Annotated in this window: 49 protein-coding genes, 2 pseudogenes and 1 riboswitch (2 of these 52 only partly in view); of the genes and pseudogenes, 24 read left to right on the forward strand and 27 right to left on the reverse strand. The window is 73.3% G+C overall.

What is annotated here, in order from left to right:
• A protein-coding gene (locus tag ACLGIH_RS31260) for an ABC transporter ATP-binding protein (RefSeq protein WP_416528637.1) crosses the window boundary here: on the forward strand, positions 1-367 show its final stretch. 1,379 nt of this gene lie to the left of the window's left edge; 367 of the gene's 1,746 nt are visible here — the last part of the coding sequence; its start codon lies beyond the left edge, outside the window; its stop codon occupies positions 365-367.
• A 30-nt stretch (positions 368-397) separates the two neighbouring features.
• Here ACLGIH_RS31260 and ACLGIH_RS31265 read toward each other — a convergent pair whose 3' ends face one another.
• Together ACLGIH_RS31265 and ACLGIH_RS31270 are read right to left on the reverse strand one after the other, a co-directional pair.
• Complete coding sequence (locus tag ACLGIH_RS31265; RefSeq protein WP_416528638.1) at positions 398-865, reverse strand: nuclear transport factor 2 family protein; 468 nt, start codon at positions 863-865, stop codon at positions 398-400.
• 35 nt (positions 866-900) lie between these two features.
• Positions 901-1,569, reverse strand: a complete 669-nt coding sequence (locus tag ACLGIH_RS31270) for a TetR/AcrR family transcriptional regulator (RefSeq protein ID WP_416528639.1) — start codon at positions 1,567-1,569, stop codon at positions 901-903.
• Positions 1,570-1,712: 143 nt separating this feature from the next.
• On the opposite strand from ACLGIH_RS31270, the gene ACLGIH_RS31275 reads away from it, so the two are divergent.
• The 4 genes and pseudogenes from ACLGIH_RS31275 (at position 1,713) to ACLGIH_RS31290 (ending at position 8,320) form a co-directional block, all read left to right on the forward strand.
• Entirely contained in the window at positions 1,713-3,149 is a 1,437-nt protein-coding gene (locus ACLGIH_RS31275) for an MFS transporter (RefSeq protein ID WP_416528640.1), read from the forward strand.
• 157 nt (positions 3,150-3,306) lie between these two features.
• Positions 3,307-3,797 (forward strand): annotated as a pseudogene (locus tag ACLGIH_RS31280) (LacI family DNA-binding transcriptional regulator); the annotation flags it as partial.
• A 54-nt stretch (positions 3,798-3,851) separates the two neighbouring features.
• On the forward strand, positions 3,852-4,793 hold the full coding sequence (locus tag ACLGIH_RS31285; protein ID WP_416528641.1) for an NAD-dependent epimerase/dehydratase family protein: 942 nt from the start codon (positions 3,852-3,854) through the stop codon (positions 4,791-4,793).
• A gap of 26 nt (positions 4,794-4,819) precedes the next feature.
• A complete protein-coding gene (locus ACLGIH_RS31290; RefSeq protein WP_416528642.1) occupies positions 4,820-8,320 on the forward strand; it encodes an aminotransferase class I/II-fold pyridoxal phosphate-dependent enzyme in 3,501 nt (1,166 codons plus the stop codon).
• 34 nt (positions 8,321-8,354) lie between these two features.
• Here the strand turns inward: ACLGIH_RS31290 and ACLGIH_RS31295 are convergent, their stop codons facing one another.
• The 4 genes from ACLGIH_RS31295 to ACLGIH_RS31310 form a co-directional block, all read right to left on the reverse strand.
• Entirely contained in the window at positions 8,355-8,933 is a 579-nt protein-coding gene (locus tag ACLGIH_RS31295) for a toxin (protein WP_416528643.1), read from the reverse strand.
• Positions 8,930-9,370: a helix-turn-helix domain-containing protein gene (locus ACLGIH_RS31300; RefSeq protein WP_416528644.1), complete on the reverse strand. Its 441-nt coding sequence runs from the start codon at positions 9,368-9,370 to the stop codon at positions 8,930-8,932. Before ACLGIH_RS31300 ends, ACLGIH_RS31295 begins: the two co-directional genes overlap by 4 nt.
• A 345-nt stretch (positions 9,371-9,715) precedes the next feature.
• A complete protein-coding gene (locus ACLGIH_RS31305; protein ID WP_416528645.1) occupies positions 9,716-10,879 on the reverse strand; it encodes an MAB_1171c family putative transporter in 1,164 nt (387 codons plus the stop codon).
• An 81-nt stretch (positions 10,880-10,960) separates the two neighbouring features.
• Positions 10,961-11,701: a TetR/AcrR family transcriptional regulator gene (locus ACLGIH_RS31310; protein ID WP_416528646.1), complete on the reverse strand. Its 741-nt coding sequence runs from the start codon at positions 11,699-11,701 to the stop codon at positions 10,961-10,963.
• 199 nt (positions 11,702-11,900) lie between these two features.
• A riboswitch (cobalamin riboswitch) is annotated at positions 11,901-12,021 on the forward strand.
• A 60-nt stretch (positions 12,022-12,081) separates the two neighbouring features.
• Here ACLGIH_RS31310 and ACLGIH_RS31315 point away from each other — a divergent pair.
• The 4 genes from ACLGIH_RS31315 (at position 12,082) to ctaF (ending at position 15,971) form a co-directional block, all read left to right on the forward strand.
• Positions 12,082-12,468 (forward strand): (2Fe-2S) ferredoxin domain-containing protein, encoded by a 387-nt coding sequence (locus ACLGIH_RS31315; RefSeq protein WP_416528647.1) that lies wholly within the window; start codon positions 12,082-12,084, stop codon positions 12,466-12,468.
• A gap of 125 nt (positions 12,469-12,593) precedes the next feature.
• The gene (locus ACLGIH_RS31320) at positions 12,594-13,766 is read left to right on the forward strand and encodes a CaiB/BaiF CoA transferase family protein (RefSeq protein WP_416528648.1); all 1,173 of its coding nucleotides are present in this window, start codon (positions 12,594-12,596) and stop codon (positions 13,764-13,766) included.
• Between the two features lie 58 nt (positions 13,767-13,824).
• Positions 13,825-15,501 carry an aa3-type cytochrome oxidase subunit I gene (gene ctaD, locus ACLGIH_RS31325; RefSeq protein ID WP_473246762.1) on the forward strand — a complete coding sequence of 559 codons (1,677 nt, stop codon included), beginning with the start codon at positions 13,825-13,827 and terminating at the stop codon, positions 15,499-15,501.
• A complete protein-coding gene (ctaF, locus tag ACLGIH_RS31330; RefSeq protein WP_416528650.1) occupies positions 15,498-15,971 on the forward strand; it encodes an aa3-type cytochrome oxidase subunit IV in 474 nt (157 codons plus the stop codon). Before ctaD ends, ctaF begins: the two co-directional genes overlap by 4 nt.
• On the opposite strand, the gene qcrB is transcribed toward ctaF, so the two are convergent.
• The 4 genes from qcrB to ACLGIH_RS31350 all read right to left on the reverse strand — a co-directional run bounded on the left by qcrB (position 15,884) and on the right by ACLGIH_RS31350 (position 18,791).
• Positions 15,884-17,512 (reverse strand): cytochrome bc1 complex cytochrome b subunit, encoded by a 1,629-nt coding sequence (gene qcrB / locus ACLGIH_RS31335; RefSeq protein WP_416528651.1) that lies wholly within the window; start codon positions 17,510-17,512, stop codon positions 15,884-15,886. The genes ctaF and qcrB overlap by 88 nt on opposite strands.
• Before the next feature lie 43 nt (positions 17,513-17,555).
• Positions 17,556-17,909 carry a DUF8129 domain-containing protein gene (locus ACLGIH_RS31340; RefSeq protein ID WP_416528652.1) on the reverse strand — a complete coding sequence of 118 codons (354 nt, stop codon included), beginning with the start codon at positions 17,907-17,909 and terminating at the stop codon, positions 17,556-17,558.
• A gap of 89 nt (positions 17,910-17,998) precedes the next feature.
• On the reverse strand, positions 17,999-18,349 hold the full coding sequence (locus ACLGIH_RS31345; RefSeq protein ID WP_416528653.1) for a DUF6479 family protein: 351 nt from the start codon (positions 18,347-18,349) through the stop codon (positions 17,999-18,001).
• Between the two features lie 37 nt (positions 18,350-18,386).
• Positions 18,387-18,791, reverse strand: a complete 405-nt coding sequence (locus ACLGIH_RS31350) for a ChaB family protein (RefSeq protein ID WP_416528654.1) — start codon at positions 18,789-18,791, stop codon at positions 18,387-18,389.
• Between the two features lie 135 nt (positions 18,792-18,926).
• Between ACLGIH_RS31350 and ACLGIH_RS31355 the strand changes: the two genes are divergently transcribed.
• The 4 genes from ACLGIH_RS31355 (at position 18,927) to ACLGIH_RS31370 (ending at position 21,754) form a co-directional block, all read left to right on the forward strand.
• Positions 18,927-19,301 carry a four-helix bundle copper-binding protein gene (locus tag ACLGIH_RS31355; RefSeq protein ID WP_416528655.1) on the forward strand — a complete coding sequence of 125 codons (375 nt, stop codon included), beginning with the start codon at positions 18,927-18,929 and terminating at the stop codon, positions 19,299-19,301.
• Between the two features lie 208 nt (positions 19,302-19,509).
• Positions 19,510-19,875: a tetratricopeptide repeat protein gene (locus tag ACLGIH_RS31360; protein WP_416529527.1), complete on the forward strand. Its 366-nt coding sequence runs from the start codon at positions 19,510-19,512 to the stop codon at positions 19,873-19,875.
• Positions 19,872-21,440 carry a phytoene desaturase family protein gene (locus ACLGIH_RS31365; protein WP_416528656.1) on the forward strand — a complete coding sequence of 523 codons (1,569 nt, stop codon included), beginning with the start codon at positions 19,872-19,874 and terminating at the stop codon, positions 21,438-21,440. The genes ACLGIH_RS31360 and ACLGIH_RS31365 overlap by 4 nt, the downstream gene beginning before the upstream one ends.
• 122 nt (positions 21,441-21,562) lie before the next feature.
• On the forward strand, positions 21,563-21,754 hold the full coding sequence (locus ACLGIH_RS31370) for a DUF2795 domain-containing protein (protein ID WP_416528657.1): 192 nt from the start codon (positions 21,563-21,565) through the stop codon (positions 21,752-21,754).
• 28 nt (positions 21,755-21,782) lie between these two features.
• Here the strand turns inward: ACLGIH_RS31370 and ACLGIH_RS31375 are convergent, their stop codons facing one another.
• Both ACLGIH_RS31375 and ACLGIH_RS31380 read right to left on the reverse strand, forming a co-directional pair.
• Positions 21,783-23,558: a serine hydrolase domain-containing protein gene (locus ACLGIH_RS31375; protein ID WP_416528658.1), complete on the reverse strand. Its 1,776-nt coding sequence runs from the start codon at positions 23,556-23,558 to the stop codon at positions 21,783-21,785.
• Positions 23,559-23,756: 198 nt separating this feature from the next.
• The gene (locus ACLGIH_RS31380; protein WP_416528659.1) at positions 23,757-24,611 is read right to left on the reverse strand and encodes an alpha/beta fold hydrolase; all 855 of its coding nucleotides are present in this window, start codon (positions 24,609-24,611) and stop codon (positions 23,757-23,759) included.
• Positions 24,612-24,779: 168 nt separating this feature from the next.
• Here ACLGIH_RS31380 and paaK point away from each other — a divergent pair, with 168 nt between their 5' ends.
• The gene (paaK, locus tag ACLGIH_RS31385) at positions 24,780-26,078 is read left to right on the forward strand and encodes a phenylacetate--CoA ligase PaaK (protein ID WP_416528660.1); all 1,299 of its coding nucleotides are present in this window, start codon (positions 24,780-24,782) and stop codon (positions 26,076-26,078) included.
• On the opposite strand, the gene ACLGIH_RS31390 is transcribed toward paaK, so the two are convergent.
• Positions 26,075-27,619: an acyl-CoA synthetase gene (locus ACLGIH_RS31390; RefSeq protein WP_416528661.1), complete on the reverse strand. Its 1,545-nt coding sequence runs from the start codon at positions 27,617-27,619 to the stop codon at positions 26,075-26,077. The two genes, paaK and ACLGIH_RS31390, sit on opposite strands and share 4 nt — an antisense overlap.
• A 138-nt stretch (positions 27,620-27,757) precedes the next feature.
• On the opposite strand from ACLGIH_RS31390, the gene ACLGIH_RS31395 reads away from it, so the two are divergent.
• The gene (locus tag ACLGIH_RS31395; RefSeq protein ID WP_416528662.1) at positions 27,758-30,184 is read left to right on the forward strand and encodes a penicillin acylase family protein; all 2,427 of its coding nucleotides are present in this window, start codon (positions 27,758-27,760) and stop codon (positions 30,182-30,184) included.
• A gap of 19 nt (positions 30,185-30,203) precedes the next feature.
• Here ACLGIH_RS31395 and ACLGIH_RS31400 read toward each other — a convergent pair whose 3' ends face one another.
• Positions 30,204-31,919 (reverse strand): alkaline phosphatase family protein, encoded by a 1,716-nt coding sequence (locus ACLGIH_RS31400; protein ID WP_416528663.1) that lies wholly within the window; start codon positions 31,917-31,919, stop codon positions 30,204-30,206.
• Positions 31,920-32,342: 423 nt separating this feature from the next.
• Here ACLGIH_RS31400 and ACLGIH_RS31405 point away from each other — a divergent pair, with 423 nt between their 5' ends.
• The 3 genes from ACLGIH_RS31405 (at position 32,343) to ACLGIH_RS31415 (ending at position 34,267) form a co-directional block, all read left to right on the forward strand.
• Positions 32,343-32,585, forward strand: coding sequence for a DUF397 domain-containing protein (locus ACLGIH_RS31405; RefSeq protein ID WP_416528664.1), 243 nt, complete (start codon positions 32,343-32,345; stop codon positions 32,583-32,585).
• A 175-nt stretch (positions 32,586-32,760) separates the two neighbouring features.
• The gene (locus ACLGIH_RS31410; RefSeq protein WP_416528665.1) at positions 32,761-33,663 is read left to right on the forward strand and encodes a universal stress protein; all 903 of its coding nucleotides are present in this window, start codon (positions 32,761-32,763) and stop codon (positions 33,661-33,663) included.
• Between the two features lie 106 nt (positions 33,664-33,769).
• Positions 33,770-34,267 (forward strand): hypothetical protein, encoded by a 498-nt coding sequence (locus tag ACLGIH_RS31415; RefSeq protein WP_416528666.1) that lies wholly within the window; start codon positions 33,770-33,772, stop codon positions 34,265-34,267.
• 21 nt (positions 34,268-34,288) lie between these two features.
• Here ACLGIH_RS31415 and ACLGIH_RS31420 read toward each other — a convergent pair whose 3' ends face one another.
• Positions 34,289-36,262, reverse strand: a complete 1,974-nt coding sequence (locus ACLGIH_RS31420; RefSeq protein ID WP_416528667.1) for an N-acetylmuramoyl-L-alanine amidase — start codon at positions 36,260-36,262, stop codon at positions 34,289-34,291.
• A gap of 312 nt (positions 36,263-36,574) precedes the next feature.
• Positions 36,575-37,714, reverse strand: coding sequence for an aminoglycoside phosphotransferase family protein (locus ACLGIH_RS31425; protein WP_416528668.1), 1,140 nt, complete (start codon positions 37,712-37,714; stop codon positions 36,575-36,577).
• Positions 37,715-38,035: 321 nt separating this feature from the next.
• Between ACLGIH_RS31425 and ACLGIH_RS31430 the strand changes: the two genes are divergently transcribed.
• Positions 38,036-39,535: a DNA-binding protein NsdB gene (locus tag ACLGIH_RS31430; protein WP_416528669.1), complete on the forward strand. Its 1,500-nt coding sequence runs from the start codon at positions 38,036-38,038 to the stop codon at positions 39,533-39,535.
• A gap of 75 nt (positions 39,536-39,610) precedes the next feature.
• Here the strand turns inward: ACLGIH_RS31430 and ACLGIH_RS31435 are convergent, their stop codons facing one another.
• The 4 genes from ACLGIH_RS31435 to ACLGIH_RS31450 all read right to left on the reverse strand — a co-directional run bounded on the left by ACLGIH_RS31435 (position 39,611) and on the right by ACLGIH_RS31450 (position 45,238).
• Positions 39,611-40,960 (reverse strand): SpoIIE family protein phosphatase, encoded by a 1,350-nt coding sequence (locus ACLGIH_RS31435; protein ID WP_416528670.1) that lies wholly within the window; start codon positions 40,958-40,960, stop codon positions 39,611-39,613.
• Between the two features lie 272 nt (positions 40,961-41,232).
• Complete coding sequence (locus tag ACLGIH_RS31440; protein ID WP_416528671.1) at positions 41,233-42,261, reverse strand: Gfo/Idh/MocA family protein; 1,029 nt, start codon at positions 42,259-42,261, stop codon at positions 41,233-41,235.
• Between the two features lie 127 nt (positions 42,262-42,388).
• Positions 42,389-43,483 (reverse strand): baeRF3 domain-containing protein, encoded by a 1,095-nt coding sequence (locus ACLGIH_RS31445; protein ID WP_416528672.1) that lies wholly within the window; start codon positions 43,481-43,483, stop codon positions 42,389-42,391.
• A 135-nt stretch (positions 43,484-43,618) separates the two neighbouring features.
• Complete coding sequence (locus ACLGIH_RS31450) at positions 43,619-45,238, reverse strand: alpha/beta hydrolase (RefSeq protein ID WP_416528673.1); 1,620 nt, start codon at positions 45,236-45,238, stop codon at positions 43,619-43,621.
• Between the two features lie 273 nt (positions 45,239-45,511).
• Between ACLGIH_RS31450 and ACLGIH_RS31455 the strand changes: the two genes are divergently transcribed.
• Positions 45,512-46,216: a chaplin gene (locus ACLGIH_RS31455; RefSeq protein WP_416528674.1), complete on the forward strand. Its 705-nt coding sequence runs from the start codon at positions 45,512-45,514 to the stop codon at positions 46,214-46,216.
• Positions 46,217-47,061: 845 nt separating this feature from the next.
• Here the strand turns inward: ACLGIH_RS31455 and ACLGIH_RS31460 are convergent.
• From ACLGIH_RS31460 to ACLGIH_RS31475, 4 genes and pseudogenes are all read right to left on the reverse strand, one after another.
• The gene (locus ACLGIH_RS31460; RefSeq protein WP_416528675.1) at positions 47,062-47,547 is read right to left on the reverse strand and encodes a nucleoside deaminase; all 486 of its coding nucleotides are present in this window, start codon (positions 47,545-47,547) and stop codon (positions 47,062-47,064) included.
• Between the two features lie 131 nt (positions 47,548-47,678).
• The gene (locus ACLGIH_RS31465; protein WP_416528676.1) at positions 47,679-47,942 is read right to left on the reverse strand and encodes a GlsB/YeaQ/YmgE family stress response membrane protein; all 264 of its coding nucleotides are present in this window, start codon (positions 47,940-47,942) and stop codon (positions 47,679-47,681) included.
• A 215-nt stretch (positions 47,943-48,157) separates the two neighbouring features.
• Entirely contained in the window at positions 48,158-48,598 is a 441-nt protein-coding gene (locus ACLGIH_RS31470; protein ID WP_416528677.1) for an SPW repeat protein, read from the reverse strand.
• A 551-nt stretch (positions 48,599-49,149) separates the two neighbouring features.
• Positions 49,150-50,146, reverse strand: a pseudogene (locus tag ACLGIH_RS31475) (acyl-CoA dehydrogenase family protein); the annotation flags it as partial.
• 425 nt (positions 50,147-50,571) lie between these two features.
• Here ACLGIH_RS31475 and ACLGIH_RS31480 point away from each other — a divergent pair.
• Positions 50,572-51,462, forward strand: a complete 891-nt coding sequence (locus ACLGIH_RS31480; RefSeq protein ID WP_416528678.1) for a glycoside hydrolase family 19 protein — start codon at positions 50,572-50,574, stop codon at positions 51,460-51,462.
• 13 nt (positions 51,463-51,475) lie between these two features.
• On the opposite strand, the gene ACLGIH_RS31485 is transcribed toward ACLGIH_RS31480, so the two are convergent.
• Positions 51,476-51,934 carry a pyridoxamine 5'-phosphate oxidase family protein gene (locus ACLGIH_RS31485; protein ID WP_416528679.1) on the reverse strand — a complete coding sequence of 153 codons (459 nt, stop codon included), beginning with the start codon at positions 51,932-51,934 and terminating at the stop codon, positions 51,476-51,478.
• A 184-nt stretch (positions 51,935-52,118) separates the two neighbouring features.
• On the opposite strand from ACLGIH_RS31485, the gene ACLGIH_RS31490 reads away from it, so the two are divergent.
• The gene (locus ACLGIH_RS31490; RefSeq protein ID WP_416528680.1) at positions 52,119-52,514 is read left to right on the forward strand and encodes a VOC family protein; all 396 of its coding nucleotides are present in this window, start codon (positions 52,119-52,121) and stop codon (positions 52,512-52,514) included.
• A 46-nt stretch (positions 52,515-52,560) separates the two neighbouring features.
• Entirely contained in the window at positions 52,561-53,640 is a 1,080-nt protein-coding gene (locus tag ACLGIH_RS31495) for an adenosine deaminase (RefSeq protein WP_416528681.1), read from the forward strand.
• On the opposite strand, the gene ACLGIH_RS31500 is transcribed toward ACLGIH_RS31495, so the two are convergent.
• Both ACLGIH_RS31500 and ACLGIH_RS31505 read right to left on the reverse strand, forming a co-directional pair.
• Positions 53,622-54,137, reverse strand: coding sequence for a mycothiol transferase (locus ACLGIH_RS31500; RefSeq protein ID WP_416528682.1), 516 nt, complete (start codon positions 54,135-54,137; stop codon positions 53,622-53,624). The two genes, ACLGIH_RS31495 and ACLGIH_RS31500, sit on opposite strands and share 19 nt — an antisense overlap.
• A gap of 25 nt (positions 54,138-54,162) precedes the next feature.
• On the reverse strand, positions 54,163-55,056 hold the full coding sequence (locus ACLGIH_RS31505) for a LysR family transcriptional regulator (protein WP_416528683.1): 894 nt from the start codon (positions 55,054-55,056) through the stop codon (positions 54,163-54,165).
• 126 nt (positions 55,057-55,182) lie between these two features.
• On the opposite strand from ACLGIH_RS31505, the gene mgrA reads away from it, so the two are divergent.
• Positions 55,183-55,916: the 5' portion of an L-glyceraldehyde 3-phosphate reductase gene (mgrA, locus tag ACLGIH_RS31510; RefSeq protein WP_416528684.1), read on the forward strand. It continues 259 nt past the right edge of the window; the window shows 734 of its 993 coding nt (coding positions 1-734); it begins with the start codon at positions 55,183-55,185; its stop codon lies off the right edge, out of view.

Raw genomic sequence — 55,916 nt, forward strand, 5'->3', positions numbered from 1 at the left:
GTGCGGGGTCGACCGCATAGCCTCCCTGGACACCCTGGTCGGCGAACGCGGCGCCACCCTCTCCGGCGGCCAGCGCGCACGCATCGCCCTCGCCCGCGCGCTGCTCGCCGACCCCCGGGTCCTGGTCCTGGACGAGACCACCGCCCACCTCGACAACACCGGCGACGCCGAAATCGCCGCGGTCCTGTCCCGTACCGGCGAGGAGCGCACCACGATCGTCATCGCCCACCGCCCCGCCACCATCCGCCGGGCCGACCGGATCGCCGTACTGGAGGAAGGCCGCGTCGCGGAACAAGGCACCTGGCAGGAGCTGACCGCCCGGCCCGGCGGAGCACTGAACCGGGTCCTGGCCGTCGCGCCGCGCTGAATCCTCACACCTGGGCAGGCCCCACGCGCTTCACGTGCCCGGACCGGCCGGACCGACGTGCTCGGTGGGCCCGGCGAAGGCGAGAAACAGCAGGCGGGCAGCAAGCCGCCACTCACCGTCGACCCTGCGGAACGTGTCCTCGTAGTGCCCCACCTGCACAGGGGGCCGCGGGGGCACCATGCCCCCCGTGTGACCGTCGACGCGGTAGGTGGTGAAGTACGTGGTGGCCTCGGCGGTCGACGGCGAGGTGACCGTCACCAGGATGTTGGTGCAGACGCGGCGGGAGAGGCGGTCGGCGGGCCGGGAACCGAAGTAGGTCCGCAGCGCGTCGCGCCCCTGGATCCTGCGGTTGCCCTCGGGCCACTCCCAGACCCCGTCGGGAGTGAAGAGGTCCGCCACCGCACCGGGCCGGCCCAGATCCAGCTCCCGGACGAACTCGAGGATCAGACGCTCGCACGCGCGCTCGGCAAGCAGACGTTCTTGAGGATCGTTGGCCATCCGGACTTCCTATCAAGGGCGCCGGAGCGCGGCCATCACTTTTCGTCGCCGTCCCGGCCCTCGGCCTGCGCACCGTAGTGACGGAGGAACATGTCGACGCCACCGGTGATGAGACGGTCTGTCAGGTCCTCGTCGATCTCCGTGCCGAAGGAGCCGAAGACCAGGTGGGGGAAGACCAGGAGTCCGTAGAACTGGATGATCGCCACCTGGAGGTCACCGATCCGCAGCCGGCCCTGCTCGGTGAGGGTGCGCAGCGCGTTGGCGAGCGCGGGGTGGTGGCTCTCCGCGGCGCGCTGCTTCCAGGCTTCGCCCAGTTCGGGGAAGCGGTGCAGCTCGGCGGCGACGAGCTGGCGCAGCGCGGTGACCTCCTGGTCGGCGCGGACGGCGTGGACCCATGTGCGTGCCGCCTCGACGAGTGCGGCCGGCAGGTCCTCGGCTTCGGCCAGGCCTTCCAGTGCGGCCGATGACTCGCCACCGAGCGGCTCGTCGAGTGCGTCCGTGATCACCGCGGTGAACAGCGCTTCCTTGCTGCCGAAGTGGTTGTAGACGGTCACCTTCGACACACCGGCCGAGGCGGCGATGGTGTCCATGCCCACGCCGAAGCCCTCCCGCAGGAACAGGTGGCGGGCGGCCCGCACGATGGCCTGCCGCTTCAGCTCCGCACGGGGTCCGCCGGGGGGCCGTTTGACGCCGTCCACGCTCATGGGCCGACCCTAACACCCAGCTGAACTGTACTGTTGAGTTCATCTGAACTGAACTGAACAGTACAGTTCAAGGGTCGCCGGTCGAACCACATGGCGCGCCGGCGCGACCGCAACCGTCTGCCCGCCCGCCCTCAGGAGACCCCATGACCCACTCGCCCTCCGGGACACCGCACACCGCCGAACGCGTCCACCACCCGCCCGCCGACCCACGCCGGTGGACGGCGCTCGCACTGATCTGCCTCGCGCAGTTCATGCTGGTCCTGGACGTCACCGTCGTGAACGTGGCCCTGCCCGGCATGGCGGCCGACCTCGGCCTCGGTCGGCAGGCGCTGACCTGGGTGGTCACCGCCTACACCCTCTGCTTCGGAGGGCTGATGCTGCTCGGCGGCCGGCTCGCCGACGCCCTCGGCGCCCGCCGCACACTGCTCGCCGGGGTCGCCCTCTTCACCGCCGCCTCCCTGGTCGCCGGACTGGCGCTAAACGCCCCCGCGCTGCTCGGCGGCCGCATCGGCCAGGGCGTCGGGGCGGCCCTGCTGTCCCCGGCCGCGCTCTCCGTGGTCACCACGACCTTCCACGGCGCCGAGCGCAACAAGGCACTCGGCGTGTGGGCGGCGATAGGCGGCACCGGCTCGGCGGCCGGCGTCCTGCTTGGCGGCGCCCTGACCGACGGGCCCGGCTGGCAGTGGGTCTTCTACATCAACGTGCCGGTCGGTCTGCTTCTGCTGGCCGCCCTGCCCGCCTACGTGCGGGCCCGTGCTCCGCGACCCGCGCGGCTCGACGCCCCCGGCGCGCTGCTGGTCACCGCGGGCACCGCCGCCCTGATCTACGGCCTGGTCAAGGCGGGGGACGCCGGCTGGGCGGACGCCTCGACCCTGCTGCCGCTGGTCGGCGCGGTCCTGGCCTACGCGGCCTTCGCGGCGGTCGAGCGGGCCGGCCGGGCCCCGCTGATGGACCTGCGGATGTTCACCCGGCGACCGGTGCTCGCCGGGGCCTTCCTGATGCTGACGGCCACCGCCCTGCTGATCGCGTTCTTCTTCGTCGGCTCCGTGTATCTGCAGCACATCCGGGGCTTCAGCCCGCTGCGGACGGGGCTGGTCTTCCTGCCCGTCGCCGTCGCCACCGGTGTCGGCGCCCACCTCGGCTCCCGGCTCGTCGGCCGGATGGGCAGTCGCCCGACCGCCGTGGCGGGCCTGCTCGTCGCGACCGCCGGGACCATTCCGCTGACCCGGCTGTCGGAGACCGGCAGCGTGTACGGCGGGCTCCTGCCCGGTTTCGTGATCGCCTCCTTCGGCATCGGCGCGGTCTTCGTCACCGCGACGACCACCGCGCTGGCGATGGTGGAGCACCGGGAGGCGGGGCTGGCCTCCGGGGTCGTGAACACCTTCCACGAGGTGGGAGCCTCGATCGGTGTCGCGGTCGTCTCGACCGCTGCGGCCGCCGGCATCGAGCGGGGCTCGGTGAGTGGCTTCGCCGACGCCTTCACGGTGTGTGCCGTGACCGCCGGTGCCGGCGCCGTCGTGGCCCTGGGCCTGGTGCCGCGCGGCACGCCGCACTCGACCGGTGCTCCGCACGTGCACTGACCCGACGCCTCGGGCACCCCGCCGGAGCCCTGTCGGCCGTCCGCGCACTCCCCGAACACCGGCGCGAGGGGGGAGGGCGATATCGTCGACGGCGGCACGGCGACGAGGAAGGGACGCATGGGGAGGCAGAGCGCCGGCACGAAGCGGCCCCCCCGGGATGACGGATGTGGCGCGGGTCGCCGGAGTCTCGGCGCAGACGGTGTCACGGGTCCTCTCGGGCCACCCGAAGTGCAGGAGAAGACGCGCGTCAAGGTCCTGGCCGCCGTCGAACAGCTGGGCTACCGGCGGAACAACGCGGCCCGCATCCTCTCCTAGGGCCGCAGCCGCGCCATCGGCGCGGTGACGTTGCGGACCCGCAACTACTCGCGGGGGGCCGTCACCTCCGGTATCGAGAGCGCGGCCCGGGCCGCCGGTTACGCCGTCAACACGGCCACGGCCGCCTCACTGGACACGTCCGCCATCGAAGCCGCGCTGTCCCACCTGGCCGACCAGGGCGTCGAGGGAATCATCCTGGCCGTGCCGCTCATCCACACCAGCCGGCGGATCGAACAACTGACCAGGGCGATGCCGACCGTCACGGTCGACGGCTCGCGGACCTCCGCCACCGAGGTGGTGGCCGTCGACCAGGCCCTCGCCGCGCGCCTGGCCGGTGCACCGCGCAGCAGGCGCGAGGCCGGTGGGCACTCGCGCTAGTGTGCGCACGTGAGTCTTCATGTCGTCATAGGTTTTGGGCCCGCAGGAGCCGCAACCGCCCGCCTGCTGGCGGAAAATGGCCATTCCGTACGGGTCATCACCAAGTCGGGCCGCGGCCCGGAGCCCGGTATCGAGCACCTGGCGTTGAACGCGGCGGACGGCGGGGCGCTGAGCGAGGCCGTGAAAGGCGCGGCCGCGATCTACAGTTGCGCCGCACCGCCCTACCACCGCTGGACCCGTGACTGGCCACCGCTCGCCTCGTCGCTCTGCGCGGCGGCCGAGGCGAGCGGCGCCGTTCTGGTCATGCTGGGGAACCTCTACGGCTACGGTCCGGTGGACGGCCCCCTGACCGAGGACCTGCCGCTCGCCGCCACCGGGCCCAAGGGGCGGGTGCGCGCCGCCGTCTGGGAGCAGGCGCACGCCCTGCACCAGCAGGGCCGCATCAGGGCGGTCGAGGTGCGGGCCTCGGACTTCTTCGGGCCCGGCGTGACCGACGGCGGTCACCTGGCCGGGCGGGTCGTCCCCCGGCTGCTGCGCGGCAAGCCGGTCTCCACGCTCGGGGACCCGGACGCCCCGCACAGCTGGACCTACCTCCCCGACGTGGCCGGGGCACTGGCCGAGGTCGCCGGTGAGGAACGGGCGTGGGGCCGTCCCTGGCACATCCCGACACGGCCCGCGCTGTCGGTCCGGGAGATGGTCGACCGCCTGGCCGGCGAAGCGGGGACGGCACCGGTCGCGGTGCGCGGACTTCCGCCCGCCGTGCCGGCCGTGGCCTCGCTGGTCTCCCCGCTGATGCGCGAACTGAAAGAGATCCGCTACCAGTTCGACCGCCCCTTCGTCGTCGATTCGAGCGCCTACGAGTCGGCCTTCGCGGTACGGGCCACACCCGTCGACGAGCAGATCAGGGCCACGGTGGACTGGTGGCGCCGACGACTGGCCAACACCGGGTGACTTCTGCGAGACGGAGAGATTCCACGATGGATTCGACGGAGCCGCGGCACGACGACGTGGCGATCGTGGGGATGGCCTGCCGGTTCCCGGGGGCGCGGAACGTGAACCAGTACTGGCGGCTGCTGACGGCGGCGCAGCCGCAGTTCGCCACCGTGCCGGACTCGCGATGGCGCACCGCCGCCTTCCTCAGCGACTCGATGCGTGACACGTCCGCGGCGTACACGGACACCATGGCGCTGCTGCCGGACGTGGGTCACTTCGACGCGGCGTACTACGGCATTCCGCCGCGGCGGGCCAGAACGATGGACCCGCAGCACCGGTTGCTGATCGACCTCGCCCGGGAGGCGATCCAGGACGCGGGGTGGGAGGCCGGCGGCTTCGACCGCGAGGAGACCTCGGTGATCACGTCCCTCACCGAGAGCGGCTACCGGGAGATCAGCACCCTGCGGGTCCGCATGCGTCAGCTGGCCGGCGGGGAGTTCGGGCCCCGCCCGGCCGATCCCCGGTTCCAGGAGGCGGTCCGCGCGGTCGACGGGATGCACGGCACCTCCGTGGCCGGCCTCCTGCTCAACATGGGACCGAACACGATCAGTTCGGTCTTCGATCTGCACGGCGAGAGCTACGCGCTGGACTCGGCGTGCTCCGGCGGACTGATGGCCGTGGCCAACGCCGTGTTCGCGCTGCGCGCGGGTCGCTGCCGCATCGCCCTGGCGGGCGGCGCCCAACTGGTCCTCACCCCCGACCTGCTGGTGGGACTGTGCCGGATCGGCGCCATCTCGCGCAGCGGACAGTGCCTGCCGTTCGGCGCGGAGGCCGACGGTTTTGTCCTGGGGGAGGGCGCCGGCGTCCTGGTGCTGCGGCCCCTGGAGGACGCGCTGACCGCAGGGGACCGGGTCTATGCCGTGATACGGGGTGTGGGAACGGCCAACGACGGGACCGTGCAGGGCGGTATGCACCCCCAGGCGGCCGGTCAGCTCCGGGCGCTGCGCCGGGCCTACCGGGACGCGCGCCTGGCTCCGGACGCGGCGGGCTATCTGGAGGCCCACGGCACCGGCACCACGGTCGGCGATCCGGTCGAGGTCGGGGTCCTGCGCGAACTGCGCGGCGAGCGGGGCGCACCCGCCTTCCTCGGCGCGGTGAAGGCCGTGGTCGGGCACTCCCTCAACGCGGCGGGCATGGCCGGGCTCATCAAGTCCGTCCTGGCCGTGCACCGGGGAGTGATACCACCGCAGCCCGAGTTCGACCTGGCCGACCGGTCCGTCCTCGACGCCGCCCGGCTGACCGTCCCCACGAAGCCGGCGGGATGGCCCGCGACCGGACAGCCGCGACGGGCCGGGGTGAGCGCGTTCGGATTCGGCGGCACCGGCGTCCACCTGGTGGTGGAGGAGTGCACCGGGGCACCGGCCCGCCTCGCCCGGGACGACGGCCCGCACCTGCTGGTGCTCAGCGCCCGCGACCGGGCCGGACTGGCCGGTCACGCCCGGGAACTGGCGCGCACCATCGCCGAGGACCAGCCCTCGCTGGCCGAGGTGGCGGGCACGCTGGCCCGCCGGACCCCCCTGACCGAGTGCCTGGCCCTGGTGGCGCAGGACGCCGCCGACGCCGTCGGCAAGCTGTCCGCGGCGGCCGAGGCCGTTGCCGCCGGACGGACCGGCGTCCTCGGACCGGGACAGGCGGTCGGCACGATCGTCCCCGGCGACCCGGCGGAGGCCGTCGCCCCGGCACCGCAGACGCCGTCCGCCGAGCCGCGCACGGCCGAGCTCGCCCGGCTCGCCGAGCGTGCGGTCACCGGCTCGGGGCTGCGCCCGGTCATGGAGCCCATGCCGCCGTACACCCTGCCGCCCAGTCCGCTCGCTCCACGCCGTCACTGGGTGGTGGACGATTCGGCCCGGGAGACGGCGGAACGGCCCGGGGCCATGGACCCGGATCCGCCCGGGGCGGCACGCACGGCGTCGCGTCCCGACCGCGCCTCCGTCGCGTCCGTCGTGCTCGAGGAGGTGTCGCGGACCGGAGTCTTCCCGCTCTCGGACCTGAGCGAGCGGATGACGCTGGTGGCGGATCTCGGCTTCGACTCCCTGATGCTCCAGGAACTGGAGGTCAACATCGGCAAGCGAATACCGGGATTCCGCACCGAGGAGATCTTCTCTCCCGGCCTCACCATCGAGCGGCTGATCACCCTGGTCGCCCCGGACCGCACGGAGCGGCCGGTCTCCGGCGAACCCGGCGAACCCGCCGCCCGGGAGCCCCGGGCCACCTCGGGGCCCCGGGACTCCCGGGCGGCTCACGAGACACGGCAGGACTGGGACGCCGCGACCGCGCGCGTCGACGACTTCCCCGAGGTCGCGCAGTTCGAGGAGCGGCTGCACTCGATCACCGACAGCGGCGCGGACTTCCCGTACTTCCGGGTCCACGAGGGCACCATCCGCGACACCACCGTGATCGACGGCCGGCCGTACCTGTCCTTCGGCAGCTACAACTACCTGGGGCTGTCCGGCCATCCGGCGGTCAACGAGGCGGTGCACCGGGCGGTGGACCGCTACGGCACCTCCGTCTCCGCGAGCCGGGTGCTCTCCGGCGAGCGGGACCTCACCGTCCGGCTGGAGCAGGCGCTCACCGACTTCCTCGGCGTGGAGGACTGCCTGGCGCTGGTGAGCGGCCACGCCACGAACGTCACCGCGATAGGGCATCTCGTCGGCGCCGGGGACCTCGTCGTGCACGACTCCCTCGCCCACGACAGCATCCTGCAGGGCTGCGCCCTGTCCGGGGCGGCGCGACGCCCGTTCGCGCACAACGACATCGACCGGCTGGAGCACCTGCTGCGGCTGAACCGGTCCCGTTTCCGGCGGGTGCTGATCGCCGTCGAGGGTGCCTACAGCATGGACGGCGATCTCGCCGACCTGCCCGCAGTGATCGAGCTGAAGCGGCGCTACGGCGCGCTGCTGATGGTCGACGAGGCGCACAGCATCGGCACCGTCGGCGAAACCGGCCGTGGCGTGGGTGAGTTCTTCGGCGTCGCCCGGTCCGACGTGGACCTGTGGATGGGCACCCTGTCCAAGGCGTTCGCCAGCTGCGGCGGCTACCTCGGCGGTTCGGCCCGGATGGTGCGCTGGCTGCGCCACACGCTGCCCGGCTTCGTCTACAGCGTCGGCCTGACCCCCGCCAACGCGGCCGCGGCGCTGGCCGCCACCGAGCTGATCGCCGCGGAACCGCAGCGGGTGCAAACGCTCCGGCGGAATGCCGGCCTGTTCCTGCGGCTGGCCGCGTCGCACGGCCTGGCGACGGGCTCCAGCGCCGACACCCCGATCGTGCCGTGCCTCCTCGGCGACTCGGCGCGGACCCTGCGGGTCGCGGACCGGTTGTTCGACCGTGGTGTCGTCGCCGACCCGATCTTCCACCCCGCCGTGGAGGAGGGGCTGGCGCGGCTGCGCTTCTTCGTCACCAGCGACCACGGCGAGGACGACATCCGTCGCGCCGTGTCGGTCCTGGCCGAGGAGGTGGCGGCCGCCGGGGGCGGAGTGACCAGGTGAGCGATCGGGCGCGCGACGGGGTGAGTGCTGCACGTCAGATGAGGGTGCGTTCGATCCGGCTGAGCATGGCGTGCTTTCCGGCGTCCCCGCCCGCACCGGTCTCCTCGGCCGTGGGCGCGTCCGGCTGCTGCTCGTTGCTGTGCAGCCGCTGGGAGAGGAGGTAGGCGATGATCTCCGCCTCCTGTTCCTGGACGTCGTCGTAGGTCGCGCGCAGGAGCATGTCACGCACGAGGTCGGGGTCGAGGTTGGGGAAGAGGAGGCGGGCCGCCGCCTCGTCCAGCCAACCCGCCCCGCGATGGCAGCAGATGATGTGGCCCAGCTCGTGCAAGATGATGTGCTCCTGATGCGCGCTGGTTGTGTTGGCGTCGTAGAAGATGAGGTCCTCGTCGCGCGCGGCGACCCACATGCCGCACGGGTGCGAGGCGGGCATCTGCATCGGCACCAGCGTGATCGGACGGCCCCGGGCCTCGCCGAGGTGGCGGCAGAGTTCTGCCACGTCGGCCAGTTCCGGCAGGTCGAGTTCGGCGAGTCGTCGCGCGCCGGCCTTCCGGAGCCGCTTGAGCTGGCTGCGGCGGTCCTGATCGGCCGACCGTCCCCTTCTGGCGCCTATCACTCCGACTCCGAGGCGTCGGTGACGGGCGGGAGTCCCTGCAACTGCCGGTACTGGTCCATGATGGCCGTGATGGCCTGGAGGTTCTCCTTCTTCATGCCGGCCGCTCGCATCGCCACGGCCCGGACCCCGGACTGCCGCAGCGCCTCGATGGCGGCGACCTCGCTGAGGACGGACTTGGCGACCTCGTCGTCGAAGAAGTAGGCGACGGAAACGCCGAAGAAGCGTGCCAGGGCGGCGAGCAGGTCGGGCGAGGGGTTGGAGCGTTTGCCCGTCCGCAACTGCGACAGATAGACGCCGCCGACCTTGAGTTCGGGGTTGGTTCGCTTCAGCTCCTCCGCGACCTCGGCATTGGTCCAGTGCCTGCCTTTGGGGCGGACCGTCCTGAAGAGGTCGTCCAGACGCACTGCCAGCAGAGGCCGGTCGTCAGTCTCGGACATGGTGGATCTCCCTCCCGTCACCTCCCCGGCATAGCCCTCGGCTAAGCGACAGTCTCCCAGATTAGCGGACAGTTGACAATTGGCCGAGACTCCGCCAACGTTGGAGCCCGCAGATAGCTGGCAGCTAACTTGGCCTACGGGGGTAGTCGAGTTGGCGCCGTCCCGAGTCGGACGGGCCCGGCCCTCGGAACACAGGGCCGGGGCCGGTCGGCGAGGAGGGGCGTCGCCCGCCTGACCGAGAAAACGGGGGAAGTACGGGGAAACGGGGGGCAACGAGGGAAACGGGGGAGAGAAAACGGGAGAACCCGCCCGGTCTGACGGGGGATACAGGCCGGGCGGGAGCTCTCAACCCGCGTTCTTGAGTTTACTGTAAGCGGATGCGACTTTGGCGAGCCACGCCACTTCCGCGGTGAAGTTGTCCGTATCGCGGTCCTCGAAGTCGCCGGCGTCCTTGTTGTCGTCAGGGACGATGCCGGTTCGCTTGGCGTGCAGGGCCTGTCTGATCTGCGCCGCCTCGGCGTACGCCTGCCGGTGTTCCTCGCTCGCCTCCGGACCCGGGCCCGCTGTCGTGAGGGTGCCCGCGGTGCGGTCGATGTAGGGGCGCAGGTCGCGCCAGCCGTCCCGTATTTCCACGACCCGACGGTGCAGGCGGTAGTCGAGGTCGGAGACGGCGGCGGTCCCGGCCTGCTCCAGGACGATGTCCGGGGAGGACTCGTACAGGTCCCGCCAGAGCGGGTAGAGCGCCCGGTAGGACCGGTAACTGCGGGCCCAGTCGAGCAGTTTGGCGGCCGAGGCGCCCCAGGAGGACATGGTCAGGCTGAGCGAGAGGATGAGGATGCCGGCCGCGCTGAAGAGGGACGGTGTCACCGTCCAGGCTCCGATGTCGAGGCCGGCCGCAGCGGTGAGGATGTTGACGGTCCTGGCCGTGCAGTAGAGGAAGAGCACCACGGCGGCGACCGAGAGCAGCCGCAGGGCCTGGCGCAGCGAGGCGTTGTCGGTCATCCGGGCGTACGGTCCGCACTGGCGGAAGATGGTGACGCACGGCACCGCCTGGGAGACGATGAAGAACAGCAGGTAGGTGAGCACCAGCGGCTGGCCGCTGCCGGTGTCGAAGTCCGACGACGGCCGGCCGGGTCCGTCGGCCAGGAAGAAGAGAGCCGCCAGAAGCGTGTTGAGACCGACGCCGGTGATCAGCCAGTAACGGGTCTTCTGGGCCGCCTTCTCGTCGTCGGTCGCCCAGTGCAGCAGGATGATCTGCGCGCTGACGCAGAAGGCGACCGCCGACAGGTGCATCACCAGGATGGCGAGGTTGCCGACGCCCAGGAAGCTGTCGCCTCCCATGGCGACGGCGCCCATCGTGAAGGTGAGGCACTGGAACAGCAGGGTGACGACCAGCGTGCGGTAGGCGCCGTCACGCCAGCTGCGCCGGGCCTGGCTGAGTCGGTAGGCGAGCGCGGCGTAGGACGATATCGCCGCGATGACGAAGCAGATGGTTCTCGTGGTGTTCACGGCCTGATTCCTGTGGGGGTGCCGCCGCACTGCGGGGAAGGGAGAGCGGCCAGGGGGGTGAAGGGGACAGAGCAGGGGGGTTCAGTCGGCGTTGTCGCCGGTGCCGCCGACGGGGACGTCGAGGCCCACGCTCTCGGCCGCCACGGCGATGGCCTGGTCGAAGAACGCCGCCTCGTCCCGGACGCTGTCGTGGGTGCGGCTGAAGACCTGGAACACCAGCAGCCCGATCAGATTGCTCCACAGCACGATGCCGCGCTCGATGATGTCCGAGAACGGCGCCTCGGGCCTGCCGCCGAACAGCTCCACCGCCGCCGGCAGGAGCAGCGACGGTCCGGGCATCGACCGCCGGGGCGGGGTGAGTTCACCGGCGTGCAGTGCCGAACGGACGATGCCGGCGAGCACGGCGGGGGTGCGCGAGGCGGGCGGGACGGTGTCCTGCGGGGCGTGGTAGCCGGGCACGGGGGATCCGTAGATCAGCGTGAACTCGGCAGGGTTGGCGAAGGACCACTCCCTGAGCGCGCGGGCGCCCGCGAGGAGCCGGGCGCCCGCCGAGGCACCCGCCCGGCCGGCTGCCTCGTCCGCCTGTTCCATCGCGGCACCGGAGGCGTTGTAGGCGTCGATCACCAGAGCGGTCAGCAGGTCGTCCCGGTGCGGGAAGGCGGCCTCCACGTCGGTGACGGACAGACCGCCGGCCTCTGCCACGGCTGTCGTGGACAGCCCTCCCGCGCCCACCTTCGCCAGCAGTTGGCGCGCGGCGTCCGTGATGGCCGCACGGGACGTCAGGTCGCTGCCGTCGGCCGGGTCTGTTGCGGAAACCTCCATGCTCACACCGTACCCGGCGGCAACAACGGCCTTGGGCGCGGCGGTCCGGACCCTTGGCGTCGTGCGCCGCGATCCGGCCACCTCCCCCGGAGCGCCGGAATCGGGGCAAACCCTGGAAGTTCAGGCCCCGGTCCCCAGCCGGAGCCGGGAGCCGGCCGCCGGGATGGGATGATGACGGGGACAGGGCGACGGCGGTCCGAGGAAGCCGGTGCGAATCCGGCGCGGTCCCGCCACTGTGATCGGCGAGCGGATCCCGACAGGCCACTGCCCCGCGCGGGCGGGAAGGCCGGGACGAGCGATGACCCGAGAGCCAGGAGACTCACGCGGTCGCCTCCTCGACGGACACCGGGGCGGAGCTCCCCGGGGAGGGGAAGTGCGGCATGTCCGCAAACCGGGCCGGGGAACAGGCCGAACCCGTACCGTGCCGGGTCGTGGTGTGCCGGGACTGCTGCTGCGGCAGCCCCAAGATCACCGGCGTCGATCACGCGGCGCAGACCGCGCGCCTGCGTGCCGAGGTGCCCGTACGCATCTCCGCCTGCCTCGACGTGTGCGACCAGGCCAATGTCGTCGTCGTCCAGCCCTCCTCCGCCGGCCGGGCCGCCGGCGCCCGGCCGGTCTGGCTGGGGCTGGTCAACGACCCGGACGCGACCGAGGACATCGTCGCCTGGGTGCGCGCCGGCGGGCCCGGGACCGCTCCGCTGCCGGACGTCCTCGACCTGTACGCGTTCACCCCGCCGGGACGGCGAGCGGCGCCGAACGGGATCTGACCCCTCCTCACCGACCGCCGAGCCCGGCACCGGCAGGGGCGCGGGTGGCGTGGGCCAGGTGTGCGACTGTGGTCCGATGTGCATGTCGTACCGGACGTCCGACGCGAGACGAGGAGCCCAGGAGCATGCCGACGACGAGCAGCGGTGCGCGGGACGAGGGCGCGGGGGCGCTGGACGGGATCCGGATCGCGGACTTCTCCCGGGTGCTGGCCGGGCCGTACGCCACGATGCTGCTCGCCGACCTGGGCGCGGACGTCGTCAAGGTGGAGCGGCCCGGCACCGGGGACGAGACCCGCGCCTGGCATCCGCCGGCCGACGCCGACGGCACCTCCACGTACTTCCTGGGCGTCAACCGCAACAAGCGCTCCGTCGCCCTGGACCTGAGCACCGGTGAGGGACGGGAGCGGGCCCGGGAGCTGATCACCCGCTCGGACGTCGTCGTGGAGAACTTCCGGCCCGGCACCATGGCCAGGCTGGGCCTCGGCCCGGAGGAACTGCTCGCCGCCGACCCTCGCCTGATCTACTGCTCCGTCACCGGCTTCGGCACCGGCGCGGGGGCGGCACTTCCCGGCTACGACCTGCTGGTGCAGGCCGTGGGCGGACTGATGAGCGTCACCGGCGACCCCGACGGCGAACCCACCAAGACGGGCGTGGCGCTCGTCGACGTCATCACCGGCCTGCACGCCTCGCTCGGCATCCTCGCCGCCCTGCGCCACCGGGACCGCACCGGGCGCGGCCAGCTCGTCGAGGTGAGCCTGCTCGGCTCCCTGCTGTCCGCCCTGGTGAACCAGGCGTCCGGCTACGTCGCCGCGGGTGCGGTGCCGGGGCGGCTCGGCAACGCGCACCCGAGCATCGCACCGTACGAGACGTTCGACGCGGCGGACCGGCCGATCGCCCTCGCGGTCGGCAACGACGCGCAGTTCGCCGCGCTCGCCGCCGTCCTGGGGCGGCCCGGCCTCGCCGAGGACCCGCGGTTTCGCAGCAACCCCGACCGCGTCGCCCACCGCGCCGAACTCCGTACCGCCCTGCAGGAACGACTGCGGACCCGGGACGCCGACCACTGGGCCGAGGCGCTGCCCGCCGCCGGGGTGCCGGCCGGGCCGGTCAACGCCCTCGACGAGGCCTTCGCGTACGCCGAACGGCTCGGTCTCCAGGCCGTGGTCGACGTCGGCGGAACCCGCCAGGTGGCCCACCCCGTCCGCCTCGGCGCCACCCCGGCGCGGTACCGGCTCGCACCGCCCGAGCTGGGCGAACACACCGCTGACGTCTTCCGGAAGGGTCAGGCACAGGACGGCTGACACCCCGTGCGGCGTGGTCCTACGACTGTCCCCGCCGCGCCTGGGTACCCTCCGCCGCATGGCGGTGGACCGGAGGACGGAGCAGCCGCGTCGCGCGCCGGCGCGTACGCGGACGAACCGCACGCTCGGGCGTGCCCTGGTGCGGTGGGCGACCACGACCGATCACAAGGTCATCGGCAATCTCTACATGACGACGTCGTTCTGCTTCTTCCTGTTCGGCGGCGTTCTGGCCCTGCTGATGCGGGCGGAACTCGCCCGCCCGGGGCTGCAACTGGTCACCCAGCACCAGTACAACCAGCTGTTCACCGTGCACGGCACCATCATGATGCTGCTGTTCGCGACCCCGCTGTTCGCCGGGTTCGCCAACGCGATCATGCCGTTGCAGATCGGCGCGCCCGACGTCGCCTTCCCGCGGCTCAACGCCCTGTCGTACTGGCTGTACCTGTTCGGCGGCCTGATGGTGGTGGCCGGGTTCCTGACACCCGGAGGAGCGGCGGCCTTCGGCTGGTTCGCCTACGCGCCGCTGAACAACGCCGTGTTCAGTCCCGGCACCGGCGGTGACCTGTGGGTCATGGGCCTGGTGGTGACCGGCGTCTCCACCACGCTCGGCGCGGTCAACTTCATCACCACCATCCTGTGCCTGCGCGCCCCCGGCATGACCATGTTCCGGATGCCGATCTTCACCTGGAACGTGCTGTTCACGTCCATCCTGGTGCTGCCCGCGTTCCCCGTGCTCACCGCCGCGCTGCTGGCGCTGGAGGCCGACCGGAAGTTCGGCGCGCACATCTACGACGCCGCCAGCGGCGGGTCGCTGCTGTGGCAGCACCTGTTCTGGTTCTTCGGCCACCCCGAGGTGTACATCGTCGCGCTGCCGTTCTTCGGCATCGTCTCCGAGATCATCCCGGTCTTCAGCCGCAAGCCGATCTTCGGCTACGTCAGCCTGATCGGCGCCACCATCGCCATCACCATGCTGTCGGCCGTGGTGTGGGCCCACCACATGTTCGCCACCGGGGCCGTGCTGCTGCCGTTCTTCTCGCTGATGTCCTTCCTCATCGCCGTGCCCACCGGGGTGAAGTTCTTCAACTGGATCGGCACGATGATCAAGGGCTCACTCTCCTTCGAGACGCCCATGCTGTGGTCGCTGGGCTTCATGGTGACCTTCCTGCTCGGCGGCATGAGCGGCGTCCTCATCGCCTCCCCGCCGCTGGACTTCCACCTCACCGACTCCTACTTCATCGTCGCCCACCTGCACTACGTGCTGTTCGGCACGGTCGTCTTCGCGATGTTCGCGGGCTTCTACTTCTGGTGGCCGAAGTTCACCGGCCGGATGCTCGACGAACGCCTCGGGAAGATCCACTTCTGGACGCTGTTCGTCGGCTTCCAGACCACCTTCCTCGTCCAGCACTGGCTCGGCCAGCAGGGCATGCCGCGCCGCTACGCCGACTACCTGGCCGCCGACGGCTTCACGCTGCTGAACACCGTCAGCTCCATCGGGGCCTTCCTGCTCGGCCTGTCCACGCTGCCGTTCCTCTACAACGTCTGGCGCAGCCGCCACCGGGGCCGCGAGGCGGCCGAGAACGACCCCTGGGGCTACGGGCGTTCACTCGAATGGACGACGTCCTGCCCGCCACCGCGCCACAACTTCCACGCGCTGCCGCGGATTCGTTCCGAGTCCCCGGCGTTCGACCTGCATCATCCCGACATCAGCCGACACGACCAGAGGCACGTGCAGTGAAGACCGAGGCCCGTCTGTTCACCGGTGTGGCGGTGTTCTTCGCCGTCACCGCGATCGGCTACGGCTGGTTCTCCGAGGAACCCGCCGGCACCGCGTTCCTGATCGTCGCCTTCCTCATGGCCGCGCTCGTCGCGTTCTTCCTGTTCATGCAGTACCGCCGGCGCGGTTTCCGGGCCCAGGACCGCCGGGACGCCGAGGTCGTCGACACCGCCGGGCCGCTGGACTTCTTCCCGCCGCACAGCCCCTGGCCGATCACCGTCGCCGTGGGCTCCGTGGTCGTCGCGCTCGGCGTGGTCTACGGCCTGTGGCTGGCGCTGATCGGCGTCGGTGTGCTCGGGCTCGGCGTCTTCGGCCTGGTCTTCCAGTACGCCGGGCGGGACGATCAGCGCTCCAGCTCGCCCGCGGACGGCTCCGCTTCCGGTCCCGCCTCCTCCTCCGGCTCCTCGACGGGCTCGACCACGTCGTCGTAGTACCAGGCACTCAGCGTCGACCGCAGCCGCCGCACCCGCGGCGCCTCACCGTCCGGTTCCGCCGGCGCGAGCGGTGCGGGCAGCCGCCGCGTCCCCAGCACGTACCGTTCCTCCTCGCCGAGCGGCTCATGGCTCTCGGCGTAGCCGCCCGCGAGCGTCTGCCGCACCTCGCCCGTCTCCTCACCCTCGGCCAGCCGCTCGGCGTCCTTCTCCTGGAGGGCCAGGCAGACCCGCTTGGTCACCATGAAGGCGACCGGCGGCAGCAGCACCAGCGAGACCCGGAACACCCAGGTCAGCATGTTCAGCGAGACATTGAAGACATGGGCGAGGATGTCGTTGCCGCCGGCGGCCAGCAGCACCGCGTAGAAGCAGATCGCGGCGACGCCCAGCCCGGTGCGCACCGGCTTGTCCCGGGGGCGGTCGCACAGATGGTGCTCGTTCTGATCACCCGTCACCCACCGTTCGAAGAAGGGGTAGGCGTACAGCACCGCGAACAGGGCGGCCGGCAGGACGACCGCGGGCAGCAGGACGTTCCACATGATCGTGTGCCCGGCCACCACCGTCTCCCACGGCGGCACCAGCCGCAGCGCGCCCTCCAGGAAGCCCACGTACCAGTCCGGCTGGGACCCCGTCGAGACGACGTCGGCACGGTAGGGGCCGTACGCCCAGACCGGGTTGATCTGCGCCACGCCCGCCATCAGCGTCAGCACCCCGAAGACGATGAAGAACAGGCCCGACGAACTGGCCGCGAACTGGGGGAAGAGCGGCTTGCCCACGGCGTTGCGGTTGGTGCGGCCCCGGCCCGCCCACTGGGTGTGCTTCAGATAGAACACCAGGATCAGATGGACCGTGACGAGCGCGAGCAGCAGCCCGGGCAGCAGCAGGATGTGCAGCGAGTACAGCCGCGGGATCAGATCGTGGCCCGGATACTCGCCGCCGAACGCGAACATGCTGATGTACGTCCCGACCAGCGGGATCGACAGCATGATGCCCTGCGCGATCCGCAGGCCCGTGCCGGACAGCAGGTCGTCCGGGAGCGAGTAGCCGGCGAAGCCCTCGGCCAGCGCCAGCAGGAACAGCGTCACACCGATCAGCCAGTTGGCCTCACGCGGACGGCGGAACGCGCCCGTGAAGAACACCCGCAGCAGATGCACGCCGATCGCCGCGACGAACACCAGCGCGGCCCAGTGGTGCAGCTGACGCATGAGCAGCCCGCCGCGCACGTCGAAGCTGATCTCCAGCGTCGAGGCGTACGCCTCCGACATGGTCTGGCCCAGCAGCGGCCGGTAGGAGCCGTCGTAGACGACCTCGGTCATCGAGGGGTGGAAGAACAGCGTGAGCCAGACGCCGGTCAGCAGCAGCACGACGAAGCTGTAGAGGGCGATCTCGCCCAGCAGGAACGACCAGTGGTCGGGGAACGCCTTGCGCAGCAGCCCACCTCCCTCGGAGACGGGGAGCCGTCCGTCGGCCCAGTCGACGGTGCGTTCGGCAGCGCGACGGGCCCGCGCACCGGCGCGGGCCCTTCTCCTCTTCAACAGCACGGCGCATGGGTTCCCCACCGCCCGGGCGGGAAACTACGTGATGCTACGTACGGTCACCCTTCGGCTTGCCGAACTGGTCGGGCGTGCCGTGCGGCGGCGGGCTGTGCGGCTCCGGCGAGGTCGCGGGCGACACGGGGGAGCCCGTCCGGCCCTGGCTCTGCTGCTCCGGGCGCAGGGCGCCGGGGTCGCCGGACGACGGCTCGGCACCGGCCCGCAGCTGCTCCAGGCGGGACGACAGCAGTTCGGTCACCGGCACCCGGTCGGCGTGCGACCGCTCGTAGGCCAGCAGTTCCTCCACGTCCTCGACGCCCAGCGACCGGATGCGGCTCTCCAGTCCGCCGATCGGCAGATGGTCGTAGTCGGGCAGCGGCAGGGCGCTGCGGGCGGGGTCGGCCATGGTTTCTCACTTCCCTCTGTACGGCGGCCTGGTCCTGCGGGCGGCTCCGGAGCGGGCGGGACCCTCCCGGGGCGCGGCCCGGCCGGGGGTCAGCCCGGCCCACCGCTGCCGAACGAGCCGCTGGAACCCTCGTCCCAGCGGCGCCGTTCCTGCTCGGGGGCGGTCCGGCTGCCCTGGTGGCGCAGCTCGTGCGGCAGCAGCCGTTCGTCGCTCCGCGGCATCTCCTCGGGCTCGCGGGCCTCCTGGCTCTCACGTACGGGTCCCCCGTCGGGCGGGCTCGGCTGCTCGGCGGGGTCGGGCGGCGGTGGCTCCCGGCGCTTGACCCGGATGCCCATCGCGAAGGCGCCGATCAGCAGCGCCACCACCACGACGCCCGCCACGATCAGCCCGACGCCCACGGCGCCGGAGGTCGCGGCCAGGTTCGTCCATGCGCTAGTCATGTCGCGCGAGTACCCCGGGCGCGGGGCGCCAACCCGTTCAGCCGGACCGGGCCGATCGCGTCTGCGAACGGTTGGCCTTGCGGATCGCGCCCAGCAGCTCGTCCTTGGACATCTTCGACCGGCCCTCGACGCCGAGCCGCTTGGCGACGTCGTACAGGTGCTGCTTGGACGCCTTCTCGTCGACGCCCTCGCCGCTGCGTCCGCCGCGCCCGCGGGGCCGGCCCGACTGCGGGTCAGAGGGGCCCTTGCGGCCGCCCTCCTTGCGCTCCCAATGGTCGCCGACCTTCTCGTACTTGTGCTTGAGCGCTCCGTACGCCACCCGGTGGGCGCGCTCGCCCTCGCCGTATTCGTCCACGGCGGAGTCGTGCGCCTTGATCCAGGTGCGCTGGGCGTCCCGGGGGGAGCGCTCCAGGGTCGACGGCAGTTCCTGTCGTCCCGGCATGTCGTCCACCTCCCTCGTCCGTCGGTTGCGGAGCGTCACGGGTGCCCTGGTGCGAGGAACCGGAAACGGGCCGGAGCCCTTGGGAACACCGGGATCGGCGGGTTTGGCGCCGGCCGCAGCGGCAACCCGCGCGGTGTGACCACGACGACTTCACAGCAGGAGCTGTTCCGGTTCCTGGAGGACCGCTTCGCATGCGCACAGGCGTGCACGGAGTGCGCTCGGGCCTGCGCGCTGCGCGCGAGCCTCGTGGACCCGGACGGCACCGAGAATCAGGAAACCGTACGACGCAAGGGCATCATGTGCGCGGAGGTGTGCGACGCGACCTGCCGTGTGCTGTCCGAGCAGAACCAGGTGGACGAGGCCGCCATCCGGGTTCAGGTGGAGTGGTGCCGGCAGGTGTGTCTGGAGAGCGCCCAGGTCTTCGACCGGCAGCCGGGCGCGGAGGACAGCGCCGCCGCCTGCCGGGCCTGCGCCCGGGCCTGCGACGACTTCCTCACCACACTGCGCTGACGGCCGCCACGGCGGCGCCCCCGGCCGGGGTGCACCGGGGCGGGCCGCCGGTGCACGGAGTGCCCCCGCCCTTCTCCCTCGCTGAAGCACGCCGTCCCCGCTGACCGGGCCTGCTCGTCAGGGAACGGTTCGGCCCGGGCGCACGTCCGGCACCGTACGAACCTGGACCCTGGCCCGCCACCTGCTCGACCCCGACCACCCCGACACCCTGCGCTGCCGCCACAACCTGGCCGTCAACCTGGGGCGGCCGGGCCGGTTCGGGGCCTCCCACCGGATGACCCGCGAGGTGGCCGCCGCCCGTGCCCGGGTGCTCGGGCCCGACCACCCGGACACCCTCACCGCCCGCGACGACGAGGCGCACTGCCTGGAGCAGCTCCGCCGGAGCACCGAGGCCGTGGAGCTGTACCGCCGGGTGGCGGTGGTGCGGCGACGGACCCCGCACCCGCACCGACCGCCGGCCGCCGACTGCCGACCACCGACCGCGGACTGTTGGCCGCAGGGCCGTGTCGCCCGTGCCGTCGGGGTCCGGAGCCCCCTGGCACAGTGGATCACCGCGTGCTACCAAGAGCCATGACCGCACACCCGGGATCCCGAACCTACGACGCCGTGATCGTCGGCGGCGGGCACAACGGCCTGGTGGCCGCCGCCTACCTGGCCCGCGCCGGGCGCTCCGTGCTGGTGCTGGAGCGGCTGGACCACACCGGCGGCGCGGCCGTGTCCACCCGGCCTTTCGCCGGGGTCGACGCCCGGCTGTCCCGGTACTCGTACCTGGTCAGCCTGCTGCCCCGGAAGATCGTGCGGGACCTGCGGCTGGATTTCCGGGTCCGGGCGCGCAACGTCTCCTCGTACACGCCCGCCGAGCGGGACGGACGGCCCACCGGCCTGCTGGTCGGCGGCGGGGAGCGGCGGACGCGCGAGTCGTTCGCCCGGCTCACCGGCTCCGACCGGGAGTACGCGGCCTGGCAGCGGTTCTACGGCATGACCGGCCGACTCGCCGAGCGGGTCTTCCCGACCCTCACCGAGCCGCTGCCCACCCGGGAGGAGCTGCGCCGCCGGGTCGACGACGAGGACGCCTGGCGGGCCTTCTTCGAGGAACCGGTCGGCGTCGCGATCGAGCGGCACTTCGCGGACGACCTGGTGCGTGGGGTGGTCCTCACCGACGCCCTGATCGGGACCTTCGCCGACGCCCACGATCGCTCGCTGAAGCAGAACCGATGCTTCCTCTACCACGTCATCGGCGGCGGCACCGGCGCCTGGGACGTCCCCGTGGGCGGCATGGGCGCCCTCACGGACGCGCTGGCCGGAGCGGCACGGGCGGCGGGCGCCGTGCTCGCCACCGGCCACGAGGCGGTACGGATCGACACGGACGGGCGGACGGCCGAGGTCGCCTACCGCACGGCCGACGGCGAGGGCGTGGCCGCCGCCCGCCACATCCTGGTGAACGCCTCCCCGCACGAGCTGGCCGCGCTGACCGGCGCCCCGCCACCCGCGCCCGCCGAGGGCGCCCAGCTCAAGGTGAACATGCTGCTCAAGCGGCTGCCCGCGGTGCGCGACCCCTCCGTCGGCCCGCACGAGGCCTTCGCCGGGACCTTCCACATCGCCGAGGGGTACACCCAGCTCGCCGAGGCGTACGCCCGGGCGGCGGCCGGTGAGCCGCCGGCCGCCCCGCCCTCGGAGATCTACTGCCACTCGCTCACCGACCCCACGATCCTGGGCCCGGAGCCGGCCGAGCGCGGCCATCACACCCTGACCCTCTTCGGCCTGCACACGCCCGCCCGGCTGTTCGCCCGGGACAACGACGCCGTCCGTGCCGACCTGCTGAAGGCGACCCTGGCCCAGCTGGACGCCCACCTCGCCGAGCCCCTCGCCGACTGCCTGGCCACCGACGCGGACGGGCGGCCCTGCATCGAGGCCAGGACGCCGCTGGACCTGGAGCGGGACCTGCGGCTGCCCGGCGGCAACATCTTCCACCGCGAGCTGTCCTGGCCCCACGCCCAGGGCGGCACCGGCCGCTGGGGCGTGGAGACGGCGCACACGAACGTGCTGCTGTGCGGGGCGGGCGCGGTGCGCGGGGGAGGGGTGAGCGGGGTGCCGGGGCACAACGCCGCCATGGCGGTGCTGGAGCAGACGGACGCCTGACGGGGCGCATGCGTTCCAGCGGGACGGGTACCGCGACATAACGGAGATTTCGTACGGAACGGAACTCCCGTGCATGCCGCACGCGCGGAGCATGTATCCCCCCACGTGATCAGGAGACTGCCATGGCGGACCTCAGCCCCATCGACCTGCAGAAGGCCCTGAGCGGCGCGGACTACCCGGCGGACAAGAAGTCCCTCGTGGAACGCGCCCGCAAGAACCACGCCGACGACAAGGTCGTCAGCCGCCTCGACGGGCTGAAGCAGGACAACTTCGACGGCCCGAACGAGGTGCAGAAGGCCGTCTTCAACGAGTAGGACACCGGTCGGAGCGACCGGGCACCGGTCAGTCGGCCGACCGCGTCCAGCCCACCGGCTCGATCCGTGCCGCGTCCGCCGGACGCGCCTCGTCGAACAGGACGCCGTCGGCCGACTCCGCGCGCAACCCGTCCAGGTACACCCCGCGGCCCGCGTACCGCCGGTCGGTCGTGTACCGCCACCGCAGGGCGAGCCCCCGGGCGGCCGGGAGATCGGCCGCGAGCCGGTGCCAGGCGCGGCCCGACCAGCCGGTGGCCACGCCGTCCGGGTGCTCCCGCGGCTCGGCGCCCCGGCGGGTGGTCGTGAACGGCACCGGCCGCCAGGAGGCTCCGCCGTCGGCCGTGGCCTCCAGGACGAGGACGTCCGAGCGGGGCTCGGTGTCCCACCACAGTGCGCAGCGCAGCCGGGCACCGTCGGCGGACGTGTCCAGCGCGGGCAGCGTGAGCGTCGCGGTGGCGGCGGACGCCATGCCCGAGAACCACGCGGTGCGTCCCCGCTCCGGGCGGACCGGCACGGCCCGCGCCAGGTTGTCCGCCGCCGCCACCCTGGGCGCCGAGCCGGAACGCCAGCCGCGCACCGGGTGGACGGAGTTGCCCAGCACCACCAGGAACGAGTCCGTCGTGGGGTCGAGCACCAGCGAGGTGCCGGTGAAGCCGGTGTGCCCGGCGGTGCGCGGTGTGGCCATGGCCCCCATGTACCAGTGCTGGTTCAGCTCGAAGCCGAGGCCGTGCTCGTCGCCGGGGAAGCCGGTGTTGAAGTCGGTGAACATCAGCTCCACCGATTCCGGCCGCAGGATGCGGGCCCGGCCGTAGGATCCGCCGTTGAGCAGCGTGCGGCCGAGGATCGCGAGGTCCCAGGCGCAGGAGAAGACGCCGGCGTGGCCCGCGACGCCGCCGAGGCTGAAGGCGTTCTCGTCGTGGACCTCCCCCCAGACCAGTCCCCGGTCGAGGCCGGACCAGGGTGCCCGGGCGTCCTCCGTGGCCGCGATCCGGGGCCGCCAGGAGGCGGGCGGGTTGTAGCGGGTGCGGTGCATGCCGAGCGGGCGGGTGACGCCGTCGTGCAGAAGGGCGTCCAGGGAGCGGCCGGTGACCTGCTCCAGCACCAGCTGGAGCGAGATCAGGTTCAGGTCCGAGTAGCGGTAGGCCGTTCCGGGCGCGTCGACCGGCTGCTCGTTGAAGACCAGGGCGACCTTCTCCTCGTACGTCGGCGCCTTGTACAGCGGGATCCAGGCGCGGAACCCCGAGGTGTGGGTGAGCAGCTGACGGACCGTTACGTCCTGCTTCCCGGCCCGTCCGAACTCCGGCAGGTACGAGGCGACCGTCGCCTCCAGCTCCAGCCTGCCCCGCTCCATCTGCTGCACGGCGAGGATCGAGGTGAACAGCTTGGACACGGACGCCAGGTCGAACACCGTGTCCCGGGCCGTCGGAATCTGCTCGTCGGCCGGGAACTCGACGCCGGTGTCGGTCTCCTCGTCGTACGCCCGGTAGCGCACCGCCATGCCGATGGGCTCGTGCAGCGCCACGGTGCCGCCGCGCCCGGCGAGCAGCACGGCGCCCGCGTACCAGGGATGCTCGGGGGAGGGCCCGAGGAACGTCTCGGCGTCCGCGACGAGTTGCCGCAGATGCGTGCCGAGCAGCCCGGCGCGGGCGGCAGAGCCGTACCGCAGGGTGGGCCGGCGGCCCCGGTCCGCGACCGCCGCGGCGGGTCCGGCCGCGAGCGGGGTGATCGCCAGTGCGCCGCCCAGGGCCAGGGCGCGGGCGCCCAGTTGCCGACGGGTCAGTCCGCTCGCCGTCTCGTCCGCCATCGAGGAGCCTCCCGGGTCCGATCTGAAAGTATCTTTCGGGGACCGCCTTGCGGGGTGAAACTTTCCTGTCAGTGGCGGGGCGTGTCAATGGGGCGTGCGGGGCCGGTCGAGCGACTGAGTGAGCTGACTGAGTGTCAGGGGTAGTGGTGGGGGCAGGCCTTGCCGCCCGGAAGTGCTGTGATGCCTCGAATGCGTCAGCTACCGCGAGCCGGTCGACGTCCGGTCCAGAAAGCTGACGACGCGGCGTACGAACCACTCCGGATCGTCCATCCACGGATAGTGCGCGGCGCCGGGCTGCACCGCGTACTCGGCGCGCGGGAACACCTCTGCGCCCCGGCGGGCGAGGTCCGGGCGCGGCCCACCGTCCAGCTCGCCGGCGAGGACGAGCACCGGTCCGGGGAACCGGGCCAGCGCGGCGCGGGTCGCGGGCGGGTCGTAGGCGCCCTCGGCCCCGAACACCTCGGCAGCCTCGTCGTTGGTCTCCGCGTCCCCGCGGCTCTCGTGCGCGCGGGCCGCCTCGTCCCAGCGTCCGTGGAAGAAGGGGGCGAACGCCGGGGCGTAGTCGCCGGTGCCGGCCAGCCAGGCCTCGAACGGGCCGAGCGCCCCGGCGTACCACGGCTCGTCCCTGCGCAGCAGGGCCGCCGCCCGCCGGTCCTCGGCCGTCGCAGGCATCCCCAGCGCCCAGGGCGTGACCGTGACGAGCGCGAGCCGGGCCACCCGGGCCGGGTACCGGGCGGCGTAGAGCATGGCGAGGCTGCCGCCCGCCGAGTGGGCGAGCACGTCCATCCGCTCCAGGCCGAGGTGGACGCGGAGCGCCTCCACGTCGGCCACGAGCCGGTCGCAGCGGTACGTCGCCGGGTCCGCCGGCGCGGCGGAGCCGCCGGTGCCGCGCAGGTCCAGCAGGACCAGGCGGCGACGGGCGCTCAGGCCGCCGAGGTCGCCGAGGTAGGCCGAGGCGCGCAGCGGACCGCCGGGGAGCACGACGAGCGGATCACCCTCGCCCCGGAGGTGGTAGGCGAGTTCGGTCCCGTCGTAAGAGGTGAAGGCCGGCATGGCGTCGATCTTCACCGCCGGCGCGCACGGCGGCAACGCGTTCGCCTCCCGGAAAAGTGCGGACGGGCCCCTTGCCTGCGCGGACCCGGCCTGCCTTACTGATCTCCAGCACGCACGACCGAATGATCGGTCGACTGGAGCGAGACGGTCGACGAGGGAGAAGTCCCGATGGCGGATGCGACGACGGACCTGCTGGACCCGGGGGAACGGCTCGACGCGGAGGCGCTGCGGGCGCTGCAACTGGAGCGGCTGCGCACGTCACTGCGGCACGCGTACGAGAACGTGCCCTTCTACCGTGAGTCCTTCGACAAGGCCGGCGTCCGCCCGGAGGACTGCCGTTCGCTCGCCGACCTGGCCCGCTTCCCGTTCACCACCAAGGCCGACCTGAGGGAGAACTACCCGTACGGGATGTTCGCCGTGCCTCGGGACCGGGTCCGCCGCATCCACGCCTCCAGCGGCACCACCGGGCGGCCCACGGTCGTCGGCTACACCGACGGCGACCTGTCGCTGTGGGCGGACATGGTGGCCCGGTCGCTGCGGGCGGCGGGCGCCCGGCCCGGGGACACGGTGCATGTGGCGTACGGCTACGGGCTGTTCACGGGCGGGCTGGGCGCGCATTACGGGGCGGAGCGACTGGGCTGCACGGTCGTCCCGGCCTCCGGCGGCATGACCGCCCGTCAGGTGCAGCTGATCCAGGACCTCGAACCCGGCGTCATCATGGTCACCCCGTCCTACATGCTCACGCTGCTGGACGAGTTCGAGCGGCAAGGAGTCGATCCGCGGGGCACCTCGCTGCGGGTCGGCGTCTTCGGCGCGGAGCCGTGGACGGAGGAGATGCGGCGGGAGATCGAGGAGCGGTTCGCGATCGACGCGGTCGACATCTACGGGCTGTCCGAGGTGATCGGCCCGGGCGTGGCGCAGGAGTGCGTGGAGACCAAGGACGGACTGCACGTCTGGGAGGACCATTTCCTCCCGGAAATCGTCGACCCGGTCACCGGCGAGGTGCTGCCGGACGGCAGCGAGGGCGAGCTGGTCTTCACCTCCCTGACCAAGGAGGCGATGCCGGTGATCCGGTACCGCACGCGCGACCTGACCCGGCTGCTGCCGGGCACGGCACGGGTGTTCCGGCGGATGGAGAAGGTCACCGGGCGCAGCGACGACCTGGTGATCGTGCGCGGGGTGAACCTCTTCCCCACCCAGGTCGAGGAGATCGTGCTGCGCACCCCCGGCGTCGCGCCCCACTTCCAGCTGCGCCTGACCCGCGAGGGACGGCTCGACGCCCTCACCGTGCGGGCGGAGGCCCGGCCGGACGCCGGGCCCGAGGCGCGTGAGGCGGCGGCGCGGGCCATCGCGCGGCAGATCAAGGACGGGATCGGCGTGTCGGCGGGCGTGGAGATCGTCGACCCGGAGTCGCTGGAGCGGTCGGTGGGCAAGATCCGGCGGATCGCCGACGAGCGCCCTCGCTAGGCGTCGCGGGGCAGGCGGGACCTCGCGGACCCGGCCCGGGCCGCGCTGTCCGAGAACCGGTCCCGCAGCTCCCGCTTGAGGATCTTTCCGCCGGCGTTGCGGGGCAGTTCGTCCACGAACAGCACCCGCTTGGGCGCCTTGAAGGCGGTGAGCCTTTCGCGGGCGTGCGCGATCAGGTCCGCCTCGGTGACCTCGCCGCGCGGGACGACGACCGCCGTGACGGCCTCGATCCACCGCTCGTCGGGCAGGCCGATCACGGCGGCCTCGGCGACCGCCTCGTGGGTGTAGAGGGCGTCCTCGACCTGGCGCGAGGCGACGAGGACACCGCCGGAGTTGATGACGTCCTTCACCCGGTCGACGATCGTGAAGTAGCCGTCCGCGTCGCGCACGGCGAGATCACCGGAGTGGAACCAGCCCCCGCGGAAGGCTTCTTCGGTCTCCTCGGGCTTCTCCCAGTAGCCCTCGCACAGCTGCGGGGAGCGGTAGACGACCTCGCCCGGGGTACCGTCGGGTACTTCCTTGCCGTCCTCGTCGACCACGCGGGCCTCGACGAACAGCACGGGCCGACCGCAGGAGTCCATCCGGCCCTCGTGCTCCTCGGGCCCGAGGACGGTGGCCAGGGGGCCGATCTCGCTCTGTCCGAAGCAGTTGTAGAAGGCGAGTCGCGGCAGACGTTCCCGCAGCCGCTCCAGGACGGGCACCGGCATGATCGACGCCCCGTAGTACGCCTTGCGCAGGCCGCCGAGGTCCCGCGAGGCGAAGTCAGGGCGGTTCGCCAGGCCGATCCACACGGTGGGCGGCGCGAAGAGACTGTCCGCGCGGCCGGTCTCGATCAGCTCGAAGAGCCGGTCGCCGTCGGGCGCGTCGAGGACGGTGTTGGTCGCGCCGACCGCCAGGTAGGGCAGCAGGAACACGTGCAGCTGCGCCGAGTGGTACAGCGGCAGGGCGTGCACGGGCCGGTCCCCGGCGCTCAGGTCCAGGGCCGTGATGGCGCTCAGGTACTCGTGCACCAGCGCACGGTGGGTCATCATCGCGCCCTTGGGCGCAGCGGTGGTGCCGGAGGTGTACAGCAGCTGCACCAGGTCCTCGCCGCCGGGTTCCGGGCCGTCGTAGGCGTCCGCCGAGTCCAGCCGTGCGAGCAGCGAGCCGTCGGCGTCCCGCAGCGGCAGGGTGCGTACGCCGCCGGGGAGCCGCCCGGTCAGGTCCGGGTCGGCGAGGACGAGCCTGCTGCCGGACTGGCCGACGATGTGGGCGAGGTCGTCGCCGGTGAGGTTCTGGTTGACCGGTACGTGCACCAGGCCCGCGCGGGCGCAGCCGAGGAAGGCGATGAGGTAGGCGTCGGAGTTGTGGCCGTAGGCGCCGACCCGGTCGCCGGGCGCCAGATCCTCCCCGAGCAGGACGCTCGCCGCGCGGGAGACGGCGGCGTCGAGTTCCCCGTAGGTCCAGGAGCGGTCGCCGTACTCGACCGCGATGCGTGCCGGGGTGCGCCGGGCGCTGCGCCGCAGCACCCCGTCGACCGTGCTGCCGTGTCCGGGCGTCATGACAGACGATCCTCGGCCCGGTGGCGGGGCGGGTCAAGAAGCCCGAGCCCGTCCGGGCCGGTTGGTCATGGCACTGACACGTGCACATACCGACTGGTACGCTCAACCGCCCTTCCCCCAAGGACGTTGGGAGGCCCGATGCGCACCCGCCGCCTGAGACGACGCCTCGTCACGGCCGTCGCCCTGCTCACCGCCGTCACCACGCTGCCGGCCTCCGCGGCCGACCGGCACGAGCGGCCGGACCGGCACGAACGCCCCTCCCACGGCGGCCTGTCCGCCGTCATCCGGTACACCGAGTACGGCATTCCGCACATCCTCGCCAAGGACTACGCGAACCTCGGCTTCGGCACCGGCTGGGCGCAGGCGGCCGACCAGGTGTGCACGCTGGCCGACGGGTTCGTGACCGTGCGGGGCGAACGGTCCCGCTTCTTCGGGCCGCGGGCGGTGACCGACGGCTCGCTCTCCTCGGCCGGCACCAACCTCGCCAGCGACCTGTACTTCCGCGGGGTCCGGCAGGCGGGCACGGTGGAGAAGCTGCTGCGGGAGCCCGCCCCACGCGGTCCCAGCCGTGAGGTGAAGGAGCTGATGCGGGGCTTCGCGGCGGGCTACAACGCCTGGCTGGCACAGAACCGGATCACCGACCCGGCCTGCCGGGGCGCCGAGTGGGTGCGGCCGGTGACCGCGCTGGACGTGGCCGCGCGCGGGTTCGCGCTCTCCGTGCTCGGCGGGCAGGGACGCGCCGTGGACGGCATCACGGGCGCCGAACCGCCGACCGGGGGGACCGCACCGGACCGGGCGCCCGGCGCCGGGGCGGCCGCGCGGGCGGCCCGGGAGCTGTTCGCCACCGAGGACGCGGACATGGGGTCCAACGCCGTCGCCTTCGGCGGCGGGACCACGGCGAACGGCCGCGGCCTGCTGCTCGGCAACCCGCACTACCCGTGGCACGGCGGCTGGCGCTTCTGGCAGTCGCAGCAGACCATCCCCGGACGGCTGAACGTCGCGGGTGCCTCGCTGCTCGGCACGTCGACGATCTCGATAGGCCACAACGCGCACGTGGCCTGGAGCCACACCGTGGCCACGGGCGTCACCCTCAACCTCCACCAGCTCACGCTGGACCCGGACGACCCGACGGTCTACCTGGTGGACGGCCGGCGCGAGCGGATGACGGAACGGTCCGTCACCGTGCCGGTCAAGGGCGGCGCACCGGTGACGCGCACCCAGTGGTGGACCCGGTACGGACCGGTGGTCACCTCGCTCGGCGCCTCGCTGACGCTGCCGTGGACCCCCACCACGGCGTACGCGCTGAACGACCCCAACGCCGTCAACCTGCGCGCCTCCGACACCGCGCTCGGCTTCAGCCGCGCCCGTGGCACCGACGACGTGCTGGCCACCCTGCGCCGCACCCAGGGGATCCCGTGGGTGAACACCATCGCCGCCGACTCCCGCGGCCACACCCTGTTCACCCAGTCGCAGGTGCTGCCCCGCATCACCGACGAACTCGCCGAGCGCTGCTCCACACCGCTCGGCAGGGCGACGTACCCGGCCTCCGGGCTCGCGGTCCTCAACGGCTCACGCACCGACTGCGCACTCGGCCGTGACCGCGACGCCGTGCAGCCGGGCATCTTCGGCCCGGCGCGGATGCCGACGTTGAAGGACGCCCCGTACGCGGCGAACTCCAACGACAGCGCCTGGCTGACCAACGCCGACCGGCCGCTCACCGGGTACGAGCGGGTGTTCGGCACGGTCGCCACCCAGCGGTCGCTGCGGACGCGGGGCGCCGTCGAGGACGTGGCCGCGATGGCGGACCGGGGCGGGCTGACCGTACGGGACCTGGAGAAGCAGCAGTTCGCCAACCGCGCGCCCGCCGGTGACCTGGCCGCGGCCGACGCGGCGAAGGCCTGTGCCGCGCTGCCGGGCGGCACGGCGACGGGCAGCGACGGCAGGGCCGTCGACGTGCGGGAGGCCTGCGAGGTACTCGCCGGGTGGGACCGCACGGTGCGGACCGGCAGCCGGGGAGCGCTGCTCTTCGACCGGTTCTGGCGGAAGCTGACGGCGACGGTGCCGGCGGCGCGGCTGTGGCAGGTGCCGTTCTCGCCCGACGACCCGGTGCGCACCCCGCACACCCTCGCCACCGCCGAGCCGGGCCTCGCCACCGCGCTCGCGGACGCCGTGGCCGAACTGCGGGCGGCCGCCATCCCGCTGGACGCGCGGCTCGGGGAGCACCAGTACGTGGTCCGCGACGGCAGACGCATCCCGGTCGGCGGCGGTACGGAGGCACTGGGCGTCTGGAACAAGATCGAACCCAGGTGGGACGCCGAGCGGGGCGGCTACCCGGAGGTGCTCCACGGGTCCAGCTACCTCCAGGCTGTGGGCTGGGACGGCGGCCGGTGTCCGGTGGCGCGGACGCTGCTGACGTACTCCCAGTCGTCCGACCCCGGCTCGCCGCACCTCGCCGACCAGACCCGGCTGTTCTCCGACGGGAAGTGGGTGACCTCCCGCTTCTGCGAGAAGGACATCCGGTCCTCGCCGGAGCTGAGGGTGGTGCGCGTGCGCGAGCGGCGCTGACCACCGTCCTGACCTTCCGCTAGCCGTACGCCGTCAGAAAGCGGTCCCGGAACTCGTCCATGCCCCACCGAGGTGCGTCCCCGGCGGGTTTCAGGCCCCCCGTCCAGTCCCAGCCGGCGATCCGGTCGAGCACGTCCGGGTCCCGGGCGACCAGGGTGACCGGCACGTCCCGGCCGGTGTCGCCGGCGGTGACGGTCGGGACGGGCTGGTGGTCGCCGAGGAAGACCAGCACCGTGTCCGCGGAGCCGTACCGCTCCAGCCACTGGATCAGGCTGCGCAGTGCGTAGCCGACGGCCCGCCGGTACGCGGTGCGCACCCGCTCCGGGTCCTGCCAGACCTCCTCGGGGTCCTCGCCGTCCCGCTTGATCCGGTGGAAGACCGAGCCGTCGCCGAGGCCGTCCCAGTCGATCAGGCGCGGCAGCGGGGCCCAGGGGTGGTGGCTGGAGGCGAGGACGATCTCCGCCATCACCGGCCCGCGGCCGGCCCGGCCGTGCTCCAGGCGCTGGAACGCCTCCAGCGTGAACTGGTCCGGCACGGGCGTCCAGCCGAAGGACGGCCCCCGGTAGCCGAGGTGCCCGGAGTCGTAGACGTGGTCGAGCCCGAAGAAGGCGCCCTCCGGCCAGGCCCGGCGCACCCCGGGCACGATGCCGACGGTGCGCCACGCCCCGGTGTCGCGGAAGGCGCGGGTCAGGGTCATGCGGTCGCCGCTGGTCAGCGTCCGGTACCGCTGCTGGTTGCCGACCCACAGCCCGGACAGGAAGGTGGCGTGCGCCAGCCAGCTGCCCGCACCGGCCACGGGTGACCGCAGCCAGCCGCTGCGCGCCTCGAACCCCGCCGCCCGCAGGGATCTCGTGCCCTCCTCGAGCACCGCGCCGATCTGCCGGGCCATCGCCGGGTCCTCGATCGCCGTACGGCCGTAGCTCTCCACGAACGTGAACAGCACGTCCTTGCCGCGCAGCCCGGCCAGCAGCCCGCCCGGCGGGGTACCGGCGAAGGCGTCCGCCGCGGCCTGCCGCCCGAAGACCCGCGCGTCCCGCAGCGCGGCGCGGACCTGCTCCACCCGGTCGCCGACCAGCTCGGCGTTGCTCCGGGCGGCGACCGGGACACCGGCGGCCTGCAGGCCCAGCGTGGCGCACAGGAGCCAGGCCGTGCCGGCGGTCAGCGCCGTGCGGGAGGCGACGGGACGGTGCCGGGCGGCCAGGCGCGCCAGCCGGGCCACGGCGAGCGTGGTGAGGACGGGCACGGCGAGGACCACCAGGACCGCCCCCGCCACGGCAAGCACCTGGCCGGTCCGCCCGAACGACGCCCGCAGGAACTCGGCCGCGAAGCCGAGCAGGACCCAGTCCAGGACGAGGTCGAAGGGGCGGGCCAGCACCTGCCGGAAGCCCAGGTCGACGGCCTTCAGCACCGTCAGCATCCCCAGCAGGGCGCCCGCCGCCACCGCCGCCCACCGCCGGGGCCGGGGCGGCAGCACCAGCAGCAGGCCCGCCAGCAGCACGCCCTCGGCGGGGATGCGCCAGAACGCCGCCACCGAGAGCCGCTCCGGCCGGTCGGGCACCAGCAGCGCGAACAGGACCAGCGCACCGGCCGCCACGCCCGTCCCCGCGGACACGCAGCGGACCGTGGCGGGATGGCGGCGCAGCCGGGCGAACCGGCCGGGTGGCGGCCCGGGCTCGGCGCTCTCCTCGGCGGCCTCGTCGTCGGGCAGCTGACGGCAGCGCGGGATGTGCGGCACCCGGTGGTCCTTCCCTGCGAAGACGCGGTCCCGGTACGACGGACCACGACGGACTACGGCGGACTGCGACGGACCCGGACCGGCCGGCCGCCGCGACCAGTACGCCCGTACCTCACCCGCGGATCAATCCCACCGGCCGCACCGGCCGGTGTTTCACCCGTCCGCCGCCGAACGGGACGGTGACCTGCCCGTCGACCTGCCCGGCGGCCTGCCCTCCGGGTGCCCGGACGGGCCGGAGAACACCAGGCGGACGGTGCTCGCACGGTGCTCGGCCTCCTCTGTGGCGGCACTTGCGGTTCTTCTCCGGCCGGCTCCCGGGAAGCGAACCCCGGCCTCCCGAAAGGTCCACCTCACGTGGCCTGTTGGCACCCGGGACCGGTCGCTAGGCTGGCCGCGGACGACGCAACCGGGAGGAGCACGGACGTGGCCGAGACCACCACCCACCAGCGCCCGCTCATGGGCTGGGACAAGCCGGAGCTGGACCTCAGCAACGCGCAGTGGCAGTCCAGCAGCCGCGGCCGGGGGGATGTCCAGATCGCCTTCGTCGAAGGCTTCATCGCCATGCGCAACAGCGCACGCCCGGAGAGCCCCTCCCTGATCTTCACCCCCGACGAGTGGGGCGCGTTCGTCTCGGGAGCGCGCGAGGGCGAGTTCGACCTGACCTGAGCCCGGTCCCGCCCGAGTCCGTCCCCGCCGGTCGCGGCCGGGTCCGCCTCAGCTGAACCGGGGGTGTCGACCTCGTTTTTCCGGACACGCGACCCTCAGCGCCCTCCCGGCGCCGGCGCCTGAGCGAGGCTGACACCGGGAGGGGACAGGACGCAGCCCCGGAGGTGAGGAACCCATGAGCACCCTGCCGGTCATCGCGGCGGTCGACGGGTCGGACGACAGCCTGCGCGCCCTGGACTGGGCCCAGGACGCCGCCCGCAGGCACGCCGCCCCGCTGCGGGTGGTGCACCTGCGCCAGTACGCCGCCTGGGGCGGGCCCGAGGTACCGGCCGCCGTCCCGCCGCCGGCCGCGGACGATCCGGTGCTCCAGCAGGCCCGCACCCAGGTCGAGAAGCGGACCGACGCACCCGTCACGGAGTACGTCGGCATGGACGGCGTCGCCGCGGCCGTGCTGCCGGAGATGGGCGCCGAGGCCCAGCTGCTGGTGCTCGGCTCCCGGGGCCGCGGCGGCTTCGCCAGCCTGCTGCTCGGTTCCACCTCACTGGCCGTCGCCCGGGACGCCGAGTGCCCGGTCGTCGTCGTTCCCCGCCCCGGCCGTGAGGCCCCCGGCGAGAGCCCCGCCGAACCCGGCCCCCGGGTGGTCGTCGGCCTGCACGCGGACAGCCCCGACGAGGCCGCACTCGCCTTCGCCTTCGCCGAGGCCGCCGCCCGCGACGCCCGCCTCCAAGTGGTCGCCGCCTACCCGTCACCGGTGCAGACCTGGGCCGCGCCCGGGCAGATCGTGCCGCCGGTGATCGACGAGGTCGCCGTCGAGAGCGAGACCCGGGCCCTCGTCGACGGCTTCCTGGCCCCGCACTGCGAACGCCACCCCGGCGTCCCGGCCGAGCCGCACGTGGCACCGGGCGACGCCGCCGGGCACCTGGTCGCGGCCTCCCGGGACGCCGAACTGGTCGTCGTCGGCCGGCACCGCCGCCGACTGCTGGCACCGGCTCGCATGATGGGCTCGGTCACCCAGGCCGTCCTGCTGCACGCGGTGAGCCCGGTCGCGGTGGTGCCGCCGTCGCCGCCGGCGGAATGAGGCGACCTCCAGGTCCCGCGCGGGACCCGCCGCGGGACGCTCGCACGGCCCGGAACGGGGGTCGCCCGCACGCCACACGACCCGTTCGGCCACGTACCATGGCGGCATGTCGTTCCTCCGCCGCCGCAGTGCCACACCCGCCGGGCCCGACTTCGACGTACTGGCCATGGACCCGGGCGACTGGCCCGGAAATCTGGGTGCCGGGTTGCTGCCCGCCCCCGACGGCAGCTGCCAGGGCGTCTTCCTGCGCTACGACCTGTTCGGCGGCCGCGGCCCCGCGATGATCATCGGCAATCTGCCGGAGGGCTCCCCGGCCCGTGAGCTGCCCGAGGGAGAGCCGCCCTTCGAGGTGGCGCAGCTGCTGCTGGCGCTGGAGAACGACGAGGACGTGACCGTCGTCGGCACCGAGGACGTGCCGGTGATGCAGGGCGACAACCTGCTGATCGTGCGCCGCGTGAAGCTCTCCGAGGGCCGCATCTCCTGCGTGCAGTTCGACCGCAGCGACAAGGTCCTGGTCACCATCGCCGCCTGGGACCGCCCCATCACCGACGACCTGTACGCCCTGCTGAAGCCGCTCCCGGCGGAGCTTTTCCAGCAGGGCTGACCAGGTCCGGCAGCGGGGGCCCTACGGCAGCAGGCGGACGTCGGCGGCCCGCACGAACGCCACCCGGTGGCCGTACTGGATCTGGTAGTACCTGTCCGTCCCGGTCACGACCCGGTGAGTGGCCTCGTCGAAGGTGACCGAGTAGTAGTACCGGCCGGGCATCTCCTCCCCGACGACATACTTCTGTCCCTTCGGCAGCCGGTACGGCAGCGGGGACACCGGCTGCGCCGGGACACCCGCCGGGTAGGCGGCCGACTCCGGGTAAGCCCGCCCGTACACCGGGACGCTGTCCAGGCCCTCCCGCGGGGTGACGACCCGCCCCTTCGCGGGCACCGCCGCCGGCTGCTTCGGCGGGTTGCGGAACCACGCCTTCTGGCCCAGGTACCAGATGGCCGTCCAGTCGCCCCAGCGGTCGGCGACCGCGTACTGCTGCCCGGTGGAGACCCGCGACGACAGATCGTTCACACCGGTCGTCGGGGCGCTGCCCAGGCCGATGTCCCTGATCAGCGGTGCGTCCTCGCTGTGGTCGGCGTACAGCCGCACCGCGCTGGAGCCGTGCCCGGCGCACGGCTCGCCGCGCCGTTCGCAGCCCGTGAAGACGGGCCGGTTGGCGGCGTAGTCGGGCCGGATCGTCACCACGTCGGCGTCCGGGCCGGCGGACGGGGTGAAGGGGCGGCCCAGCAGCCGGAAGTAGTGCGCCCAGTCCCAGTACGGGCCCGGGTCGGTGTGCATGCCCCGGATGGTGCCGGTGGTCGGACCGGGCACGGTGTCGTGGCCGAGGATGTGCTGCCGGTCCAGCGGGATGTCGTACTTCTGGGCGAGGTACCTGACCAGCCGCGCCGAGGACCGGTACATCGCCTCCGTGTACCAGGCGTCCGGCTCCGCCAGGAAGCCCTCGTGCTCCAGGCCGATCGAGCCCGCGTTGACGTACCAGTTGCCCGCGTGCCAGGCCACGTCCTTCGCCTTCACATGCTGGGCGATGTGGCCGTCGGTGGAGCGGAGCGAGTAGTGCCAGGACACATAGGCCGGGTCCTGCACCATGTTCAGGACGCCCTCCCAGGCGCCCTCCGTGTCGTGCACGACGATGTACCGGATGCGCTGGCTCGCGGGCCGGTCGGCCCGGTCGTGGTTGCCGTAGTCGCCGTCCCCGAACTCCTCGTACGGCGCCGGGATCCACTCACAGGACACCGTCGGCGGGCACTCGGTGCCGGCCGGAGCCGCGGCCCGCAGGCCGGTCCGCCCCAGCCGCGTGGTGTCCGGGGCGAGGTCCGGGCGGGCGGCCAGCGCGACCCGCTGCCCGGCGTCCGTGGTGCGGGCCGCGCCGTCCCGGATCACCGCGTACACGTCGTTCGCGTACGCCGCCGCCGTCGCCGTGTCCTCGGCACCCGAGAAGCGGGCCACCGCCCCGTACCAGTCCGCCGGGTCCGCGCTCGGCGGCTCACCCAGGTCCCGCTGGGCGGCTGCGAGCAGCGCGGCACCCCCGGCGACGTTGGCGGCCGGATCGGTGCGCAGCGCCCCGGGAGTCAGCCCGGTCAGCTCCGCGGCCCGGGGCAGTGTCGTCAGCCGGTCCGGCAGGTCGGTGGCCCGCGGCGGCGACGGCTGGGGGAGCAGCGGCGGCCGGGCGTCGTCGCCCCGGGGGTCCTCGGTGCCCCCGTGGTGGTGGGAGGACGCCTCGGCCAGGGCGGTGCGGGCGTCGGTGAGGTGCATCGGGCCGTATCCGCCGGTCACGCTCGGCGCGCCGCCGTGCGCGTCCCAGCGGGACTGGAGGTAGGAGACGCCCAGCAGCACGCTCTGCGGTACGTCGTACTCGGCCGCGGCGGCCGCGAACGCCCGCTGGAGCCGGTCCGGGGCGGGCGCCGAGTCCGCCGGCCGGGCGGCGGTCGGGGCCGCGCCGAGCAGCGGCAGCAGCAGTGCCGCCGCGGCCACGGCACCGGCCGCGGTGCGGGCGCGTCTGCTGCCGGGTGCGGGCGCGGGTGCGGTGACGGGTCCTCGCAAGGCGGCCTCCTGTGACCGTGGGGCGTGACGGGGCGTGCGGGGCCGGGCGTCCGTCAGTGGTACCCGGCGGTCCGACGATCCGTCAATCATGCGGGAGACCTTGCGCCTTCCCGGACAATTCCCACGTCAGCAGGGGAGTCGAGCGAGTTTCGGGGTGTCGGTGCGCGGACCTGCGCGGCGTCAGTGGCGTACACCTGTGGACGCTCGCGAGCCGCGCGCTAGGTGTGCCGGTCTTCCGGGAACGCGGAAACGCGGAAACGCGGAGGCCCGCGGTGCGCCCGGACGTGCGCACCGCGGGCCTCCGTCGCCGTGTCAGCGGGTGCCGACCGCCGCGCGCACGGCCCGGCGGGCCAGCTGGCAGTCGTCGTGCAGCCGCCGCAGCAGCAGCCGCTGCTCCTCCCCGGACGGCACGGCGCCAGGAGGGGCCGCCGCCGGCGCCGTCGGCGCGGGCTCCTGCATGGAGCGCTGCACCGCCGTCTCGTAGGTCCGGATCTCCCGGGTCAGTACCAGCATCAGGTTCACCAGGAAGGCGTCCCGCGAGGCCGGGCCCGCCGACTGGGCGATCTGGCTGATCTGGCGGCGGGCGAGAGGCGCGTCACCGAGGACCGACCACAGCGTCGCGAGGTCGTAGCCCGGCAGGTACCAGCCCGCGTGCTCCCAGTCCACCAGCACCGGACCGGCCGGGGACATCAGCATGTTGGACAGCAGGGCGTCGCCGTGACAGAACTGGCCCATGCCGCCACGGCCGGCCGCGTGCGCGATGCCGTGCAGCAGCTTCTGCAGGTCGCCCAGGTCCCGGTCGGTGAGCAGCCCCAGCTCGTGGTACCGGGAGATCCGCGCCGCGTAGTCCAGCGGTGCGTCGAACGTGCCCGCCGGTGGCCGCCAGGCGTTCAGCCGGCAGATCGCCCCGAGGGCGGCCCTGATGTCCTGCCGTGGAGGCGTCTCCACCGGGTGCCGCTGGAGTGCCGCCACCCGCCCCGGCATCCGCTCCACGACGAGCGTGCAGTTGTCCGGATCCGCCGCGATCAGCCTCGGCACCCGCACCGGCGGGCGGTGCCGGACGAACGAGCGGTACGCCGCTATTTCGTGCCGGAACCGCTCGGCCCACGCGGGGGAGTGGTCCAGTAAACACTTGGCGACGGCCGTGCTGCGTCCGGTGGTGCCGACCAGCAGCACCGACCGGCCGCTGCGGCGCAGCACCTGCACCGGAGCGAACTCCGGGCAGATCCGGTGCACCGACGCGATCGCCGTGCGCAGCTGGGCGCCCTGGGGGCCGGACATGTCGATTCTTCCGCTGAGCGGTTGGGTGCCGGGCCCTGCCGCGCGTCGTGTCCGGCCCGCCCCGAGCGCCGGGGCCGCCGGGCGCGCCGGGGCGAGGTAGGGGCCGCTGCCCGCCGGGCGGGCATGCAGCGGCCGGGACGGGGCGGACACGGGGGACGATGCTGCGTACATGGGCGAGACAGATCCCTTCGTGTGCCTGCTGTGCCTGTCGGAGAACTCGTCGACCTGATCGGCCCGATCGGCCCGATCGACTCGGTCGATCCCGTCGAACTGGTCGAACTGGTCGGACTCGTCGCGCGCCCCGGACCGGCCGCCGTGGACGCACCCTGGGGAATGCCCCTGCGGCGACCTGGTCGGGGTGGCGCTTTCCTACCTGACACCCGTTGAGCCCTGGCACACCATCTGGCGCACCCTGGCGAACCCTGGCGAATAGTCGCCCGGCATGTCCGGCGCGGCTACTGTCAACTCCAGCCGAGTACCTGGGGGCTTGACGTGAGCGGACAACCCAACACCCGTCTGTCGGACCTGTTCGGCCTGGCCGGCTGGTCCAAGGGAGAGCTCGCGAGGCTGGTCAACCGGCAGGCGGCGGCCATGGGCCACCCCCAGCTGGCGACGGACACCTCGCGGGTGCGGCGGTGGATCGACATGGGAGAGATCCCGCGCGATCCCGTGCCGCGGGTGCTGGCAGCGCTGTTCACCGAGCGTCTCGGCCGTGTCGTGACCATCGAGGACCTCGGTCTGGTCCGGCACGGGCGCGCGGGGAAACGGCAGGGCGCCGGGAGCGAGCATCCCGACGGAGTGCCGTGGGCGCCCGAGCGGACTGCCGCGGTCCTCACCGAATTCACGGGAATGGACCTCATGCTCAACCGACGCGGCTTGGTGGGCGCGGGCGCCGCGCTCGCCGCGGGCTCCGCACTCAGCAGCGCCATGCACGACTGGCTGCACACCGACCCGGCCCTGGCGGCCGACGCTCCCGACCTCCACCGTCCCCTGCACACCGCCGACTCCGCCGGGTTCGACCGCTACGAGGCCGCCCCCGTCGGGTCTCAGGAGATCGAGGAACTGGAGCGCTCGGTCGAGGTGTTCCGCGCCTGGGACGCCGCCCGCGGCGGCGGTCTCCAGCGCAAGGCGGTGGTGGGCCAGCTCAACGAGGTGGGCGGCATGCTCGCCTACCACCACCCGCCCCATCTCCAGCGGCGCCTGTGGGGCGTCGCCGCCAACCTCGCCGTCCTGGCGGGCTGGATGTCGCACGACGTCGGCCTGGAACCCACGGCGCAGAAGTACTTCCTCATCGCCGCGCACGCCGCACGCGAGGGCGGCGACCGGCCCCGCGCCGGGGAGGCCCTGTCCCGGGCGGCCCGGCAGATGGTGCATCTGGGCCGGCCCGACGACGCGCTCCACCTGATGAAGCTCGCCACCTCCGGCTCCGGGGAGCGCCTGATGCCCCGCACCAAGGCGATGTTCCACACCATCGAGGCCTGGGCGCAGGCGTCGATGGGCAAGGGCCAGGCGATGCGCCGCACCCTGGGGCGGGCGGAGGACCTGTTCGTCTCCGACCGCAACGACACGGAGCCGCCGGACTGGATGCAGACCTTCAAGGACGAGGATCTGTACGGCATGACCGCGCTCGCCTACCGCACTCTGGCGGAGTTCGAGCCGGGCGCGGCCGCGCACGCGCAGTACTACGCCGAGAAGGCGCTGGAGCTGCGGGTCGACGGGCGCGAGCGGTCGAAGATCTTCGACCATCTGTCCATGGCCTCGGCCTGCTTCATCGCGGACGACCCGGAGCAGGCGGACCGCTACGCGCGGCTGGCCCTGATGTCGATGGGCTCCAACTCCTCTCACCGCACCTGGGACCGGCTGCGGCAGATGTACCGGCTGACCGCCGAGTACGCCGGTTACCCGAAGATCGAGGAGCTGCGGGAGGAGATCAAGCAGGCCCTGCCGAAGGGCAAAGGGAAGGGGAAGGCGGGCGGCAGCGCCCAGGCGTGACGGCACGGGGCCGCTGTTCGGGCGGGGGCGCGGCTGCTTCCGGCGGGGTCGTGCCAACCTCCGGCGGGCTGGTGGCTATGGGGTCACCCTGGCGATCAGGACACAGACGTCGTCGCCGCGGGAGCCGAGGGCGGACGCGCCGGATTCCTCCAGGACGGCCCGTAAGGCGTCCTGGGCGGTGCGGGCCGCGGCGAGCCGCCGGCCCAGGGGGAGCGGGTCCCGGAGGGCGCCCGCGTCCGGGGGCACCGCGGGGTGCAGGAGCAGCAGGTCGCCCGCTTCCAGACGTTCCTCGGCCTGACCGCCCGGCGCCTTGAGCCGGCGGCCCGTGCCGTCCCGGAACAGCAGCGGGCCGGGGTGGCCGGCGCACGCCCACACCAGGGTGCGGGTGCCGGGCCGGTAGCGGCAGCACACGGCACTCGCCAGGGCGGGCCGGCCGGTGGTGTCGGGCAGCCCGGCCAGCGAGGCCAGCAGGGGGCCGGGCCGGGTGCCCGCCATCGCCAGGCCGCGCAGGGTGCCCAGCAGCATCGCCGTGTCCGAGGCCTCGACGGCGCGGGGGGCAGCCAGGACGCCCGTGCTGAGCACGGTGTCGCCGTCGGCCAGGGCGAGTGCGTCGCACCAGCCGCCGTCCGGCAGTCCGCGGGCGGCGAGGTCCAGGCCGGGCGGCGGGTGCGACGGAAGCCGCAGGAGGCCCGGCCACCGGGCAGGTGCGGCCTCCTGCGGCTCCACCTCGGCTCGGTGCTCGTCCCGCGGGCGCGGCCGGTCGGGGTGGAGCGAGTCACGGGTCTCGCTCACCGCCCGCTGGCTGCGCCGCAGTTCGCTGACGTCCCGCAGGACCGCCCACATCGAGGCGGTGCTGCCGTCCGCGACGAGCACGGGCTCGCCCATCATGTGCACCGTCCGCACGGCACCGTCGGGGCCCACGACCCGGAACTCGCCGTCGATGGGCCGCCCGTCGACGAGACAGTCCGTGACCATCGCCGTCAGCTTGGGTCGGTCCTCGCCGAACACCAGCGACGGCAGCTCGTCCAGGGTGAGCGGGCCGGCGGCGGGATCGCGGCCGAGGATCTGGTAGAGCTCGCCCGACCAGTCGGCCTCGTCCGTCAGCAGGTTCCACTCCGCACTGCCGACCCGGCTGAGCAGCGAGCCGGTCCGGGGCGGCGCCGACGCGGCGGCGGCCGCCGGGGCGGGCAGCGGGCCGTCCCGGAGCTGTGCCAAGTGGGCGTCCAGGTCGTCGAGTTGGTGCAGCGCGAGATCGTACAGGGCGCGCTGCCAGCGCCCGCGCGGATTCGTTCCGTCGTCCTGCGTGCCACGCCGTACCGCGTCGACGTCACCCTTGAGCCGCCGTGTCTGCGTTATCAACGCCTCGACCGAGCCGCCGCCCGGCGGCTGGGCGGAGGGGCGGTCCGCGGAGAGATGGGACGGCATGACGCACTCCGGTGTGCAGACGGTTCGGCCGCGGCGGAACCAGGACTGAGGGAGGGACCGTTACGACTGTTGCACAGCTCGCGACGGCCTGTAAGGGGTTTGGCAACACACGGTACGGCGATGCCGGTGGCATATGCCACAGTCTCTGTGAAGCGACTTCCGTGCCGGGACGGTCCGGTCCGCACCTTTGCCAAGTCGCAGGCATCGTACGGGATTTGGGGAACCGCTCGACGCCGCCCGACGACCGGCCTGGTGTTCGACGTCCGCGTGTTCTAAGGAGTGTCGGGTTCCGCGTACAGCGCCGGACGCGGGGCCGGGTCGACAGGTGTGCGGGCGCCGCTCTCCAGGGCCCGCACGCCGGCCGCGGCGACGGCGGAGGCCGCGTAACCGTCCCAGGCGCTCGGGCCGGTGACCCGCCCCCGCCGGGTCGCGTCGACCCACGCCTGCACCTGGCGGTCGTAGGCGTCCGCGAACCGGACGAGGTAGTCCTGCGGCACCTCCTCGCGGGTGCCGCCCGCCGCCGTGACCGCCATCGAGTGCGCCTGCCCGATCCGCGCGCTGCCCGCCTCGCACACGGCCTCGCAGCGCACCTCGTAGCCGAAGCCGCAGTTGACGAAGACCTCCACGTCGACGAGGGCGCCCCGGTCCGTCTCGAACAGCACGAACTGCGGATCGAGCAGCCCCGCGGGCGCACCGCCCGACGGGGCCGGGTGCAGCACGCTCACCGCGGTCGGCTCCTGGCCGAGCAGCCAGCGGGCCGCGTCGATCTCGTGCGAGACGGAGCTGGTGACGAGCATGGCGGAGGTGAAGTGCGGCGGGGAGGAGACGTTGCGGTGGACGCAGTGCAGCATCAGCGGCCGGCCCAGCCGTCCGTCGTCCAGGAGGGACTTCAGCCGCCGGTACTCGGCGTCGTAACGGCGCATGAACCCGATCTGCGCCAGCCGCCGTCCCAGCCGCGTCTCCGCCTCCACCACCCGCAGCGCGCCCGCCGGGTCGGGGGCCATCGGCTTCTCGCACAGCACCGGCAGCCCCCGGGCGAACGCGGCGAGCAGCGCCGCCTCGTGCGCCTCGCCCGGCGAGGCGATCAGGACGGCCGCCACGCCGGGCGCGTCGAGGGCGGCCTCGGCCTCCGTGTGCACGGCGACCCCGTCGAGGCCGGCCGCGGCCTCCGCGGCCCGCTCGGCGTCGGGATCGGCCACCGCGGCGACCCTGGCTCCGCTGACCACGCGGTCAAGACGTCGTATGTGGTCGGCGCCCATGTGGCCCGCACCGAGGACCGCCACGCCCAGCAGCTCGCTCACGCTCCGTCGGCTCCTTCCCCGTCCGCCGCCCGCGTCACCGAGCCGGACGCGGGTACGGCGACCAGGGTGGCACGGCCGTCAAGACCGGGCCGGACGGCGCCGCGAACGGCACCCCGGGCCGGGGAGGTCAGTAGCGCAGCACGCCCGCGATGCCCTCCACGTCCCCCAGCGCGCCGTCGGGGACGAAGTGGATCTCGGCGCCGGTCTCCAGGCACTGCTCGACGATCTCGTCCACGATGTCCTCGCGGGCGTCGAGGTCGCCGTCGCCGGCCGGTTCCAGATGGTCGCCGGCGTCCACCACCGTCGTCCGGTAGTTCTCCTCGACGGCCAGCAGCCGTACCCGGCCGACCCGCGCGCTCTGCCAGATCTCGTCGACGCCGGCCGCGAAGTCCCGCCGCCCGCGGGCGGACTCCAGCTCCCGGGAGACGGTGTCGGCGGACCGGAGCGCCTCCGCCGCCAGCAGTGGCCGCACCGCCTGCCGCACGGCTTCCGGTGTTCCGTGGGCGAGGCCGCCGCGCGGGATGTGCACCGCGCCCCGGGCGGCGCCCGCCGCCCCTTCCAGGACCGCCAGCGCCGCCTGAGGGCCGGTGACGTACAGCGGGCGCGGATGCTCGCGCAGCACCCTGCCCAGTGCCGCGTCGGCCTCGCGCAGGAACCGGCGGGTGTCCTCGTCCCGGAAGGCGCTCGGGGAGTCGCCGGTGCGCTGCCTGCGCTCGGGGTCGAAGTTCTGTCCGGGCCGGGTCATCGGGAAGCCGCCGGTGCGCTCCTCGACGACGCGGTCCGTGCCGCCGCTCCACAGGGTGACCCGGTCGGCGGAGACCGACAGCACCCAGAAGGGCCGCTCCGCCGTGTGCGCGGCGACCAGGTTGCGGGTCAGGAAGGTGTCCGAGAGCACCACACGCTCGGGCACCGTGCGGGCGAGCGTCCACACCTGGTGCTCGCCCGGAGCGGCGAAGATCGCCAGCCCGTCCTCGGCGTGTGTCAGGTCGACCTCGGCGAGGGCCCGGTCGAGTTCCCGGGAGACCTCCACGCGGCGCTCCCGGCTGATGGCGGGATCGGCCTCCAGCCGCTTCTTGGCGTCGCCGACCGCGTGACGCAGCCGGATCCGGTCCTGGGCGTTGTCGGGTTCCCGGCGGTGCGTCGGCGTCAGCACGGACACCGCGGGATAGGGGCGGGGGCGCCGCAGTTCGGCGAGGGTGGCGGGAGTGAGATCGTGCTCCATGTCAGCACGATAGGCCCGATACGCTTGTCAGGCATTCGGAGTATCGAGGATCATTTCGGTCACTCCGGTCCCGCCGGGCCGGCCCCGGTCGGGCGGCTCGCCGCCCGACCGGCGCACCGCGGCCGGGGCACCGGTTCAGGAGCCGTCGTCGCCCGCGTCGCCCGCGTCGCCCGCGTCGTCCCGGGAGCCGCAGGAGCTGCCGCTGGGCGGCAGGGAACCGTGGAGCAGGAAGTCGTCGACCTTGCGGTGCACGCACTCGGAGGAGGCGTAGCCGGTGTGGCCCTCGCCCTTGTTGTCCAGCACCACGGCGGACGGGCCGAGCCGCTCGGCCGTCTGCACCGTCCAGCGGTACGGCGTCGCCGGGTCGCCGCGCGTGCCGACGAGCAGCATCTTCGGCGTGTCCAGGTCCTTGACCTCGTCGCGGATGAAGTCGGTGCCCTTGGGACGGCCGTAGCACATCAGCACCTGGGTGAGCCGGTACCGGCCGAAGACCGGCGAGGCCTCCTCGTACCGCTCGCGGAGCCGGCCGAGGGAGCGGGTGACCTGCTCGGCGCCGGGGCGGTCGGGGTCGTCGGCGCAGTTGATCGCCATCAGCGCCGCGGGCAGATTGTCGAGGGGGACGTCCTCGGGGTCGGTGAGGCCGCCGGCCGGGCCCCGGCGGACCGGGAAGGTGACGCCGCCGGAGACGAAGCTCTCCAGACCACGCGGGTCACCGTCGTGGACCAGCTGAGCTATGGCCCGCGACAGGGAGGGCCACAGCTCCCGGCTGTACAGCGCCTGCCCGATGGCGCCCACCAGGTCCTGGCCGGAGAAGGGCTCCCCGAAGGCCGTCGGCACCGGGTCCTCGTCCAGCGCCCCGACCAGCTGCACGACCTGCCGCCGGGCGTCCCGGGCGTCCTGGCCGAAGGGGCAGGCGATGTCCTCGGCGCACCAGGTGAGGAAGTGCTCCAGCGCGGTCTGCTGCCCCTGCGCACCGGCCAGAGCCTGCTCGGTGAGGGGCTCGGTCAGGGTGTCCACGCCGTCCAGCACCAGCCGGCCCACCTTGTCCGGGAACTGGGCGGCGTACACCGCACCGAGCCGGGTGCCGTAGGAGAAGCCGAGGTAGTTGAGCTTGTCGTCACCGAGTGCCGCGCGCATCACGTCCATGTCGCGGGAGGCGTTGACGGTGCCTATGTGGGGCAGGACGGGCCCGGAGTGCTCGGCGCACTCGGCGGCGGCCTGCCGCAGTTGGCGGAGCACGTCCTCGGGGTCGCGCAGGTTCTCGTCCCCGTCGGTCGCCTCCATGATCTCGACGGAGCCCGGGCCGCAGCTGACGGGGGAGGACCGGCCGACGCCGCGGGGGTCGAAGCCCACCACGTCGTAGCGGTTGGTCAGGTGCATGAAGTCCTTGCCGCCGGCGGCGAGTTCGGCGACGCCCGAGCCGCCGGGGCCGCCGAAGTTCAGCAGGACCGAGCCCTTCGAGTCGCCGGTCGCCCGGTAGCGGGCGAGGGCCAGGTCGAGCGTGCCCGCCCCGGGTCGGCCGTAGTCGAGCGGGACGGTGACCTTTCCGCACTGGAGGTCCTCGGGGGCGTCGAGCCCCTCGCATCGCGTCCACGTGACCTTCTGGTCGTAGAACCGGGCCAGGCCGGGTGTGCCGGCCCCCTCGTCCGCGGTCGCCGCGGGCAGCCCCGCACCGAGCAGGGTCAGCCCCAGCGCGCCGGTGACCGCGCAGCGCCGGACCGGCGACTTGGGCTCTTTCGACAGCTTGACCAGCATCGATGCCTCCCGGGCGCCCCGTCGCGGACCGGAGAACGGCGCCCTCGCTCACCATAAGGGCCGCCCGGACGCCTCGCCTCCGGGCGAGCGGTACGCCCGAATGCTTCGTACGCGTGTACGGGTGAGGGTGGCGTCCAGCTTCTTTGCCGTTCGTTCGACAAACGTGCCACTCGATGGAGTGACAGGCGGATCAGCCATAACTCGGATGGTGCGCCCGCGTTTTATCCGGTGCGGGCGAGTGCCCGCGACCATGTCTGGAAGGCAGGGAATCCTATGAGAAGGGTTACCCGATTCCGTGTGCTCGCCGTCGCCGCCTCCGGCGCGATGGCCGTTACGGTTCCGGGGTCGGCCTTCGCGTCCGACGGCGCCGCCGCGGAGGGGTCCGCGGCCGGCTCGCCCGGGGTGGTCTCCGGCAACACCGTCCAGCTCCCGGTGCACGTCCCGGTGAACGCGTGCGGAAACACCGTGAACGTGGCCGGGCTCCTGAACCCCGCCGCGGGCAACGGCTGCGCCAACACCGGCGGTCACCGGCGGCCGGGGCACGAGGACGCCGGCCCGGGGACGTCGTCCGGCGGGGCCGCCGCCGAGAGCGGCGCGAAGGATTCGCCGGGTGTGGTGTCCGGCAACGGGGTGCAGCTGCCGGTCGAGCTACCCGTGAACATCAGCGGCAACTCGGTGAACGTGGTGGGCATCGGCAACCCGGCGACGGGCAACGAGTCCGAGAACGGCCCGGGTGAGCCCCCGACGCGCCCGCAGCGCCCGGACCGCCCCGCCGAGCCGGACCCGGAGCCGTCCGAGCCGCCCGTGGACCGCGCGGAGACGAAGCCGGCGCCGCAGGCCGCCGTCCCGCCCCGAGCCGCCACGTCCCTCGCCGAGACGGGGACCGACGGTGTGCTCTCGGCCCTGGCGGGCAGCACCGCGCTGGTCCTCGGCGGCGCCGCCCTCTACCGGCGCTTCCGCCCCGGCACGGACGCCTGACCGGAGCGGCGCACGGGCCGCCGGCTGCGGACGCCCCCTTCCCGGCTGCGGTCGCCCCTCTTCCCGGCGGCGGCGCCGAGGCCGCGACCGACCGGCGGCGCCGTGGGGGCTTCCCTCGGGTGCCTTGAGGGCTTGCCGCGGGGGCCGTGGGATCTACGTCGGGGGCTGGGGCGCCGGCTTGCGTCGGACGCCGTGGGGCCCACCTCGCGGGCCGGGGGTACCACGGGCGCTGTCGGGGCCTGCCCCGGCAGCAGCCGTGCGGTCTATCTCGGGCGGCGTGGGGCCTGCCTCGGGCGCCGTGAGGGCCACCTCCGGCGGCGTGGCGGCCCGCTGCCGAGGGCCGCAGGCCTGTGCCCTGGTCGCCGCCCGGCACCGCTGGCGCGGACGGCGACGCGCATCCGAGTCCGGTTCACCCGCGCCGTGCGTCGCGGCCGGGCCCGTCTGGGCTCGAGTGGAGCCTGCCGGGGACCCGCCGCGCCGCCTCGGAGGGTGAGCCCGACAAAGGGCGCCCGTCTTCCGGGCGCCGCGTCGGGCGCCGCGTCGGGCCGTCGCCCTGGTCGGCGGCGGAGCCGCTCGGTGGCGGGCGGACGAGCCGACGGGCCCCGCCACACGCGGCCCGCACGCGGGCGAGACCTCGCGCCGGGCCGTGCGCGGTGACCGCGAGTACCGGCAACCATGCCTCGCGGCGGGCGACCGCGCCGACTTCTCGTCCGGGAGGCCGCAGCCACGCGTCGGCGGCTGCTTCGCCTTCTCGCTCGGTCCGACGGCCTCCGCCACCGGCCCGGTAGCCGCCCGGCACTGCTCGCTCGGTCGCCGCGCCGCCGGGGGCGGACGTACCGCCCTGGTCAGCGGCGTTCGCCGTGGAACCGCTGGTGCAGGGCGCGGACCCGCTCCGTCAGCTCCGGTACGGGGCCGTCCACGGCCACCTCGGGCGCGACCTCCCGCACCGCCAGCGTCCGCACCGGCGGTGCGGGTACGCCCAGTTCGGCCAGCCAGGCCGACAACTGCTCGGACGAGGCGACGTAGACGATGCGGCCGAGGCCCACCCAGGCGTGCGCGGCGGCGCACATCGGACAGTGCTCGCCGGAGGTGTACACGGTCGCGGCCGCCCGCTCCTCGGGCGCCATCCGGGCGGCCGACCAGCGGGCCAGCTCGAACTCCGGGTGGCGGGTGCGGTCGCCGGAGGCCACGCGATTGCGGTCCTCCGCCAGCACCGTGCCGTCCGCACCCACCAGTACCGATCCGAACGGCTCGTCCCCGGCCTCCAGCGCCTGGGCCGCCAGCTCCACGCACCGGCGCAGGTACGGCAGCTCGTCATCCTTCACGACCATGGCGTACGGCCTCCTCGCGAGCGGTCTCCGACCGATCACCCTACGTGCGCCGGCCCGCGGGGTCGCCTCCGTACCTCACCGGCTCCGCTCACCGCGGGCCCCGTTCACCACCGGCATCGTCCGGTCACCGCTCAGCGGCGTGCCTTCGCCCGGTCCAGCGCGCCCACGCCGAGCGCGGCCAGACCGATCTGGATGAGCAACTCGACCCAGTCCACGCCGTCGGTGTCGGCCACACCGAACGCCGCGGCGATCGCGGTGCCGATCAGTGCGGCCACGATGCCGACGGCGATGGTCCACAGGACTCCGATGCGCTGCCGGCCCGGGATCACCCAACGGCCCAGGATACCGATGACGATGCCGATCACGATCGCGCTGAGGATGCCACTGATCTCCATATCCGCCCCTCTTCATTCACTGTGGTCACGACCCCCGCACGGTGCGGGTGCCCACTGCGTGCGGGGACAGTCCGCGGGGCCGCCCGCTGTGATCGACACCGCCGGGTCACGCCGGAGGTCCGTCCGCGCGCGGACGTGCGGCAGGCCGGTCCGCGGGGTGCGGACCGGCCCGCCCTTGACGGTTCGGTCTTGTCTCGGTCCTGCCGGACTCCCGACTACGGCTTCGGGACGCTCTTCGCCGCCGTGGCGGCGCAGACCACGCCGAGTATCAGGGCCAGGGCGCCGATGACGATGTTGTTCCACACGACGCCGGTGTCCGGGCTCGTGCCGACGATCCAGGGCGAGATGATCATCCACACGCCGATGGCGCACATGGCCCAGCTGAGGCCGTACATGCGCTCCGGGGCCCTGGTGAAGCCGAGGGCCAGTAGTCCGATCGCGATGCCCACGATCAGGTTGTGGGGGACCAGCGACGGCTGGCTCGTCGTGAAGTGGAGTATCCACGGGGACACGGCACAGTACAGGCCGAGCAGGAACACCGGCCCGTCCACGAGTGCCACGTCACGACCGCCGAGCATTCGGGCGTAGCGAGCCCGCATTTCCTCGGCGTCAGGGTGGGCCGAAAGGTCACCTCTGCTGCGCGAGACGTTGGCCATGAGTCGTCTCCTTTACCTGACAGGGCCGACCGCTTCTGAGGCGGTATGCGGTATGCACCGCGTAAGTTCATTCTGCGCTTATTTGCCCCTTATGTGTAGTGGGCGGAAGAGACTGAAGGGGCAGCAGGGGCGGCAGGGGTGCGCCGCCGAGGCGCCGACCGCGAAGGTCCTCGTTCCGTACATGTCAGGCCCGTTCGCGGGCAGGCGGATGACACGCACTGGGTGCGTTCGAGTCGATGGTTCGAGGTTGTTCGATGCTGGAGGTGTGCCGCGATGGGCGCGAAGGTGTTGGAGCGCTTTCCCGCGGGGGATCCGCGCGGTTCGTGGCCGGCGGAGGAGTACGCGGCGGCCCGGCGCGCCGCGGGCGAGCCCGCAACGGTCGTGATGGATCTGAAGTCGGACGCGTTCCTCGTGGTGGTCCCGGCCCGCGACGAGGAATGACCGAGGGGCGGCCGGCCGGAGCCGCCTCGGAGGAATGACCGAGGGGCGGCCGGCCGGAGCCGCCTCGGAGGAGTGACCGAAGGGCGACCGGCCGGAGCCGTCCAGAGCGAGGCCGGCGCGGCGAGATGGGCCTCGCGCACCGGCGCCGTCTGGCCCTGCGCCAGCAGGAGCATGCCCTCGCGCGCGAGGCGCTGGGCCGGACTGTCCAGGCTCGTCGCGCGGCCGCCCCCGGCCACCACCGCCGCGGTCGTGGCCGCCCGCATCAGGTCGTACGCCCGCGTAACGCAGGGCCAGCCGTTCCTCGACGTGCTCGTGCGGAACGGGGTGCTCGGTGAGCGAGTACGCCCGGCTCCGCACCTCGTCCAGCCGTTGGCGCAGCGCCTCCGCCGTGTCCCGCGTGTCCGGCGCGCCGCCCAGCAGGCCCAGCAGGCCCAGCGCGGCGTACGCCACGCCGAAGACCGCCGGCGAGGTGTTGGCGCTGCGGGGATGTCGACGCGTGCGAACTCCTCGCGCGGCGTGCGCAGCACGACGGAGTCCTGCGGCACCCACAGTCCGTCCAGGCCGAGGGAGACCGTACGGGCGGCGGTCGGCGCGGCGAGCCGCATCGGCCGCCTCCGTGACGCCCGCGAGCAGCATCACGTCGTTCAGGCCCCAGCCCGTGTACCAGGGCACCGTGCCGTCGAAGCGCCAGCCGCCCCGGTCGGCCGTGGCCCGTACCGGGACCCGGGGGAAGGCGCGGACGTGCGCGTAGGCGATGCCGGACAGCAGCTCCCCCGCGGCCAGGGGGCGCAGCAGCCGCTCGCGCACGGGTGACTCCGCGTCCGCCTTCGCCGGCATCCGTACCGGCGTGTGGTGCTGGGTCTGCACGAACCAGGTCGAGCAGCAGGCCCCGGCCAGGATCTCCGCGGTCTCCCGGGCCACCGCGTCCGGGGCGCCCGCCCCGCCGTACTCCTCCGGTGCGCTCACTCCGAGCAGGCCGGACCTGCGGACCGCGTCCAGGCGGGAGGCGGGCACCCCCTCCTGGTCGACGCGCTGGGCGCAGGGGGCGAGGAGGTCGTCCGCGAGCCGGCGGGCGCGGGTGACGAGCGGGTGGGGCGTCGTGCTCATGGGGGAATTCTCGCCACCGGGCCGGGCGGGGTGCCGCCCCGGGCACGCTGTCGGTGCAGGAGGCGAACGGACGGAAACCCCCGTCGCCGGGAGTGGGGGCTGAACAGTCCGGAGTCCTCCACCGTGCTGCGTGCACGTGACGGCGACGTTTTGATCAGGGGCCGTTCGTACGCCGAGGGCCAGGAGACGCCGGACGGCGCCGGTGCCCACCCGGCCGGCGCCCGCTGCCAACCCGACCGGCTCGTCGCCGAGTTGGACTGGTCTACACCTTGACTGGTACAGACCAAAGCGGTTGAGTGTGCCTCCACACCCCCCACCACGGCCGCCCCCACGCCGTGGCCGGCCGGACCGGCGCGTGCGCACGAGGCTCCGCTCCGCCCTGCCCCGGTACGGGAGCGGCCGTGCTCCGCAAAGGAGTTGATCCCGTGTCGAGGCGCCGAATCTCCGCCGTCGTGGCCGCGCTCACCCTCGCGGGCGCCGCCCCCGTCCTGCTGCCGGCCGCGCCGGCCTCCGCGGCCGTCTGCTCCAGCTACCCGAACTGGGTGGCCGGCAAGTCCTACGCCGCCGGTGACATCGTCCGGTACACCGACGGCAAGGCGTACATCGCCGAGCACGCCAACCCGGGCTACGACCCGACCATCAGCACCTGGTACTGGGAACCGTACGCCTGCGACGGCGGCTCCGAGGCGCCCGTCGGCAACTTCGTGGTCACCGAGGCCCAGTTCAACCAGATGTTCCCGAACCGCAATTCGTTCTACAGCTACAGCGGCCTGACCGCCGCGCTGAACGCCTTCCCCGGCTTCGCCGGCACCGGCGGCGACACGACCAGGAAGCAGGAGGCGGCCGCCTTCCTCGCCAACGTCAGCCACGAGACCGGCGGACTGGTGCACATCGTCGAGCAGAACACCGCCAACTACCCGCACTACTGCGACTGGGGCCGGCCCTACGGCTGCCCGGCAGGGCAGGCCGCCTACTACGGACGCGGCCCGATCCAGCTCAGCTGGAACTTCAACTACAAGGCCGCGGGCGACGCCCTCGGCATCGACCTGCTGAACAACCCCTGGCTGGTGCAGAACGACGCGGCCATCGCCTGGAAGACGGCCCTGTGGTACTGGAACACCCAGTCCGGGCCCGGCACCATGACCCCGCACCACGCCATGGTCGGCGGCCACGGCTTCGGCCAGACCATCCGCTCGATCAACGGCTCCATGGAGTGCGACGGCCGCAACCCGGGCCAGGTGCAGAGCCGGGTGAGCAAGTACCAGCAGTTCACGCAGATCCTCGGCGTCTCGCCGGGCGGCAACCTGTACTGCTGACGGCACCGCCGCCCTACACCTGCCAGACCCCGTCCCGCATCAGGTGCCGGCCCTTGAGCTCATGCTCCTCGTGCCACGCCTGGACGGCGCGCGGTCGCACCCGGAAGTAGGCGTACGGGGCGCTGTCCTCGCGGGGGTCCCAGCCGGTCTTCGCGAGGAACGCCCCGGCCGCCGCCGTCGGGGCCTCGTGCGCGGCGAACACCTCCACGTCACCGTCGATCAGGACCACGTCGCGGGTGTGCCCGAACGCCAGCCGGACGCGGCGGCCGGTGCGCAGGTTGCGCCCGGTGGGGTTGGTGGGCCGAGTGGCCAGCCACAGGTCCGTGCCGTCCCACACGAACCACAGCGGCACCAGACACGGCACCCCGTCGGGGTCCGCCGTGGCCACCCAGATGTCCAGCTCCCGTTCGAGACGGTCGAGTACGTCCCGCTTGCGCCGGGCGGGGTCGCGCGGCCGATCGTTGATCTTCATGCCCCGGGACGCTAGCGGACGCGGCACGATCGCACCTCGGGCGCGGGGTGTAGGCCTACCGGCGGAGGGCCACCGCGGAGGGCCACCGGGGGAGGCCTTTCGGACGCGGTGGCGACAGAGGGTTTGGCGTAGGGTCGTTTTACGTATAACCTCTCCCGTCAACCGCTCGCCCCGAAAGGTCACGATGGCACGCATCGCCCTGGTCGCCCTCGTCGTCGACGACTACGACGAGGCGATCCGCTTCTACACCGAGGCCCTCGGTTTCCGGCTCGCCGAGGACACGCCCCGGCCCGACGGCTCCCGCTGGGTCGTCGTCGAGCCGCCCGGCTCATCGCCGGGCACGGCTCTGCTGCTCGCCCGGGCCAGGGGTGAGGCGCAGCGGGCCCGGGTCGGCGACCAGACCGGCGGGCGCGTCGGCTTCTTCCTGCACACCGACGACTTCGCCCGCGACCACGCCCGCATGACCGCCGCCGGCGTGACCTTCCTGGAGGAGCCCCGGCACGAGCCGTACGGCACCGTCGCCGTCTTCCGGGACCTGTACGGCAACCGCTGGGACCTGCTCCAGCCCGCCGCCTCCTGACCTGCCCCGCTCCATCGCTCACCGATCAGCCGAGGAACACCGCACCATGTCATCTACGCGCATAGACACCGACGCCGTCCGCCGCCTCCCCAAGGCCGTGCTGCACGACCACCTCGACGGCGGCCTGCGCCCCGCCACCGTGGTGGAGCTGGCCGCCTCCGTCGGCCACACGCTGCCCGCCACCGACCCCGACGAACTGGCCGCCTGGTACTACGAGGCCGCGAACTCCGGTGACCTGGTGCGCTACATCGCCACCTTCGAGCACACCCTCGTCGTGATGCAGACCCGCGAGGGCCTGCTGCGCACCGCCGAGGAGTACGTCCTGGACCTCGCCGCCGACGGCGTCGTCTACGGCGAGGTCCGCTACGCCCCCGAGCTGATGCTCAAGGGCGGGCTGACCCTGGCGGAGGTCGTGGAGACCGTCCAGGAGGGACTGGCCGCCGGCATGGCGAAGGCCGCGGCGGCCGGGACGCCCGTGCGCGTCGGCACCCTGCTGTGCGGCATGCGGATGTTCGACCGCACCAAGGAGACCGCCGACCTGGCCGTGGCCTTCCGGGACGCCGGAGTGGTCGGCTTCGACATCGCGGGCGCCGAGGACGGCTTCCCGCCCGCCGACCACCTCGCCGCCTTCGAGTACCTGCGCCGCGAGAACGTGCCGTTCACCATCCACGCCGGGGAGGCCCACGGGCTGCCCAGCATCCACCAGGCCCTCCAGGTGTGCGGCGCCCAGCGCATCGGTCACGGCGTGCGGATCACCGACGACATCCCCGACCTGGCGGGCGGCAAGCTGGGCCGCCTGGCCGGCTGGGTGCGCGACCGCCGCATCGCCCTGGAGATGTGCCCGACGTCCAACCTCCAGACGGGCGCCGCCACCTCGATCGCCGAGCACCCGATCACCGCGCTGAAAGACCTGGGCTTCCGCGTCACCCTCAACACCGACAACCGCCTGGTCTCCGGCACGACGATGACCCGCGAGATGTCCCTGCTGGTCGAGCAGGCGGGCTGGACGGTGGACGACCTGCGCACGGTGACGGTCAACGCCGTCAAGAGCGCCTTCATCCCGTTCGACGAGCGCACCGCCCTGATCCGGGACGTCGTCCTGCCGGGCTACGACGCGGCGCTCTGAAGCAGCCCTCGCACATAGGCGGCCTGTCCGACGTGCTGAAGATCGTCGGACAGGACGCTGACCAGCCGGACGCCCAGCGTGACCGGCGGGTCCCAGTTCTCGTCCACGACGCGCTCCAGGTCCTTGGCCGCCACCGAGCGCAGGGCGCCGAGGGTCTGCTCGTGCACGGCGTCGTGGTAGCCGGTCAGCAGCTCGGCCGACTCCACCCGCACCTTGCCGACCTCGGCGGAGCTGTGGCCGTACCCGGTGTCGTGGCGGGGCAGGTCCAGCCCGAAGCGCTTCTGCCAGCCCTGGGCGAGCCACACCTGCTCCAGCCCGAAGGCGTCCGCGATGTGGTCGTCCTGGACGCGGGTGAGGTGCCAGATCAGCCAGGCGATGGAGTTGGCCTCTCCGGAGGGGCGGGTGTCGAGATCGCCGGGGCCGAGGCCCTCGACGGCGGCACGGACCTCTTCCTGGATGCGGCCGTAGCCCTCGATGAGGATGTCCTTTGCGTGCATGCGTCCACCTTGGCGCATCCGCCCCTCAGACGCCGCCCGTGTCCAGGAGGTCCAGCAGGTCCAGCAGGGCCCGGGCGGCCGGGCTGGTGGCCTGCGGGGGCGGCAGCAGGGCGATGGTCTCGTACACCGCCTCGCCCGTGTCCTTCAGCGGCAGCGAGGCCAGGGACGCCCGCTTGTGCCGGAAGTGCCGGGGCACGACGGCGATGCCGAGGTTCTCGTCCACGAGGTCCAGCAGCCCGTGCACGTCGTTGACCTCCAGCGCGACCGTGCGCCGGACGCCCGCGGCCGCGAAGGCCGCGTCGGTGACCCGGCGCGGCCCCCAGTCCGGGTGGAAGTCGACGAAGACCTCGTCGGCCAGGTCCGGCGGGCCCAGCACGGCGGAGCCGGTGGCCAGCGGGTGGCCGGGGTGGCACAGCACCGTCATCGGCTCGCCGTTCAGCGAGACCGAGCGCAGGTGTTCCGCGTCCGCCTGCGTCCGGTAGGCGAAGGCGAGATCCAGCCGCCCGGCCGCGACCTCCTCCGCCAGTTCGCCCGAGCCCGCCTGCCGCAGCCGGATCTCCACGTCCGGATGGCGCTGCCGGAACGCCGCCAGCAACCGCGCCACATGCACCCCGGCGATGCACTGCTCGGTGCCCAGTGACAGGGTGCCGCGCAGCACCCCCTGCACGGCGGCGACCGCCTCGTGCGCCGACCGCACCTGTGCCAGGATGCGCCGGGCCTCGGTCAGCAGTGCCCGCCCGGCCTCCGTCAGCGTCACCCGCCGGGTCGTCCGCACGAACAGCGGGGTCTGCAGCTCCCGCTCCAGTGCCCGCACGGACGCCGACAGGCCGGACTGGGATACCAGCAGCCGTTCCGCCGCGCGGGTGAAGTGCTGGTCCTCGGCGACCGCCACGAAGTGCCGGAGCTGGCGCAGTTCCATGATTGAGCAGCGTAGCCGCTGAATCCCATCGGATTCTTCTGTTGGACCACTGCCCGCAGGCCGCGACAGAGTGGACCCGGTTCCGCACGAGCCCGTACCTCGGGTGCCAACCCCTCTGGAGTCGCGTTGTACACCGCACACCCCGACCGCTACGCGGACATGCCCTACCGGCGCACCGGACGCAGTGGCCTGAAGCTTCCCGCACTCTCGCTCGGCCTGTGGCACAACTTCGGACCGGACCGGCCGGTCGAGACCCAGCGCGCCATCCTGCGCCGCGCCTTCGACCTCGGTGTGACCCACTTCGACCTGGCCAACAACTACGGCCCGCCGCCCGGCGGCGCCGAGTCCGCCCTCGGCGAGGCCCTCCGGGCCGACTTCGGTCCCTACCGCGACGAACTGGTCGTCTCCACCAAGGCCGGCTACCTGATGTGGCCCGGTCCGTACGGCGAGTGGGGCTCGCGCAAGTACCTGCTGTCCTCGCTCGACCAGAGTCTGAAGCGCATGGGCCTGGAGTACGTCGACGTCTTCTACTCGCACCGTCCCGACCCGGAGACTCCGCTGGAGGAGACGATGGGCGCGCTGCACTCGGCGGTGCAGCAGGGCAAGGCGCTGTACGTCGGCGTCTCCAACTACTCCCCGGAGCAGACCCGCGAGGCCGCCCGGATCCTCGCCGGCCTGGGCACCCCGCTGCTGATCCACCAGCCCCGCTACTCGATGCTGGACCGCCGCCCGGAGCGCGAGGGCCTGCTCGACACCCTGGACGAGCTGCGGGTCGGCTCCATCGCCTACTCCCCGCTGGAGCAGGGCCTGCTGACCGCCCGCTACCTCGACGGCATCCCCGAGGACTCGCGCGCGGCGAG

It is taken from the genome of Streptomyces hamibioticus (assembly GCF_047946815.1).
Lineage (GTDB): Bacteria > Actinomycetota > Actinomycetes > Streptomycetales > Streptomycetaceae > Streptomyces.

What these genes read in the sequence shown, in the direction of transcription:
- ACLGIH_RS31270 (WP_416528639.1), bottom strand. Translation starts at nt 1,569, where the DNA reads ATGAGCGTGGACGGCGTCAAACGGCCCCCCGGCGGACCCCGTGCGGAG.
- ACLGIH_RS31470 (WP_416528677.1), bottom strand. Translation starts at nt 48,598, where the DNA reads ATGGCCAACGTCTCGCGCAGCAGAGGTGACCTTTCGGCCCACCCTGAC.
- ACLGIH_RS31290 (WP_416528642.1), top strand. Translation starts at nt 4,820, where the DNA reads ATGGATTCGACGGAGCCGCGGCACGACGACGTGGCGATCGTGGGGATG.
- ACLGIH_RS31375 (WP_416528658.1), bottom strand. Translation starts at nt 23,558, where the DNA reads ATGGCGGACGAGACGGCGAGCGGACTGACCCGTCGGCAACTGGGCGCC.
- ACLGIH_RS31435 (WP_416528670.1), bottom strand. Translation starts at nt 40,960, where the DNA reads ATGCCGTCCCATCTCTCCGCGGACCGCCCCTCCGCCCAGCCGCCGGGC.
- ACLGIH_RS31320 (WP_416528648.1), top strand. Translation starts at nt 12,594, where the DNA reads ATGCCGACGACGAGCAGCGGTGCGCGGGACGAGGGCGCGGGGGCGCTG.
- ACLGIH_RS31460 (WP_416528675.1), bottom strand. Translation starts at nt 47,547, where the DNA reads ATGGTCGTGAAGGATGACGAGCTGCCGTACCTGCGCCGGTGCGTGGAG.
- ACLGIH_RS31410 (WP_416528665.1), top strand. Translation starts at nt 32,761, where the DNA reads ATGAGCACCCTGCCGGTCATCGCGGCGGTCGACGGGTCGGACGACAGC.
- ACLGIH_RS31465 (WP_416528676.1), bottom strand. Translation starts at nt 47,942, where the DNA reads ATGGAGATCAGTGGCATCCTCAGCGCGATCGTGATCGGCATCGTCATC.
- ACLGIH_RS31340 (WP_416528652.1), bottom strand. Translation starts at nt 17,909, where the DNA reads ATGGCCGACCCCGCCCGCAGCGCCCTGCCGCTGCCCGACTACGACCAT.
- ACLGIH_RS31415 (WP_416528666.1), top strand. Translation starts at nt 33,770, where the DNA reads ATGTCGTTCCTCCGCCGCCGCAGTGCCACACCCGCCGGGCCCGACTTC.
- ACLGIH_RS31275 (WP_416528640.1), top strand. Translation starts at nt 1,713, where the DNA reads ATGACCCACTCGCCCTCCGGGACACCGCACACCGCCGAACGCGTCCAC.
- ACLGIH_RS31370 (WP_416528657.1), top strand. Translation starts at nt 21,563, where the DNA reads ATGGCGGACCTCAGCCCCATCGACCTGCAGAAGGCCCTGAGCGGCGCG.
- ACLGIH_RS31265 (WP_416528638.1), bottom strand. Translation starts at nt 865, where the DNA reads ATGGCCAACGATCCTCAAGAACGTCTGCTTGCCGAGCGCGCGTGCGAG.
- ACLGIH_RS31300 (WP_416528644.1), bottom strand. Translation starts at nt 9,370, where the DNA reads ATGTCCGAGACTGACGACCGGCCTCTGCTGGCAGTGCGTCTGGACGAC.
- ACLGIH_RS31365 (WP_416528656.1), top strand. Translation starts at nt 19,872, where the DNA reads ATGACCGCACACCCGGGATCCCGAACCTACGACGCCGTGATCGTCGGC.
- ACLGIH_RS31495 (WP_416528681.1), top strand. Translation starts at nt 52,561, where the DNA reads ATGTCATCTACGCGCATAGACACCGACGCCGTCCGCCGCCTCCCCAAG.
- ACLGIH_RS31445 (WP_416528672.1), bottom strand. Translation starts at nt 43,483, where the DNA reads ATGGAGCACGATCTCACTCCCGCCACCCTCGCCGAACTGCGGCGCCCC.
- ACLGIH_RS31390 (WP_416528661.1), bottom strand. Translation starts at nt 27,619, where the DNA reads ATGACGCCCGGACACGGCAGCACGGTCGACGGGGTGCTGCGGCGCAGC.
- ACLGIH_RS31485 (WP_416528679.1), bottom strand. Translation starts at nt 51,934, where the DNA reads ATGAAGATCAACGATCGGCCGCGCGACCCCGCCCGGCGCAAGCGGGAC.
- ACLGIH_RS31500 (WP_416528682.1), bottom strand. Translation starts at nt 54,137, where the DNA reads ATGCACGCAAAGGACATCCTCATCGAGGGCTACGGCCGCATCCAGGAA.
- ACLGIH_RS31425 (WP_416528668.1), bottom strand. Translation starts at nt 37,714, where the DNA reads ATGTACGCAGCATCGTCCCCCGTGTCCGCCCCGTCCCGGCCGCTGCAT.
- paaK (WP_416528660.1), top strand. Translation starts at nt 24,780, where the DNA reads ATGGCGGATGCGACGACGGACCTGCTGGACCCGGGGGAACGGCTCGAC.
- ACLGIH_RS31380 (WP_416528659.1), bottom strand. Translation starts at nt 24,611, where the DNA reads ATGCCGGCCTTCACCTCTTACGACGGGACCGAACTCGCCTACCACCTC.
- ACLGIH_RS31310 (WP_416528646.1), bottom strand. Translation starts at nt 11,701, where the DNA reads ATGGAGGTTTCCGCAACAGACCCGGCCGACGGCAGCGACCTGACGTCC.
- ACLGIH_RS31455 (WP_416528674.1), top strand. Translation starts at nt 45,512, where the DNA reads ATGAGAAGGGTTACCCGATTCCGTGTGCTCGCCGTCGCCGCCTCCGGC.
- ctaD (WP_473246762.1), top strand. Translation starts at nt 13,825, where the DNA reads ATGGCGGTGGACCGGAGGACGGAGCAGCCGCGTCGCGCGCCGGCGCGT.
- ACLGIH_RS31395 (WP_416528662.1), top strand. Translation starts at nt 27,758, where the DNA reads ATGCGCACCCGCCGCCTGAGACGACGCCTCGTCACGGCCGTCGCCCTG.
- ACLGIH_RS31450 (WP_416528673.1), bottom strand. Translation starts at nt 45,238, where the DNA reads ATGCTGGTCAAGCTGTCGAAAGAGCCCAAGTCGCCGGTCCGGCGCTGC.
- ACLGIH_RS31315 (WP_416528647.1), top strand. Translation starts at nt 12,082, where the DNA reads ATGTCCGCAAACCGGGCCGGGGAACAGGCCGAACCCGTACCGTGCCGG.
- ACLGIH_RS31490 (WP_416528680.1), top strand. Translation starts at nt 52,119, where the DNA reads ATGGCACGCATCGCCCTGGTCGCCCTCGTCGTCGACGACTACGACGAG.
- ACLGIH_RS31350 (WP_416528654.1), bottom strand. Translation starts at nt 18,791, where the DNA reads ATGCCGGGACGACAGGAACTGCCGTCGACCCTGGAGCGCTCCCCCCGG.
- ACLGIH_RS31345 (WP_416528653.1), bottom strand. Translation starts at nt 18,349, where the DNA reads ATGACTAGCGCATGGACGAACCTGGCCGCGACCTCCGGCGCCGTGGGC.
- ACLGIH_RS31505 (WP_416528683.1), bottom strand. Translation starts at nt 55,056, where the DNA reads ATGGAACTGCGCCAGCTCCGGCACTTCGTGGCGGTCGCCGAGGACCAG.